This is a genomic window from Klebsiella sp. A-Nf5 (assembly GCF_002810545.1).
Classification (GTDB): Bacteria; Pseudomonadota; Gammaproteobacteria; order Enterobacterales; family Enterobacteriaceae; genus Klebsiella; species Klebsiella variicola.
This window is the reverse complement of sequence record NZ_PIOG01000090.1, coordinates 57672-109522: the sequence shown is the minus strand read 5'-3', so window position 1 is coordinate 109522 and position 51851 is coordinate 57672. Positions and strand designations below refer to the sequence as shown.

The 51851-nt window shown below is 50.1% G+C and carries 59 protein-coding genes and 1 pseudogene (1 of these 60 only partly in view); 7 read left to right on the top strand and 53 right to left on the bottom strand.

What is annotated here, in order from left to right:
- From CWM53_RS30460 to CWM53_RS09445, 26 genes are all read right to left on the bottom strand, one after another.
- The coding region (locus CWM53_RS30460) for a phage tail protein (protein ID WP_206062616.1) at positions 1 to 5180 on the bottom strand (5180 nt) is incomplete at its 3' end.
- A gap of 16 nt (positions 5181 to 5196) precedes the next feature.
- On the bottom strand, positions 5197 to 5808 hold the full coding sequence (locus CWM53_RS09565; protein WP_100730456.1) for a tail assembly protein: 612 nt from the start codon (positions 5806 to 5808) through the stop codon (positions 5197 to 5199).
- Entirely contained in the window at positions 5796 to 6593 is a 798-nt protein-coding gene (locus tag CWM53_RS09560) for a C40 family peptidase (protein ID WP_004109817.1), read from the bottom strand. The genes CWM53_RS09565 and CWM53_RS09560 overlap by 13 nt, the downstream gene beginning before the upstream one ends.
- Positions 6586 to 7284 (bottom strand): phage minor tail protein L, encoded by a 699-nt coding sequence (locus CWM53_RS09555; RefSeq protein ID WP_100730457.1) that lies wholly within the window; start codon positions 7282 to 7284, stop codon positions 6586 to 6588. Before CWM53_RS09555 ends, CWM53_RS09560 begins: the two co-directional genes overlap by 8 nt.
- An 86-nt stretch (positions 7285 to 7370) precedes the next feature.
- Positions 7371 to 7706 carry a phage tail protein gene (locus tag CWM53_RS09550; RefSeq protein ID WP_032423010.1) on the bottom strand — a complete coding sequence of 112 codons (336 nt, stop codon included), beginning with the start codon at positions 7704 to 7706 and terminating at the stop codon, positions 7371 to 7373.
- 43 nt (positions 7707 to 7749) lie between these two features.
- Positions 7750 to 12282, bottom strand: coding sequence for a tape measure protein (locus CWM53_RS09545; RefSeq protein ID WP_100730458.1), 4533 nt, complete (start codon positions 12280 to 12282; stop codon positions 7750 to 7752).
- A 7-nt stretch (positions 12283 to 12289) separates the two neighbouring features.
- The gene (locus CWM53_RS09540; RefSeq protein WP_014342129.1) at positions 12290 to 12514 is read right to left on the bottom strand and encodes a hypothetical protein; all 225 of its coding nucleotides are present in this window, start codon (positions 12512 to 12514) and stop codon (positions 12290 to 12292) included.
- Between the two features lie 125 nt (positions 12515 to 12639).
- Entirely contained in the window at positions 12640 to 12957 is a 318-nt protein-coding gene (locus CWM53_RS09535; RefSeq protein ID WP_100730459.1) for a hypothetical protein, read from the bottom strand.
- Positions 12958 to 13018: 61 nt separating this feature from the next.
- On the bottom strand, positions 13019 to 13765 hold the full coding sequence (locus CWM53_RS09530; RefSeq protein ID WP_004109839.1) for an Ig-like domain-containing protein: 747 nt from the start codon (positions 13763 to 13765) through the stop codon (positions 13019 to 13021).
- A gap of 67 nt (positions 13766 to 13832) precedes the next feature.
- Entirely contained in the window at positions 13833 to 14225 is a 393-nt protein-coding gene (locus CWM53_RS09525) for a minor capsid protein (RefSeq protein ID WP_047066294.1), read from the bottom strand.
- A 1-nt stretch (position 14226) separates the two neighbouring features.
- On the bottom strand, positions 14227 to 14700 hold the full coding sequence (locus CWM53_RS09520; RefSeq protein WP_021313126.1) for a hypothetical protein: 474 nt from the start codon (positions 14698 to 14700) through the stop codon (positions 14227 to 14229).
- On the bottom strand, positions 14691 to 15035 hold the full coding sequence (locus CWM53_RS09515) for a hypothetical protein (protein ID WP_100730460.1): 345 nt from the start codon (positions 15033 to 15035) through the stop codon (positions 14691 to 14693). The genes CWM53_RS09520 and CWM53_RS09515 overlap by 10 nt, the downstream gene beginning before the upstream one ends.
- Positions 15036 to 15132: 97 nt before the next feature.
- On the bottom strand, positions 15133 to 15966 hold the full coding sequence (locus CWM53_RS09510; protein WP_048331549.1) for a hypothetical protein: 834 nt from the start codon (positions 15964 to 15966) through the stop codon (positions 15133 to 15135).
- Complete coding sequence (locus tag CWM53_RS09505; protein WP_047066290.1) at positions 15966 to 16400, bottom strand: hypothetical protein; 435 nt, start codon at positions 16398 to 16400, stop codon at positions 15966 to 15968. Before CWM53_RS09505 ends, CWM53_RS09510 begins: the two co-directional genes overlap by 1 nt.
- 47 nt (positions 16401 to 16447) lie before the next feature.
- Positions 16448 to 16876: an Ig-like domain-containing protein gene (locus tag CWM53_RS09500; protein WP_100730461.1), complete on the bottom strand. Its 429-nt coding sequence runs from the start codon at positions 16874 to 16876 to the stop codon at positions 16448 to 16450.
- 78 nt (positions 16877 to 16954) lie between these two features.
- Positions 16955 to 17833 (bottom strand): major capsid protein, encoded by an 879-nt coding sequence (locus CWM53_RS09495; RefSeq protein ID WP_004109857.1) that lies wholly within the window; start codon positions 17831 to 17833, stop codon positions 16955 to 16957.
- 26 nt (positions 17834 to 17859) lie between these two features.
- Positions 17860 to 18759, bottom strand: coding sequence for a DUF6651 domain-containing protein (locus CWM53_RS09490; RefSeq protein ID WP_014342135.1), 900 nt, complete (start codon positions 18757 to 18759; stop codon positions 17860 to 17862).
- A gap of 22 nt (positions 18760 to 18781) precedes the next feature.
- Entirely contained in the window at positions 18782 to 20356 is a 1575-nt protein-coding gene (locus tag CWM53_RS09485) for a phage portal protein (RefSeq protein WP_019704587.1), read from the bottom strand.
- Between the two features lie 32 nt (positions 20357 to 20388).
- Positions 20389 to 21645, bottom strand: coding sequence for a phage terminase large subunit (locus CWM53_RS09480; protein ID WP_004109863.1), 1257 nt, complete (start codon positions 21643 to 21645; stop codon positions 20389 to 20391).
- A 2-nt stretch (positions 21646 to 21647) separates the two neighbouring features.
- A complete protein-coding gene (locus CWM53_RS09475) occupies positions 21648 to 22289 on the bottom strand; it encodes a DNA-binding protein (RefSeq protein WP_004109866.1) in 642 nt (213 codons plus the stop codon).
- Between the two features lie 175 nt (positions 22290 to 22464).
- The gene (locus CWM53_RS09470) at positions 22465 to 22731 is read right to left on the bottom strand and encodes a hypothetical protein (protein ID WP_004109869.1); all 267 of its coding nucleotides are present in this window, start codon (positions 22729 to 22731) and stop codon (positions 22465 to 22467) included.
- A gap of 9 nt (positions 22732 to 22740) precedes the next feature.
- Positions 22741 to 23631 (bottom strand): hypothetical protein, encoded by an 891-nt coding sequence (locus CWM53_RS09465; protein ID WP_100730462.1) that lies wholly within the window; start codon positions 23629 to 23631, stop codon positions 22741 to 22743.
- The gene (locus CWM53_RS09460; protein ID WP_004109875.1) at positions 23628 to 24179 is read right to left on the bottom strand and encodes a hypothetical protein; all 552 of its coding nucleotides are present in this window, start codon (positions 24177 to 24179) and stop codon (positions 23628 to 23630) included. The genes CWM53_RS09465 and CWM53_RS09460 overlap by 4 nt, the downstream gene beginning before the upstream one ends.
- Positions 24169 to 24810: an ATP-binding cassette domain-containing protein gene (locus CWM53_RS09455; protein WP_004109877.1), complete on the bottom strand. Its 642-nt coding sequence runs from the start codon at positions 24808 to 24810 to the stop codon at positions 24169 to 24171. Before CWM53_RS09455 ends, CWM53_RS09460 begins: the two co-directional genes overlap by 11 nt.
- Positions 24807 to 25475 carry a ParB/Srx family N-terminal domain-containing protein gene (locus CWM53_RS09450; RefSeq protein ID WP_023279438.1) on the bottom strand — a complete coding sequence of 223 codons (669 nt, stop codon included), beginning with the start codon at positions 25473 to 25475 and terminating at the stop codon, positions 24807 to 24809. Before CWM53_RS09450 ends, CWM53_RS09455 begins: the two co-directional genes overlap by 4 nt.
- A complete protein-coding gene (locus CWM53_RS09445) occupies positions 25475 to 26179 on the bottom strand; it encodes a ParB/RepB/Spo0J family partition protein (RefSeq protein WP_165785054.1) in 705 nt (234 codons plus the stop codon). The genes CWM53_RS09450 and CWM53_RS09445 overlap by 1 nt, the downstream gene beginning before the upstream one ends.
- A gap of 59 nt (positions 26180 to 26238) precedes the next feature.
- On the opposite strand from CWM53_RS09445, the gene CWM53_RS09440 reads away from it, so the two are divergent.
- Both CWM53_RS09440 and CWM53_RS09435 read left to right on the top strand, forming a co-directional pair.
- The gene (locus CWM53_RS09440; protein WP_100730464.1) at positions 26239 to 27804 is read left to right on the top strand and encodes a DEAD/DEAH box helicase; all 1566 of its coding nucleotides are present in this window, start codon (positions 26239 to 26241) and stop codon (positions 27802 to 27804) included.
- Entirely contained in the window at positions 27801 to 28076 is a 276-nt protein-coding gene (locus CWM53_RS09435) for a hypothetical protein (RefSeq protein ID WP_048331553.1), read from the top strand. Before CWM53_RS09440 ends, CWM53_RS09435 begins: the two co-directional genes overlap by 4 nt.
- A gap of 49 nt (positions 28077 to 28125) precedes the next feature.
- On the opposite strand, the gene CWM53_RS09430 is transcribed toward CWM53_RS09435, so the two are convergent.
- A complete protein-coding gene (locus tag CWM53_RS09430) occupies positions 28126 to 28563 on the bottom strand; it encodes a hypothetical protein (RefSeq protein ID WP_048331554.1) in 438 nt (145 codons plus the stop codon).
- A 155-nt stretch (positions 28564 to 28718) separates the two neighbouring features.
- Here CWM53_RS09430 and CWM53_RS09425 point away from each other — a divergent pair, with 155 nt between their 5' ends.
- From CWM53_RS09425 to CWM53_RS09410, 3 genes are all read left to right on the top strand, one after another.
- Positions 28719 to 29249 (top strand): transcriptional regulator, encoded by a 531-nt coding sequence (locus CWM53_RS09425; protein WP_086512535.1) that lies wholly within the window; start codon positions 28719 to 28721, stop codon positions 29247 to 29249.
- A gap of 633 nt (positions 29250 to 29882) precedes the next feature.
- On the top strand, positions 29883 to 30533 hold the full coding sequence (locus CWM53_RS09415; RefSeq protein ID WP_047066281.1) for a hypothetical protein: 651 nt from the start codon (positions 29883 to 29885) through the stop codon (positions 30531 to 30533).
- A gap of 50 nt (positions 30534 to 30583) precedes the next feature.
- Positions 30584 to 30787, top strand: coding sequence for a hypothetical protein (locus tag CWM53_RS09410; protein WP_100730465.1), 204 nt, complete (start codon positions 30584 to 30586; stop codon positions 30785 to 30787).
- Between the two features lie 592 nt (positions 30788 to 31379).
- Here CWM53_RS09410 and CWM53_RS09400 read toward each other — a convergent pair.
- The gene (locus tag CWM53_RS09400) at positions 31380 to 31862 is read right to left on the bottom strand and encodes a hypothetical protein (RefSeq protein WP_100730466.1); all 483 of its coding nucleotides are present in this window, start codon (positions 31860 to 31862) and stop codon (positions 31380 to 31382) included.
- A gap of 225 nt (positions 31863 to 32087) precedes the next feature.
- Here CWM53_RS09400 and CWM53_RS09395 point away from each other — a divergent pair, with 225 nt between their 5' ends.
- Positions 32088 to 32276 carry a hypothetical protein gene (locus CWM53_RS09395; RefSeq protein WP_032439735.1) on the top strand — a complete coding sequence of 63 codons (189 nt, stop codon included), beginning with the start codon at positions 32088 to 32090 and terminating at the stop codon, positions 32274 to 32276.
- Positions 32277 to 32303: 27 nt separating this feature from the next.
- Here the strand turns inward: CWM53_RS09395 and CWM53_RS09390 are convergent, their stop codons facing one another.
- The 5 genes from CWM53_RS09390 to CWM53_RS09365 form a co-directional block, all read right to left on the bottom strand.
- Positions 32304 to 32585 carry an ABC transporter gene (locus tag CWM53_RS09390; protein WP_100730467.1) on the bottom strand — a complete coding sequence of 94 codons (282 nt, stop codon included), beginning with the start codon at positions 32583 to 32585 and terminating at the stop codon, positions 32304 to 32306.
- Positions 32586 to 32711: 126 nt separating this feature from the next.
- Positions 32712 to 33119 (bottom strand): hypothetical protein, encoded by a 408-nt coding sequence (locus CWM53_RS09385; protein WP_004109918.1) that lies wholly within the window; start codon positions 33117 to 33119, stop codon positions 32712 to 32714.
- Between the two features lie 119 nt (positions 33120 to 33238).
- Positions 33239 to 33538 (bottom strand): hypothetical protein, encoded by a 300-nt coding sequence (locus CWM53_RS09380; RefSeq protein ID WP_072201200.1) that lies wholly within the window; start codon positions 33536 to 33538, stop codon positions 33239 to 33241.
- A gap of 148 nt (positions 33539 to 33686) precedes the next feature.
- Entirely contained in the window at positions 33687 to 34046 is a 360-nt protein-coding gene (locus CWM53_RS09375; RefSeq protein ID WP_100730468.1) for a hypothetical protein, read from the bottom strand.
- A gap of 1722 nt (positions 34047 to 35768) precedes the next feature.
- On the bottom strand, positions 35769 to 36086 hold the full coding sequence (locus CWM53_RS09365; RefSeq protein ID WP_100730470.1) for a hypothetical protein: 318 nt from the start codon (positions 36084 to 36086) through the stop codon (positions 35769 to 35771).
- Between the two features lie 262 nt (positions 36087 to 36348).
- Here CWM53_RS09365 and CWM53_RS09360 point away from each other — a divergent pair, with 262 nt between their 5' ends.
- Positions 36349 to 37281, top strand: coding sequence for a HEPN domain-containing protein (locus CWM53_RS09360; protein ID WP_086512529.1), 933 nt, complete (start codon positions 36349 to 36351; stop codon positions 37279 to 37281).
- A gap of 114 nt (positions 37282 to 37395) precedes the next feature.
- Here the strand turns inward: CWM53_RS09360 and CWM53_RS09355 are convergent, their stop codons facing one another.
- From CWM53_RS09355 to nrdB, 20 genes and pseudogenes are all read right to left on the bottom strand, one after another.
- Positions 37396 to 37659: a hypothetical protein gene (locus CWM53_RS09355; RefSeq protein ID WP_100730471.1), complete on the bottom strand. Its 264-nt coding sequence runs from the start codon at positions 37657 to 37659 to the stop codon at positions 37396 to 37398.
- Between the two features lie 153 nt (positions 37660 to 37812).
- The gene (locus CWM53_RS31915; RefSeq protein ID WP_227521699.1) at positions 37813 to 38199 is read right to left on the bottom strand and encodes a hypothetical protein; all 387 of its coding nucleotides are present in this window, start codon (positions 38197 to 38199) and stop codon (positions 37813 to 37815) included.
- 30 nt (positions 38200 to 38229) lie between these two features.
- The gene (locus CWM53_RS31910) at positions 38230 to 38541 is read right to left on the bottom strand and encodes a hypothetical protein (RefSeq protein ID WP_227521698.1); all 312 of its coding nucleotides are present in this window, start codon (positions 38539 to 38541) and stop codon (positions 38230 to 38232) included.
- Between the two features lie 61 nt (positions 38542 to 38602).
- A complete protein-coding gene (locus CWM53_RS09345; RefSeq protein ID WP_100730412.1) occupies positions 38603 to 40288 on the bottom strand; it encodes a class I SAM-dependent methyltransferase in 1686 nt (561 codons plus the stop codon).
- Positions 40289 to 40416: 128 nt separating this feature from the next.
- Positions 40417 to 40995 carry a hypothetical protein gene (locus CWM53_RS09340; RefSeq protein WP_100730413.1) on the bottom strand — a complete coding sequence of 193 codons (579 nt, stop codon included), beginning with the start codon at positions 40993 to 40995 and terminating at the stop codon, positions 40417 to 40419.
- 127 nt (positions 40996 to 41122) lie between these two features.
- The gene (locus tag CWM53_RS09335) at positions 41123 to 41278 is read right to left on the bottom strand and encodes a DUF3927 family protein (protein ID WP_014342167.1); all 156 of its coding nucleotides are present in this window, start codon (positions 41276 to 41278) and stop codon (positions 41123 to 41125) included.
- Complete coding sequence (locus tag CWM53_RS09330) at positions 41278 to 41703, bottom strand: tellurite resistance TerB family protein (RefSeq protein WP_064165113.1); 426 nt, start codon at positions 41701 to 41703, stop codon at positions 41278 to 41280. Before CWM53_RS09330 ends, CWM53_RS09335 begins: the two co-directional genes overlap by 1 nt.
- A gap of 300 nt (positions 41704 to 42003) precedes the next feature.
- Complete coding sequence (locus CWM53_RS30945; RefSeq protein WP_201520351.1) at positions 42004 to 42543, bottom strand: hypothetical protein; 540 nt, start codon at positions 42541 to 42543, stop codon at positions 42004 to 42006.
- A 157-nt stretch (positions 42544 to 42700) separates the two neighbouring features.
- A pseudogene (rnhA, locus tag CWM53_RS09315) lies at positions 42701 to 43355 on the bottom strand (ribonuclease HI).
- A gap of 505 nt (positions 43356 to 43860) precedes the next feature.
- Entirely contained in the window at positions 43861 to 44094 is a 234-nt protein-coding gene (locus CWM53_RS09310; RefSeq protein ID WP_019704564.1) for a hypothetical protein, read from the bottom strand.
- A gap of 197 nt (positions 44095 to 44291) precedes the next feature.
- Entirely contained in the window at positions 44292 to 44885 is a 594-nt protein-coding gene (locus tag CWM53_RS09305; protein ID WP_065811697.1) for a phage N-6-adenine-methyltransferase, read from the bottom strand.
- A gap of 184 nt (positions 44886 to 45069) precedes the next feature.
- The gene (locus CWM53_RS09300; protein ID WP_100730416.1) at positions 45070 to 45903 is read right to left on the bottom strand and encodes a hypothetical protein; all 834 of its coding nucleotides are present in this window, start codon (positions 45901 to 45903) and stop codon (positions 45070 to 45072) included.
- 125 nt (positions 45904 to 46028) lie between these two features.
- Positions 46029 to 46586, bottom strand: coding sequence for a 3'-5' exonuclease (locus tag CWM53_RS09295; protein WP_023279505.1), 558 nt, complete (start codon positions 46584 to 46586; stop codon positions 46029 to 46031).
- Between the two features lie 9 nt (positions 46587 to 46595).
- Positions 46596 to 47015, bottom strand: a complete 420-nt coding sequence (locus CWM53_RS09290) for a hypothetical protein (protein WP_100698791.1) — start codon at positions 47013 to 47015, stop codon at positions 46596 to 46598.
- A 63-nt stretch (positions 47016 to 47078) separates the two neighbouring features.
- The gene (locus CWM53_RS09285; protein WP_100730417.1) at positions 47079 to 47723 is read right to left on the bottom strand and encodes an AAA family ATPase; all 645 of its coding nucleotides are present in this window, start codon (positions 47721 to 47723) and stop codon (positions 47079 to 47081) included.
- Positions 47723 to 48199 carry a trimethoprim-resistant dihydrofolate reductase DfrA50 gene (gene dfrA50 / locus CWM53_RS09280; RefSeq protein ID WP_046882085.1) on the bottom strand — a complete coding sequence of 159 codons (477 nt, stop codon included), beginning with the start codon at positions 48197 to 48199 and terminating at the stop codon, positions 47723 to 47725. Before dfrA50 ends, CWM53_RS09285 begins: the two co-directional genes overlap by 1 nt.
- Positions 48196 to 48591, bottom strand: coding sequence for a hypothetical protein (locus CWM53_RS09275; RefSeq protein WP_164514958.1), 396 nt, complete (start codon positions 48589 to 48591; stop codon positions 48196 to 48198). Before CWM53_RS09275 ends, dfrA50 begins: the two co-directional genes overlap by 4 nt.
- A 19-nt stretch (positions 48592 to 48610) precedes the next feature.
- Complete coding sequence (locus CWM53_RS09270) at positions 48611 to 49714, bottom strand: thymidylate synthase (RefSeq protein ID WP_047065804.1); 1104 nt, start codon at positions 49712 to 49714, stop codon at positions 48611 to 48613.
- A gap of 193 nt (positions 49715 to 49907) precedes the next feature.
- The gene (locus CWM53_RS09265; RefSeq protein WP_100730418.1) at positions 49908 to 50783 is read right to left on the bottom strand and encodes a phosphoribosyl-ATP pyrophosphohydrolase; all 876 of its coding nucleotides are present in this window, start codon (positions 50781 to 50783) and stop codon (positions 49908 to 49910) included.
- 77 nt (positions 50784 to 50860) lie between these two features.
- Positions 50861 to 51851, bottom strand: the 3' portion of a protein-coding gene (nrdB, locus tag CWM53_RS09260) for a class Ia ribonucleoside-diphosphate reductase subunit beta (RefSeq protein WP_100730419.1). The gene runs 152 nt beyond the window's last position; only the last 991 of its 1143 coding nucleotides appear in the window; its start codon lies beyond the right edge, outside the window; it ends in the stop codon at positions 50861 to 50863.

Genomic DNA, 51851 nt, shown 5'->3' with positions numbered 1-51851 from the left:
GACAGCCCGGCGCCGGTGATCGGGATATCCTTTAACGGCGTCAGATCTGCGTTTCGAAGGCTAATCTTGTTGTTGCCGGCATTATTGATCGCGAAGTCAGCGGATTTGCGAACCCATGCGCCGATACGATAAGTCTTGCCAGCCTGCAGCTCGACCGTTTGATTGCAGCCTGAGTCACCGCCAGAGGCCAGTTTGCCCGCCTGGATGATGTATTTCCCCGATTTGGGGTTCTGAGCCTCCAGCAGAGTCCAGCCGACATACTCCCAACCTTCGAAACCACGTTCAAAAGAGTTGTTTTTGAGCATGTTGCCGACGATCGCTTTCGAGGCATCCGCATCAGCATTGGCGTTATCCAGCGAGTTTGACAGGCTGGTGATGCTCTGGGACTGGCTGGAGATCCGATTTTCGGCAGCAGTTACGCGGTTTGTCAGATTAGTCACAGCTGAGGCGTCAGCTTTGTTCTTGATGCTGTTCTGCATCGAAGTGATCTGCTGCCCCTGGCTTGTGATGGTGCCCTCAACAGACGATACCCGAGAGGTCAAAGCATTGGTGGCACTGGCGTTCGCCTCAATCGCCAGAGCATCAGTGACGTCAACAAAACCAACATCATCGAAGTACTGAGAACCGGTTTTGAGAGAAGACATGATCGATACGTCAACTTTACCGGTCAGCGTCGCCTTCCAGGTATCAGAGACCTCTTTCCATGTTTCATCTTTGGGCAGATTCTCCGGACGGATCGGAATCTCTTTGAGCAACGTGGCTGCGCCAATACGCAGTTTGTTGTTGCCAGGGCTGCTGATTACCGCATCCGTGGTGCAGCGCACAAAAGAGGACAGCTTGTATGTCCGCCCTTCGACGACGCTTACAGATTGCGTGATTTGCACCGTGCCAGCGGCGCAAACAAGAATTTTACTACCAGAATGGGGCGCACTCGCTTTGATAACACTGGATACGCTATTCCCTGCAGACCACCCTGCCAGGTCACGCTCAAAGGAGGCGTTAACCAGCAAATTGCTCGGATTGCTTTTGGCAGTATCGGTATCGCTCTGGATATCGCTCAGCGAGTTATTCAGGGTGGTGATGCTTTCACTCTGGCTGCTAAGGGTTTTATCCTGCTGGGTTACGGTCGACTGCAGACCCGTGATCGCCTTGCTATTCGCAGACACACCAGACTCAACACTTCCTACGCGATTGTCCAGCGTAGACAATGCCGCACCTTGTGATTTAAGGGTGTTGCTCTGCTCTTCAACCTTCTGGGAAATTGTCTGTACTGCACTGGCATCGGCCTTCTGGCCAAGGCTTGTTTGCAACCCGGTAATCTTGCTTGCCTGGGAAGCTTGTTCAGTGGACAGCGTATGCAGCTCTTCTGCAACAGAGGCTTTGTTTCTGTTGAATTCAGTCTGCAAGGATTCACGCGCACTCGCTTCCGCAGCATCGGCGGTGATACGAGCATTTTTCTCCTGATAGATCAGACCGGAGCGAATGTCGTCCAGATTTCCGCTTTCAGAGGAACCGCGGATTTGTGCAGCCAATGTGCTGCGCGCCTGCGCTTCGGCGGTATCCGCATTCGCACGAGCCTGCTGCTCTTCCTGTAACGCGGCCATGCCTGCGCCCGGCGTCGGTCGACCGACGGCGATCCAGTCGAATAACAGGTAATTGTCCGCATCCTGACCTGAAGTGAAATCGAAGCGGAAACGACGAATCGTTGTCGAATCTCGCCACTCAATGTCGTGCAGGGTCAGAATCGCAATACCCTTGTCATCGTATTCCGGTTCATTGATAACCACGGAGCGACCAGCATTCCAGCCGGTTTCATCAGCGCCGATCCAGAACATTTTGGCGTTCCAGGTTGGGTTGCCAACCTTTTTAATGCGCATCTTAATGAAACGATAAGCATGGGCATCGATCGTCAAGCCGTTAGGGGAACGACAGGTTGAGGTCGGATTGTTCGCTTTCAGCCAGCCATCGCTGGTGACGCTCATTGGCGTGTAGCCATTATCATCTTCCGTCCAGCCTTCGGCGTCCTGGTCGAAATACCAGATTTTCAGAGAGTCGAACTGTTCTCCTGTGCCGGCGGCAATCTGCGAGATCTGTCGCGCGAGATTTTCGTCACCGGAGGTCACAACCTCAGACAAGCTATCGATAGAGGTTTTCAGTTCATTCTTCGCGCTCAGCAGTTGGTCGGCCGCTTGCTTGGCTGCATCATTAACATCTGCAATACGGTCATTCGTCTCTTTCTGAATGGCCGCAGTCAGATCTTTGCTGGTCTGGGACAGCGACGTTGTCAGTGATGACTGCGCATTCTTAATCTCCTGCGACAGAGCAGCGTCGCCGTCTTTAATAGACTGTTTTGCAGCTTCAATTTGGCTGTTTACGTTGGAGATATTGGTATTGATCGTCTGGTTGACCGTATCGATATTGTCGACAATTGTCTGATTGACGGTATCAATGTCCTCTTTCAGCGACTGATTGACAGAGTCAACCTGCGCCTTAATTTCGGAGGAGGTTTGCGCAAGGTCGTTTTCAACTTGCTGAATAGACTCGTTGACTGAGTTCTGAACCTCGCCAATGGCATTGTCTACCGCCTCCTGAGTGGCTTTGCTGTCGATTTCGTCGAGCAGCTCCTTGCCGAGTTCAGAAGATGTGATCTTATCTTTCAGGAAAGACAATACGTCGCGAGTGGTGGCCTCTGTACCGAGGTTCGAGTTCGGCTGGCCTACCATCCCACGTTTGTTTACCGCACGAATCCAGTAATACCAGGTCTCGTTGTCACCCAGGCCAGCGTGAGTGAAAGTCGTTGTGGCGGCCTGAGCAATGAGTGTTGCGGTGTCCAGCTTATTTGTTTTGGACGCATACACGTTGATCTGCGCGAGGTCGACTGAATCAGGGTTAACCCAATTCAATACCACGTTACGATAATCCCCCACCGCGGTCAGAGATGTGGGCGCCCCTGGCGGCGTCATCGTGCCTTTTACCTGATAGACAGCAGTAATGATCTCGGATTTTTTGCCGCCGAAGGAAACGGAATACAGCTGGAAGTCATATCGCCCATTTTCGGCAACATTGACGATTTCATATTGTTCTTCCGTGGCGCGGGCAGATTGCCAGTTGGAGACGTTGCCCTCGTCGGAGCGGCGCCAGCTGACCCAGTATTCTGGTGATTTACCTTCCCAAGCAAGCATCAGCTTCACGGACAAGTTGCCCGGACTGGACAGATAGGTGCCTTCTGAGATGACCAGATTGCTCGGTTTGGAATATGTGGGATCAAGAACCGTCGTATTTTCTGGAACGAGCGCGGCCCCGTTATCAATCGCCTGGTACTTAGATGCATTGTTCTGCACCACCGTGATATCAAACGACCCCGGGGTTTCACCTTGCGCGATAGCGACAACGCGCGCCCGCATTGGAACCAGGTCTGGTTCGGTGATCGTCCAGACGCCATTCGCTACTGGTTGATCGGCTGTGGCCAACGCCGTCTTGAAGGTAACTTTAGTGATGTTGTCGCCGGTCTCGTTGATGTCTCGCTCAACGATTTTGCCTTCCTGATTGATGATACGGATGAAGCTACCGCTCTTTTTCAGAGAGACAGGTGCATCGAGGGTGATGCTGTTTTTGGTGAAAGAGACGATGCGACCGGAATTGCGCTTGCCGGCACGATATTTGTTCTGGATCAGAACGGTTTCGCCCGGCATCAGGAACGAGGCGTCCAGGCCCGCGGTAAAGGTGATCATGTCTGACTCCATACGCGCGGTATAGAGCAGCCACAAACCTACACGATGAGCCTGACCTCGGCTGGTGCATCCGAACGCAACGGCCTCGGTCTTGCGCTCCCCATAACGGGCCATCGCTTCCTGATCTTCAACATATTCAACGTTCTGCTTATAGCCGTCTTGTTTGTTGTTATAAGTGATCAGCGCTACGGACGGACGGTCTTTTCGAGCAGAGCCTTTATAGGTAAACAGGCCATCTTTTACGTTTGCGTTGGTAAACAGCATGACAGGGTCAAACGGGCTGTCCTGCATGATATTCACCATGCCACCAGCCCAGAAAACCATGCCACGGAAAGCGCCGGCAATATCCTGAATCAGACGATAAGCGTCCTGACGACTGGTGATCTGGGTGTTGATTGCAAAGCGTTTTTCTTTGCCGCCAAAGCCATCATCGACCTCTTCGTCGCAGTAGCGACCGATCTGATAAAGCTGGCCAAGGTCAATCATTGACTCCGAAACAAATTTGCCGAGGCCATAACGAGCATTGGTCAGCAGATCGAACAGAATCCAGGCAGGGTTGGAAGACGACAGAAGCTTAAAGGTTCCATCCCAAACGCCGTTATAAGTGTTCGTGTTTTCATCATAATTCGAAGGCACACGGATTTTGAGGCCACGGATAAGATACGAACGTGACGGCATAGAGCTACCAAACTGCTCAGAGTTAACCTTAAGGCCAACCAGAACGGAGTTCGGGTAGTTCATTGGGGTGTCAACGATCTCACCGATAGAGTCGACCCAGGTATCGTTAAAGAGATACTGATCGTTGCTGTCGGCTGAGAGACGAAGCACGCGCACTTTATAGGCACGCCCAGGCTTTGGAAGCTGGATTTCGTAACTGCGATAGTAGACACCAGTCTTTTTCGCAGTCAGCGTCACGTCAGAGCTGCTCTCACCTGTAGCAATCACGTCATAGAAAGAGCCATTGCCATTGGCCAGCTGGAACTTAAACTGGACAGAAGTACCGTTTGTGTCCCCTGTTTTCTTGTCAATGCTACGCAGCGACGGGAATTTCATGATCACTCGGACACGATCAGCGTCGTCGTTATCGATGGCGACCGTAACCGCGTTTGTGGTTTTCAGCTGTGTGTTAACGGCCTTTGGCGTTTCGACAAAATCGAAACCAGGCATCGGGCTTTGGTCTTGCGAACCATCCCGGAAATCCCAGGTTACACCGGAATAGTTGAATGACCCGTCTTCGTTCTCCAGCGCCACGCCATCGATGAAGATAGATTTAGCACCGTTAATAAGCCCACCAACAACACCTTCCCCGAGCAGATCGAGGATAGACGCCATGGCCCGCGAATTAACGGTATCATCCGCTTCAACTGGTGTACGGCTTGAGCCTGAGCTCTTTTTGCCGCCCGCTCCCGCAATCAGGAGGGGCAATCTCTTTTTCTTGAACTGATCCATGTTCAAAAAACTTCCCTTACAGTTGGTCTATGGTGATTGAAGAACTCACAATCTGTGAGCCAACTAAAATTTCCTCGCCGTAATTAAGCTGAACCGGGTTTCCCTGGTTGCTGGTGTTTTGAGGCCCATCGAAATAAAACGAATCCGTGTTATCCGCCTGTCTGACAGACGCATTTGATGCCTGCGGCGAAATCAGCATGGACACACCGCCCATCATCAATGACATCCCTCCCATCACCAGCGCGGAAGACGCACCAAAAGTCAGCCCAGAGGCCAGAGCGCCGACAGCGATCATCGCGGCGCCCACGAAAGTCTGGAACCACCCAAACGCCTTACCACCGCTGCCACGTGGTACGGGAGTAATGCGGATTTTTGCGATATTTTCCGACTCGCCCATCATCTGGTATTCGGTGTCGTCCATTGACCACTTGTGGCCCTGCTTATTTGTGACCTGGATGTGGTACTTATCGAAGTGGTTACGGTTACATTTAATCCAGGCTTTAAAGCCCGGGCGATTCGCCTCAATCAAATCGATGGCTTGTTTGGTGTTGCGCACCTTCAATTTCCAGTGGCGGCCAAAGTTCTTTGCCATCGCACCGCCGAGCTGAACATGAACTAATTCAGACACGTCTCGTCTCCCTTGAGTAAATCCCTGTGACGCAGGTGATGCGTCGTGTGCTTCTGATACATCCCACCGTAATAAGCCCGACAGCTGAGACGGTCGATCTGGTGATGCATGATCATGCCGTCGCCGATGTATACCGCGCAGTGATCTGGCATTTTCCCGTACTGGATGAAGAAGATGTCGCCGCGCTGGGGTTCCGTCCCCGGCGCCATGCGGACAAGTCCTTCATTTCGGTAGTTCTGGTCGAGGATGTCGTTGTCCCCCGTGTACCAGGAAGGAATATGCAGGTGGGCGTTTGCATTCAGCTCAACGTCAAATTCACGCTTTAGGTAATCGCGGCACAGCATCCAGCAATCAAACACACCGAATACGTATGGGCGCCCGAGGTAGGGCATCTCAAAACCACACGGATAAATGACGTTCATTTCGCTAAAGTGGAATGGCATATCGCTTTCCACATTTTTGCGAATTGCCAGAATCATCCACGGTAGTTCCGTCGCCTCGCACCCGGAGCGATCCGGGTCTGACGCCTCTGCGCTGCGCTCAACGTGAGAGTGCCAAATAGCGATCACTTCCCCAGCATCTTCGGCCGCAATAATGTCGCTGGCACGCATGACAAAATCCTCACGTGGCGTTTCAGAGACATTCATCGCTTCCATAAAGCGATATTTCTCACCCTGTGTGCGCACCAGAAAGCCACACGCTTCATTCGGGTAACGTTGGATAGCGCAGCGATAGATATCCTGCATGACTTCTGAGCCCAGCTCAGGTAACGTCTGGTTACTCATATCGTGTCGCCCCAATAAATCCGCCAAAATGAATAACGCCATTCGCGAAGTAGTTGCGACGAGCATTACAGGCGTCGTAACGCTTGGTGCAGTAGTCGGCGCCGGCCAAAGAGGTTTGCTGGTTGTTTTTGTCGAAATATGGGCCGGTGTAGCCACACTCTGTTCCGCGATATTTCCACGGGCAGCTGTTTTTGATGATCTGGCGATACGGCAGTTGAACACCCATCAGATCTAAGACGCTGGACAGCTCGAATTCGACATACTGGTGTGTCTCCAGGGTCTTCTGTTCGACGAACCACATTTCATCAGCGAAATGCTGACTTGGGTCTGCGGTCGGGTTTCCATCCGGAAAGTTCACCGCATCCAGAAAACGTGCCAGCGTCATCTTGCGAATGATTTTGCAGCCAATCAGATCGTCATTGGCCTGCAGCTCCGCAGAAATTACACCGTCGTAGTTGGAAACCTGAATCTTTGGACGAGGAAGTGTTCCCTGACCGCTTTTATCAAAGCCAGACGCTTTAATTGGCCACGCCTCATAGGAAACTCCCTGCCAGACAATTGGCTGGCTAAGCCCGTTGGTGCCGGCATGGAAATACAACTTGCCGCCGGAGGCTGTCACCGACATATCCAGCTCGAACAACTCAATGAGCGCAGAAGGCGATAAACTCTGAATATCAGCTCTAATACCCATCACTTCATCCTTGAAAAACTCAACGTCACATCCCGTGACGTTGATATATAATAATAGATAAGTACTTACTTATCTATAGCCGCAAATTAAGACTCAAAAACCTGTCTAAATGTTGCCGTAAGCACTTGATAGCCGGGGTAACGCTTTACCGTATGGCTATCACAAACCACGATAATTGCTTTGCCTCTTGGGTTAGTCCAAATGAATGACTCCACCCCTGCGCGGGCAGTCAAAAAGTCGTCAACGTCGTTTACCACGTCATGGCTGCGGGTGAACGTGAGAGACCACTCTTCTTTAATCCGATTGAGCCCCTGCGACTGGCGCTGCTCGTAATCGTCGCCGTAGTTCAGCACGGTCACGTTAGGCTTTACGGTTTTCTCAGACTCATAATCTGGATACCAATTAAATACTTTCCTCGACATATCACTTCCTTGTGATGGCCGCCCGCTAAGGCGGCCGGCTTTACTACCCTCTGGTGGTATGCGGATTAAGTGAACCACCAGAACGTTTCTCTTCGGCAATCGTCTCAAGCACAATCGACTTAATTTGCCGCGCTGCACCGTTCCAGAGATTGCTCTCGCTTCCACTGCTGCTCTCGCTGGTTCGTCCATCCTTGGTCACATTTATTTGAATTGAGACAGGGGACACCGCGTTACCCGTGCTCTTTCCAGCCGACTCTGCAGAAAGTGTGACTGGAATGGTTCGACCATCTGGCAACGGAACGTAAGCCTCGTTCATTGAGCCCTCGCCAAACATCGCCAACTGTGGTGAGGTGGCAATTCCGCCTTTCTGATAAGCTCTCAGAGGCACAACCCCTTCCCTGCCAAAGATGCCGCCATTGGCGTGCTTCTTCACATTTGGCTTTGAGCCTGATGGCGTCGAAGACCCAGCCCAAGCGGACACTGCGGTACTGGCCAGTGACAGACCGAAATTCAGCCAACGGCTGGACGAACTCGACGACGAAGCACCTACCATGGCGAATGTTGCTGCCAGTGCCCCCGCCGCGGTAGACAGATTCCCCATACTGAGGATGCTGCTGTTAACCGCTTTGGTTTGATCTTTCGTAGCGTCAGTACCGGTGAACAATGACTTCGTCCAGTCCCAGACACCATTCACCGCCTGACTTAAACCACTGGCCGCATTCTGAGACGCTTGCCCCATAGAGTTCACACCGGAGGCTGTCTCCTTGGTGGCCTCGCCGACAAATTTATCCCCATTGGCCACCGCCCCACCAGAATTACCGAGCTGAACCCCTTGATTAGCGATCGCAGACGCTACGCCATTCATGTGATTTCCACTTTGTGCATTGCCGGCGTTTGTCGTTCCCATTCCCAACATATTCATGAGAGGCAGAGTGATCTGGGTCTTCACGACCATGTTGGTGATGTCTTTAAGGATCGATGTAGCCAGACTGGAGAAGCTCATCTTCCCGTTAACAACAAAGTCAGTAAGCGTGTCGGTTAAGCCGCTAAACAGATCTGTCCAGGTGCCCTCAATCTGCTCAGCCAGGTTCTCATACTCCAGAGCCAACTGCTGGGTCGCTGTACCTGTTTGCTTAATCAGCGCATTGTTGCCAGCGGCCACCAGCTGATTAAGCTGCTTGTTGTAAAGCGAGATGATTTTCGGGTCAGTCGCCTTATCACGCAGCTCGATCAGCGCCTTAAGATTGCGATTGTAGGTATCCGAAAACTCGGCAGCCTTCTCCTCATGGCTTTGCATCAAGCCTGCGCTGATAATCGAATCCGATTCCGGCGCCCAAGCGCTGATCATTTGCTCGACGTTGCGGCGATTAAACATTTCACGGTATTCGGGGGTAGCGTTCCTCAAATCCGCGAGACGTTTTTTGGCCTGGTCAACCATCTCCTGCGAGATAAACTCGTTAGGCGTGGCGTTTGCAAGATCAGTTAGTGACTTGGTGACATCACGCAGCGACTGATCAAACGACACAGTAGCCTTTGAACTTTCGCCCATTTGCCCCATGAGCTGATCAGCTTTATCCAGAGCCTTCTGGTAGCCGGCAGCCAGCTTCTGTTGCGCTCTTTCCTCCCTTTTCGCGGCGCGTTCAGAGGCATTCGCAGTACGCTTCCCTGCCCTCTCGGCAGCAGCGGCATCTTGTTCACGAGCTTTGGTTAATGCGGCTATGGCGGCTGCACGCTCCTTCTCGCTCATCTTTTCCAGAGAAGATGCGGTTGAGGCTTTCTGCAGGTTAAGCTGAGTTTTAAGCTGCTTTGGCCCAATGATAGGTTTTCCTTCAAAATCCATCATTGGTGTGCCATCAGGCAGCGTGCGCTGGTAAACCGCAGAGTCCATCTGGTTGCGCATGTACTGCGCGAGCGCTTTGTCAGCGCCTTTGTCGCTGGTGCCCAACCCAAGCACTGTTCCTTGGTTGGTCTTCACGCCCTTCCCGGTTTTCGCCGCGTTATCGCGTTCAAACTCAGCCTGTGTCAGTTCCTGAGCAATCGTCTCCAGGTGTTCCTGATAGCCGCGAATACTGCCCTGCAGCTTCTGTACCTGTTCTGTGTTTCCTTCTTTTTTCGCCTTTTCCAGCAAATCGCTAAAATGTGCGATCTGCTTTTCAGTTGCGGTCTTACGCGATGATAAAGAGTCGACAAGTTTCTGGGCCGGCTGCAGATAAGATTTGTTTACTGTCTCTCGAAGCGGCGCAAGCAGCTTGTTCTTCTCATCATCGGACAGTGTTTTGTCGTCATTGATCTTCTGGATTTTGTCCAGTGCCTCCTGACGCGCTTTAACAAACGTAGCTGAGAAGAGCTGATTGTCCGCCCGGATTTTCTCGATCTGGGATTCAGCAGCCTCTTTCGCCAGACGTTTGGATACAGCGCTATCCCCCAGCGCGATGGTGTCAGTGGTTCTCTTGTACTCTTCCTGATTTTTCTTCAGTCGAGCCTCAACAACCTCTTTAGACTCCTTAACGGCAACAGGGCCGGCGACAGTGGAAATGTAGTTCACACTTTCGCCAGTTTTAAGCGCTTGCTGATCCCGCTGAATTTGCTTCTCTAGCTGCGATGCGCGCTCCGCCATTTGTGCTCGCTTGGCTGCCGTCATCGCTTCGGGGATTTTGCGAATCTCCTCAACAACTTTGGACGTTTCGTTGCGAAGCATGGTCATGTAGGTGATCAGCCCGGCAACAGCCACTGTTGCAACAGTAAACGCAGCACCAATCGGATTTGCTGCGATAAACGCAGTGAGCCCAGCGAATGCCCCTTTCAGCCCCATAATCGCGCCACGAATTGCAAAAATGAGCGATGGGATTGGTGCCAGTCCCATGCGTGCAGCACGATTGAAACGAGTGACTGCCGTCGCTCCCAGCGTGAATGGTGTCTGGATTACAGTGGACATTTTCATGAAGGTGGAAAGCATCTGGCCGCCGGCGCTGACAACACCTAAAATGCCCGCTCTGAGCATTTTAAATGCCACCATTCCGGCGACAATTTTGCCCAGCGTAATAACCAACTCCTGATTCTTAGCCAACCATTGCGCCAGCTCGCGCAGGCCATCAATCGCGGTGGTAAGCCCCTCTCCCAATGAATTAGCGAACGAAATGCCTTCTGCGCTGTTCATTACGGCCGACAGCTCTTTCATCCCCTTGGTCAGAGAGTCAAGGTACCCAGCCTGACCCACTCGATCGGCAAACAGAGTGAAAGAGGTTTGCAGCTGCGCCAACGCACCGGTGTAGGTTTGCATCATATCTTTGGCGGCATTTTCATTTTCCGCACGCAAGCCAACAAACATCAACGAAAGAGCCTGTTTCGCTTCAACGGTCCCACTGGATACGGCTTTGGTTAGCTCCCCCATCGTGATACCGGCCGCATCTGCCATGGCCTTCATCGCATTTGGAACCGCTTCACCCAGTTGCTGGCGGAGCTCTTCCATCGACACGACGCCCTTACCAGACATTTGCTGGACAGCCACCGCCGCTCGCTTAAGCAACTCACTATCGCCACCAAAACGTGCGACTGAGTCCACCAGTGCCTTTAACGAACCATCAGTGGGATCGAGCCCAGCAGAACGGAATTTCACAAATGAGTCGGTTAAGGCCTGCATCGCAAATGGGGCGTTTTTCGCCATATTCACGATATACTGCATGTCTTGAGCAGCGGCTTCTCCAGGATTGACTTTATCCTTGTTCAACCCACGCAACATGACACGCATGCGCTGCATTTCGGCCGCAGCCTCTACGATCGGCTTCTGCCAACCAAACAGGATGTCAGTAACCGTTCTGGCAGCATCCCCAATTTCTCCCAGAAGGAAAATATTGCCGCGTAATCCAGAAAAGACGCCATTTTCACGACTGCCACCGCGATGGGACGCCGCGGTAAATCGATCAGCGCCACCTCCGCTGCCTCCCCCACCCGTTGTGGTTGTTCTAACCCTGACTGGACGGCTGATCAGCTGCTGGCTTCGAATAACGCCATCCATCTGATCTTTGACTTTTTTTAACCCCTCGGCCGCCTGACTTGTCGTTGTTCCCCAATTGCTCAGACGCTTGCTGGTCGCATTTAGTCTGGTGTTCATCCCACCAAGAGAAGTAGTGGCACCCTTGATCTCAGTGTTGAATTTACCGGCATGGTCTCCTGCGTATTTAACCCAATCAGAAAACTCATTGAGTTCCGACTGAACCTTCCGCAATGAGGCCAGGAACTTGTGCGTAGACGATGTGGCTGAATCAACGCGATCTGTGAATGTCCGCAAATCAGTGCTGATAGCGGACAGTTCACGTTGTGCCTTTCGAGAGGTGTTGGAAACGAGTTCAAAACCGGCAGCTACGTCCTGTAGTTTGTCTGCCGTAGAATTGAGTCTGGTTTCAAGAGCGCCAAGAATGCTGGAGACCGAACCCAGAGAGCGCTCGAGGTTTTTAATTTTTTGAGCCGGTTTGGTAGCCCGCTCGCCAAATTTGGTAAGTAATTTACCCGCCCGGTCGATTGACGCCGTAAACTGTTTGTCTTCCAGCGACAGGATAAACTCTACGTTTTGTGACATTCCCTTGTCATCCTCTGCCAAAAATTTGCATCAGCTGCTCTTTGGCGTCGGGGTCTGCCTTATCCATATGCGGACGGTAGACTTTATCAGTAACGACCGGCCTTCCAATCCTGAGTTGCAAACCCTCCATGAACGCCTTAACGCCATCGCCATCCGCTTGGGCGACGCGGGCGACCTGCAGATTGCGGACATCCTCTTCCGCTCGCAGACGATCGATATTGCGGCTGAGCATCCAGAACATGGTCAACGGGACACTCAGTAGCTCTATTGGCGATACGGCGTAGTGAGCAACTACACGACTGAAATAGAATCCGAGATCTATCGAAACGGTCTTTACCCCGGATTCATCGCGGGATATTACTTTGCCCCTTCGCCAGCCGCTTTTTCGTTCTCTTCATCAATCACTTCCATGGCGAAGGTGAAGATCTGCTGGAGTTGCTGGACAGTCAGTTTTTCCAGAACGGAGTCAGGTACTGACGGAATGACTTTGCGTACCAGTTCTGCGTAGGCAGTTACCTGGTCGACGGGAGACATATTCATGAGGTCTTTGTTTTCCATCTGCTTGATAGAAACAAAGAGGCCGACGGTCATTTCAACGATGGGATATTCTTTGCCACCAAATTTGATGCTTTTTTTCGGCGGCAGAATGGAGTCGAGATCGAGTAATTTGGTCATGGTTTAAATCCTTTTAAACTCATACAGAGGCCCATCCATGGGCCTCTTGGGTTATCACAATTTAGCTTGCGGCAGTTACAGAGACGGCTTTGGTCGCCTTCTTGGCGCCGTCATTAGTTGTGAAGGTGATATTGGCTGAACCGACAGCTTTACCAGTTACCAGTCCGTTCTGATCTACGGTCGCTTTATCAGTCGCATCAGAGCTCCACACGCCAGTCTTATTGGTTGCATCGGCCGGGGTAAAGGTTGCGCTCAACTGAACTTTAGCGCCCACTTTTACGGTCGGTGAAGACGGGGTCAGCGTGACGCTCTCAACCGGCTTTGGGAGGCTCATTTTCCCCAACACGCCAGCGTCGTCCGGGTAAGCGGAAAACTCAACTGAGAACACGCGAACGTCGTCAGACTGGTAGGTCATGGTGAAGTTACCCGCGGTTGCTGCTTTAGGGATGGTCAGAACATAATCCGTCGCATCCTGCGGGGTCAGCACCAACTCTTTTGCAACGTCGATCAGGTTCACACCCTGCGCAGACGTGATGGTTACGGTATCTTCGCCAGAACTCAGCGTTGAACCTGGCATCAGATCGACCATGTTTTTCAACACGGATTCAGCCAGCGGCGCAGTAATGGTGATGTTGCGGCCTTGGATCAGCTCGGAGATCGTGGTCTGGCCCAGCTGGTCTACGGTCACTTTCAGCGTTTCGGTTGCGATTTCAACCTGAACACCGCCTTTGGTGTAACCCAGATCCACGCCACCAAACGACACCTTGCAGGCGCCAAGCTTGATGTTTTTAACATGGGTATTGGACATTATTGGAAAACTCCTTTTTCCGTTAAAACAGTGTCACTCCGACACACAATAGTAAGTATATACTTACTTATTTATTCAGTTCAATAAAGTACCCGGCAAATTCAAGTGGAATCCCCGTTTCAATAAGCGATCCGTCATTTATTGGGTACGTTATTGGCATCGCCATCGGCCTAACCATTTTGAAGAATACCCCGTCAGACTCAACGTTGCTAACAGGAAGGATGTCCATGATTTCGTTGGCCATTTCAACAGATTTTGTAATACTCGCATTGCGAACTACTATCGTGAATGAGTCGAAGTAAAAACCCTGCAAATCCGGGTCGATGGCTATGCCTGTATTGGGATTAATCAGCAAGATGCCAGACTTAACTTTTGCTGGCATATAGTGACAGAAAATGTCCGTCCCTACTTTTCCAAGCCCCTTTTTTTGTATCAATTTTGCGAATGCTTCTACAAACACGTCAACCTCGCGTAAATCCTGCTTTTCTGGCAGCTTCCAAGATCGTCTGCGAAAATTGCTTTTCGCTGATCTGAGTCGCTCGCTCAAGGAAATATGGGCCCACTTTAGGTTTAACGCCGGCGACAGGAGGGTTAGTAACATTCTTCATACGAGACAAATAACCAAGACGGTACTTACCAAGCTCCATGTATTTGGCATAGTCCCCCACCTCAACGCCTGGATGCCCTTCGCGCTGCTTTGCGCCTGAAACGGAAAGCTCAATACGAAGCCCCGCGTATCCTTCTTTTACAACCCGCGCAAAAATGGCGCTCTCCAGCGATCCTGTTTCAAGCGGGGCCATGGCTCGTGCCAGTCGTTCAACCAGACGCGCCAGCTTTTCCATGTCCCTGATTAGATATCGCTTGAACGCTTTCTGGCTGTTATTAAGTCTGGCGCCGGCACGCTTAAACTGGTGTGCGTCATATTTCAAACCCATATATTCGCCCCCAGCTCAAGATGCCCAGGGCGGCCACGTAGTCCCCATCGCCGATGTACGCTTGAGACCTTCAGCTTCTGTCCCTCCAGCACAAGAACGTCATCGAGCTGAACAGCGGCTTCAAGTGGAACAATAAGTACTGCGTCAAACAACTCCAGCGCCGCCTTTCCGCAACTTCCAGAGCTATCTGCCCTGACGGACGATTTTTCATTGCTCTGTTCAAATTTAACGACGCCTACTTTCGTCTTCCTGACGAACTGCAATTGCGCTTCACCGTAGACGTTTTTGGAACCAAACCGGTAGATCGACAATTCGGCTTGCCACGAAATATTCATCCACTCTCCTTGTGTGAAGTCGTCGCACTCATTACCAGGCGGAGGCGCGGTTTCCCGTCTTTGGCCTGTCGACCAGAAGTAAAGAGCACGACGTGTGTTACGCACGACGAACAATCATCCGATTGTTGATGTAACTAATAAGCAATCGCCAGGTGCTGCGGGCCACACGGACATTCGCCACTTTGCTTGTGCGGTACATATTGGTTGTTTCACCGATCGATTCAGACAAAATGCCGTCTTCTCGCGCACTCGCAATATCGTTGCCATTGGCGATCTCGCATGCCTCATTAACGGTGGCCAGAAGCAGCGCCTCTTTAAAGTAGTCTGGCAAATCCGCAAACTGCTCCGAAGTGATCCGTTCCCAGTCCACCAAATCCTGCCGATACACGCCGTCAGCTCCCCAGGGAATGTCATAGACATTCAGCATGTTTTGGGGACGGTCATACCGGTCGAAATCGATGCGCATGATCCTCCGGATAGAGAAAGGTAAGGTTTTGATTCGCCGTGTCGCTTCGATTAGCCGCTTGCGCATTAAACCCTCTCCATCAGCCAGCAATGTATCTCCATTGATCATATCAATGGCCTGCATTTGAGCATCGGCTACGGTGGCAAACGACTGACCCGGGACGGATAGTTCAAAGCTATTAAGCAGCACATACATCTGCCGCTCTTCGTGGGTTAGCCCACCCGCTGTGGCCTTCACGATGACGTAGCGCAGATCACGCTCTTTTTCGACCAGCTGGTTATGCTCTGCTGAGACCACAACCGGTATAGACATTTGGCCTTCTGCAATATCGAGAGGCTCTTCGTCTACAAGTGTTGTACCTGCACTATCTCGCACGGTGTAAGAGGCGGAATCGATATCCAGTACGTTAAAGGCGAAGGTCAGAGACACGATGTCTCCGCTACGAAACGTGTCGATCAGAGCCATCACTCACCGCCTTGTGCTTTCAGGATGCCCTCGATCATTTCAACAATGCCCTTCGCTTTCACGCCAAGCGTGTTGCCGATCTGGCGCAGGCCGGCGATACCTTCACAGTCAGCAATGGACTCCAGTTCTTCTCGGGTGAAGCGCTGCACATGTTTTGTCTCCTCATTCGCGACGCCACGTTTCATAGGGACAATATCAGGGGCCGTAGGCTCCACAATCTGATCGGCCACCAGCTCGTTACGATTGCTGAAGGCAGCTGATGGAGAGACATTTTTTCCATCAATGGTTTCGGCACGCATTGAGGCGCAGATCCGCTGTTGATCGAGGAATGGCAGCTCTGCCACAGAAATGCCGTCTTTAAAGTAAACGCCGCAAAGGATGCCTGTGTATCCAAGGAACTGAGGTTCCAGAAGATGAATTTTTGCTGGTTTCATGAGTTTTCCTCTGAACAGGGTGGCCAGAGCCACCCCTTGTTACTGAATCAGGCTGCAGCTGCTGTAACTTGAACAGTTGCGGTCGCTTTATGGCTGCCGTCTGCGGTCGTGACTTCAATCGTCGCAGTCCCGTCTGCAACGCCGGTCACGAGACCAGTAGCCGCGTCAACCGTTGCAAATTCAGCATTTTTCGACGCCCAGGTAACTTTCTTGTTGGTGGCACCAGCAGGCGCCACGGTAGCCGTGAGTTGAACCGTTTTTTTCACCTCCACCGATGCCGACTTAGGACTTACCGACACACCAGTAACAGCGACAGTGGGCTCCACCGGAACCGCTCGCATAGCTGCGGAGATACGGTTCTGCATGCGCTCGTTTACTGGATGATCGGACACCGATTTAGTGAAAGAAGTACGGAACATAACCCCCGTAAAGTCGGTGAAGGCCTTTTCAGTGATCTTCACTTTTTTTTCTGACATATATCGCTCCTATAAAAAGGGCGGGCGTATAGCCCACCCATTTAAAAATAATAGGTAAGTATTTACCTATTATTAGGATTAAATTTTGACGTTAGTCAGCGCCGCGATAGCTTTGTCGTGCTTATTGGCCAGAGAGCAGTACCACTTCACACGAGTACGTACTGCGTCTTTGTTCTGAACGGTGCCAATGTTTTCCACAACGATACCGGCGTTTTCGCCGCCGTACAGACCAGTTACACCGTTTTCTTCAGAAAGGTGCAGACAGTAGATATCCGCTTTGGTGGAGTCCGCAACCGGAATGAAGTCGTTTACGATAAACGGAACGCCGTTATGGCACAGCATAGGTCGACCGAAGTTTTCCATCATGATTTCGGACGGGCCTACGTTTACAGTACGCAGCAGCGCACGATATGCGCGAAGATGCTCAGAACGCATCATGATGCAGTCTGCGCCCAGATCTTTAACTGCGTCGACCAGTTCGTCGAACATAGAGAAAGTCATGGATGCGCCGGAGATGTCGATCTTCTGATCGTCATGCATCAGCTTCGGAATACCATCGAAGGCTTTGTTGTTAGTGGTGGAGTCGCCAACAATCAGATTGCGACGGAAGGCACGAGCCAGACCTTTGACTTTCTGACGAACCTGGATAGCCAGCTGGTTGTTGGTATCAGCCATAGTGGTAGCCAGGAATTTGTCGACGTCAACGTCGCCAGCCAGAATGCGCAGCTTCGCAACTTTCTCTTCGAAGGTTGCTGCACCTTCGGTGATGGTGTCGTTCACATCAATGAAAGTAGCTTCGCTCAGGGTTTTTTCGCGGTTATAAAGATATGCCTTCGAATTGATCTTCATGAAAGGCAGGACGGCAAACAGGTCGTCACGATCGATAATGGTCTCGATCACGCCCTGTTCAAGCTCGTTATTAGACAGCTTTTCAGCTTCTTCACGCAGTAATGGCATCTTTCATTTCCCTATGATTTAAGATGTTACTTGATTCCGATTTTCCCTAAACCGGCAGTCAACTTATCCATTGTCGACTTGTTCTTCGGCTGGGTTACTTTGTGGGTCGGTTTACTAATTGAACCAGCACCCTGCTTAGCTTCGCTGCGCAATAAAGCGTCAGCTTCCGGATCTGCACGTAAAATACGCTCAATCGCGGATTCGAACGGTAACGGCTTACCTTCGCCGTCAACCAGAACAGCACGCTCTTTCTGACCTGCCGGCTTGTCATAGCCAACGACGTTACCGTCTTCACCCACTTCGAAATGAGAGCCGTAGATAACGCGGGCCTTAGCCGGAGTCATCAGAACTTTTTCACGCAGGAAATTGGAGCCAGAAAAGGACGCGCCGACGGTCATTTCAACCAGCTGGGCTTTAAGTGCGGCGTTTTCGCTCTCCAGAGCGGAAAAACGTTCATCACGTTGAGCCATCTCAGCCTGGTGAGCTTCGATCATTTGCTTTTTCACAGCATCGAATTCACCGCGGCGTTCCAGTTCAGCTTGCTCCGCCTCACGGCGTGCGTTTTCTGCGGCTTGCTCAGCTTCAAGAAGCTGGCGTGCTCGTGCCGGATCGATATCACCGTACTGAGCCAGCTGATCGGCCATGGCACGCTCTTTTTCCTTGCGTTTCATGTTCTCTTTCAGCAGGTCAGCACCGGCTTTCTTGGATTTACGCAATTCAGCGAGCAACTCTTCCTGAGTCATCCCTCCGAATTCATCGTCTTCGATTTTCGGCTGATCTTTCTGCTCGCCGTTCTGCTTACCAGATTCCTGGGTGCCCTGCTCTTCTGCACCAGCGGGAGCTCCAGCACCTGCGCCACCACGTTCATGTGATTCGGCGACATCCATGAGGCCACGACGGGCCATTAGCATTTGCCACAGATTCATAAAAATTCCTTTTAATTACTTATCACTCGGTTGCTTGAGTTGATGAGTTCCCATTCCCTTGGGATAGATCTTGTCCGCTCTCTTGGACTGTATCACGATGATAAGTAAGTACTGACTTATTTTCAAGAGTGTTAAGAGCATTTTTTGGCGGAAAATTCAAGAGATCTTTCTCAAATTCTTTCTGCATCGCGGCCGAAATATTCGGGAAGATTTTCTCAATGAGCATTTCCATCTGATATCGACGCACAGAATCCGGTGCTTCCAGCAGCCCAAGTTTCTCGGCAACGGCAAATTCATCCGTCAGACCGCGGATATCAAAGCTCTCTGGATAGGCAATCAGCGAATGCTCCTCATCGAGATCGACCCCCATCCACTTCGCCGCCAAAAACATCATCTGGCGTTCAGCCCGCTCAAGACGCTCGGCTTTAGTAATAAGCAGACTATTAACCCGCTGAAAGTCATATAACTTGGCGGCCCCGGATGAATTATCGATCCCCTTAGCGTTATCCTGCTTTGTTCGCTCGCCAGCGACCCCAACGGAGTGGTAGATCTCATTAATCACGGTCTGGATAGTGGTGATGATCATCTGAGCTTGCTTAGGGTCTGGCGACAAATAGAAAGGCTGGTTGCCACTTTCCGAGTCATAGGTGAAGACGCGTTTTGTCCCCATTTCCATTACCTTTGCGTGATTCTCATCGCCTGGCAGGAGCGACTGAACGGGAATGGCCAGCTGGCTGAACGTCTGATCCTGAATAATGGCGTCAAGGTTCGACAGATAGTTGGCTACTGCACGGTCAAGGTAGGCGATATCATCAATAAGCGACGGGCTAAAATACGGCGATTCGCTCTCCCCTATGCAATCAACAGGAAACACAGGTACAACGCCAAGTTTGTGTTCGCCTTTATCTTCAAGCACAACTTTTGCGGTCCGACGACCGGCATTCCCGGCGCCTTTCTTAACCTCTTCCCGGAATAGATACCACTCGTTACGTGTCCATAGACGATAACGCTGATATTCCTGGCCAGATGAGGTAAAAGGATCTTGATCATCGCGCGCCACTTCGACAATCAGCGCCCAGATCAAATTGCCGTCATCGTCCCACGCCATATCCAACATCTGCTGCGGAGAAATCCAGTAGGCATAGGCGCGAACATCCTTCTTCTTCTCGTCAGCGACGGATTCTGCGTCACTATCCATCGTGCTATCGACCACCACCCAGACACGGCCATAGATGGAGGACTGGAGGTCAAGCGCGGACATAAAGCCATCGATGGAAACATTCTGTCGTGTCGCGCGTTTCCAGAATTTCTGAATTGGCTCAGGCGCTTCTTCTACATTTCGATGGATGTCCTCTTTGAAGAGATATTTATTAATCAGGTTCACCACTTCCCTGGTGTGATTGAAGCGGTAGGCGCGTTCCAGACGCTCCTTGAACTCCTGATCACCTTCTTTGAAGTATCGGAAAATGTTGTCATCGAACCAGGCACGCCCGCCAGCGTATGTGCTGGCGAGGAAATCCCAGTGCTCTTTTTTCTTTATGTATTCGGGGTGGCGTCTTGCCACAAGATCCTTAATTTGCTTATCAGTCAATTCCATTTGCTTCTCTTCCGTGATAGGTAAGTACTTACTTATCTTGAACCACCAAGAATAACACGATTTTTTACGGGATACCTACGATGAACCGGGTAGCCCAAGGCATCCGCGCTGTGCTCAATCCCCCCGCTCTTATCCATATCGCGAGAGCCTGGTTTGTAGATAACTTTTTCCAGTGAATCGATGAGATGTTTGCACTTAGGGTCGATATACAAACGAGTTTCGCCAGAGGCGCTCATCAACATGCGGTTCACTGAGTTCACACGATCAGCAATCGGTGGGTGCTTTTTCGGATAATCAACACGCAGAAAGCCCTTCTCCTTGAAGATGTCGATATCCGATTCCCCACGAGCGTGCTGACGATAGGCGCCGGCCGGGTCTGGGAAAATAGTGACTTGCGATTTCCACCGCCAGAAGCGACGCTCCAGCTCATCGCACACTTCTGCCGTATTCGACGAAAACAAGACAAGCTCATCCACTGCCCACAGCTCCCCATTCGGTTGTGGCTGCAGGATGACCGACGACATTGGATCAATGTTGAAGTCCTGGCCTACCCACACCGGTAATTTAGGATTGAACTGCAGCGGCTTAACGTGAACGCTACGATCGAACGGGTAATATACGCGCCCAGACATGTTTTCGAAGCTGGCTAGGTACTCCTGTGCGAACGACTTAGGGTCCATATCGTTCTTGGCTGCCTCGATTTCTGCCGTCGGAACGAATGGTGAATCAGCGGTTACAAACTGCCAGCTTTTCCACTGACCTTTACGTTGCAGCTCTTTGTTCTGCCCGATAGTCCATAGTTTGTGGAATTCGGAGAACCCTTTCGGCGTACCGATGATCAGCGCGCCGCCGCGGGTGGATGACAATGTCGGACGGAGAACCTTGTACCAGGTGTCTGGCTTCATATCCTGGAACTCGTCGAGCACAACGAAATGCAGCGCAACACCGCGAAGCGTATCCGGTTTATCTGCGCCTTTAAGCGCGATCTCCGAACCGTTTTTCAACACGATGGTCATCGTGGTGTCGTTCTTCTTCCGAATCCACTTACGCGGCAGAACTTCCTGCAGATCATCCCACAAAATCTGGCGCGCCATTTGATAGGTCGGCGCGACGTACCAAACTCGTTGTTTTCTTTCCTTAGCGGCAGCGCGAATGATGGTTGAGATCGACAGCCTCGATTTACCCCAACGTCGTCCGGCGCACACCACTTTGAAACGATGTGGCGACTGGAAGACTTGCATCTGCCCGGAGTGCAGTTGTACGAGACTTAGAGACGACGGGATGGACATGGTTATGCATCTCCATCATCGTCTTCGCCCGATGCGTCAAAATCGCTCTCAGCTTCGCTCAGCGCTTCTTCTTCGAGTGATTCCAACAGATCGTCATCAATCACTTCGGGCTCATCATCTTCCTTGCGCAGCTGGGCCACCTGTGATGGGGTTAGCTCGCCAAAGACAAGGTTCGGAATATCCTCTTCACCGCCTTCTTCTTTCTCCATGCCCAATGCCTTGGAGGAAATTTCGAAGCATTTGGCCAGCGTGCCGCTGGCGCGCTGCAGGCTTTTAAGATCGTCCTCAATCGAGGCCAGTGGCTTGCCTTCGCGCTTTGCTGTAGTGACCTCGACCATTACCATCTGACCAAGGGCATACGCCCAGCCGTCATAGCGTGTCCGGCGGTCTTCTATCTTTTCGGCTCGGGCTTTAGCGCGCAGTTCTGCATCGGACTTGAGAGACTCGCGCACCATCTTCCCAACAGAATCAGCGCCTTTCTCTAATCCACGCTTTTTGAAGTGTCTGGAGAGCGTTTCACGACGGATGCCGTACTCTTCTTCCAGTTTTGAGAGCGTATACTCGCCCGAAGTCCATTTCGCTTCGGCTTCCGCCCATTCAGCCGGAGTCAGGCGAGTTTTGCTCTCGTCTTTTTCGACAGTCATAGATCCCTCTAAAACACACACAGAGCGCTTCCTTGCGCTCTTAAACAATTTGTTTTCTGGTTGTATTAATTAGGTCTGGGGAATCTGTTTGAGAGCCTGCTTCCGTATATATTTAATAAGTGACTTATTAGTTATATATACAGACGCAGGCTGTTAATCTGACTCCCAGACCAACTTACATCACCAGTAACTTGGCTCTGGCTCGACCTAATGTCGTCAGCCCCAGAGTTCGACGCTGGTAGCCAGAATCCTCTCGCGGCCGGCAGTCGTGCTTTTCGACCAAACCTTTCTTGATCAGCGCGCGCAGGGAGAATTGCATAGACTGCTTTGTCGTCCGGTAAGGCAGCACTTCCAGCAGCTCGTCCAGATCGAGCAAATGTCCACGTTCATGGCCTAAGTTGATGGTCTTAATGATGTCTTTCTGTTTATCAGTCAGTGTCATGGCAAATCCTTATGCCGGTAACGCAATATCCAGTGGTGCATTCAGCGGTTGTTTATCAAAAGCCAGCAGTGGCAGTGTGTCTGGCAGCTGGCGACCAAAATCAGGGTTGCGATAAACCCCATATAGCGGTGAAGTGAAACTCAGGTTGTGAATATCCTTGAGCAGTTTCACGATGCTGGCCTCATCCACCAGGCTATCCGCGATATCCTGAATGGTAGTGCCACGGTTGCGGCCTGCTTTTGCCAGAGAACTATTCTTGTGATAGTCCGCCACCAGATCTCGCAGAGCGCGGCGCCGGCGTGAATCAGTCATCGCAAACAGCTCTTTCACAATCGCTTCGTTGTCGCCGGGATCAGAACGAAAATGGCGCTGAAAGACACGAAGCGCGCTTTCGTAGCTCTTCGGACGTTCAGGACGGATGAAGCAAAACCCTGCTTTCATGGCAAACGGGTTATATTTGCTCATCGACGACTGGATCTCGATGATTGGCCGGTCATGCATCCTGCTAACCAGATTAATCATGCGATACGATACCCCGACGCCACGATACTGGGTGTCCACTACAGAGCGGCTGATCACAGCGAAGTTGTTGTTTACGTAACGTCCCCAGTACTGATTTGCCACGGTGGTATTGGTTGTGGGTTTCAGCTTTGGAAACATGCGATGCCGCGGCGCCAGTAGCAGTTTAGGGAAGGCCATAACTACAACGCCTACCAACCGACCATCAAGCTCACAACGGTAGTAGGTAGGGGCGAACGGCTTCCCATCTGTCTTGTAGTGAAGCGACTTAAGCGCGTGCCAGTCTTCTACCGTCCCCCTGGTGACGGTCATGCGCTCAAGAAAGTCCAGATGGCGCGGGAACTCCTCCTGGCGATACCGTTTAATGATGATGTCAGTCATCGCATCACCACCTTACGATTGCAAAAACCGCCACGGCAGATAGTGGATGCTGGACGAGTCACGATTCCCTCGATCGCAGGCAGTCCACCAGCTTTCTTGTCGGCCATAAACTGTAGTCGGGAACGATTGAACTCTTCCGCGATATAACCCTGCAGGTAGGTCAATGCCTCCTGATCATGGAGCTGCACGCCGTGATATTCTGCGGTCATCAGCGCCACATGTAGTGCCTCATGCCAGTAGACTGTTTCATCGTAATTTTCTGGCAGGTAGACGCAATGAAGCATCGTGTCGGCCTGAACATAGCCCAGCGTTGTCACCATGCCGCCAACCCCATATACGAACTCGCTTTCATCGAGGCCGTAGAGCTGTTTTATCGTCTCGACATAACGTCTTTCACCAAAGACGACACAGCAGCGATTGAAATACGGGGTAACGCGAAAACCATACGCGCCATGAGCACGAAGCCAATCACGCCATTCGGCTTCTGTAGTCCAGCGGCGGCGCAGATCTGGGCCCTCATAAATCGGGAAAGTCTTTTTAATCTGCATAATCAACCTTCACTCGCTCCTTGTAGTGCTTGGTGATCTGCATGTTCGGCCGCAGTGCATTTTTCAGGTCTTCGTGGGTCGTCGCCACCATTACCGTCGCACCTACCTTTCGCGCGGCACGCTGAAGGTTCGACGCCACAACCTGGGCGGTAACACGATCAAGAACTGCGCCAAATTCATCCGCAGCCCATACCTTCGCGCCCGACTCAATAAGCTTGGCGATCTTGAGACGGTATTTCTGGCCATCCGACATTTCAGAAGGTTTGCGCACAAAGAGATAGGCATCGTTCAAGCCGGCCATCGAAAGCAGCCCTAACGCTTCGCTGGTAGTTTTACCCAGCTGGTCGATGACATTGACGTCGTTGTCAAAGGTAAAGTCATCAATGGAGGCGACTGAAAGCCCTTCCTCTTTCATCTGGCGTTGTAGCTCACGCAGCACGACAGATTTTCCGGAACCTGACTGGCCAGTGATGTAAACCACATCACCCTGCTCAACTTCCAGCTCAAGATTGTCGTAAAGTGTCCAGTCTTTTTCATCCAAGCCAAGCCCAAACGATTCGGCGATCTCAAGCGTGCGAGTGGTCTTGTTGACACGGGTCTGGAACGATACGTTGATGGTATATGTGCTCATGCTTCGACTCCCCCGGAGGAAACTTTCTGCGCATAAGCAACGAACGCGTCTACCCCGCTCTCTCCCGTGATTTCTTCCATGTGGGCAAGCAAATCCCCCACGACAATCGCAGAGCCAGCAGGGAGCGTTTTAAAGCCCAGAACATCGACCACTCGAACCTCTTCGGCGGCGACTTCGCGACTGATTTCGGTGTGCTCTTCTTTCTGTCGCTCGGTTTCCTCCCCCAGATCCATAACCAATGCGCCAGTATCCATTTCTTCGGTCATGCTACCGACCAGCACGTTCAGCTCACGCTCGTCAAAGCCGAAGACTTCAACGTCACCAAGTACCAGAGACTCCAGCTCTTTCTGTAACTTAATGGCATCGTAATCAATGCTGGCCAGCCGGTTATCTTCCAGGCGTTTCGCCTTCACTTCTTCATCGGACAGATCGTCGCGAACGATCACCGGCACACTTTTCAGCCCCGCTAAAAGCGCAGCTTCGCGGCGGCCGTGGCCAGTAATGATGACATCGTCCTTATCGACAGTGATCGGCTGGTCAAAACCACGCTTTTTTATGGCTGCGGCCAGGTCGCGGATCTGTTGCTCGTCATGCTTTTTGGCGTTCATTTCATAGGGAATGAGCTCTGCCGGGTCTCGGTAGACGATTTCGAACGTTTTGGTCATTAAATACACTCCTTGTAGTTATCGACCAGCCATACCAGAGCTTCACCAGCATTCTCCATGTCGTTGCCGGTGTTGATCGCCTGCTCTTTGATGATGGATTTGATGGTTTCGGTAACGCGATCAGAAGCGTCAAACGTCACTTTGAAACGCATGGTCTGGTGTTCCGCACCAACACGCTCAGCTTTTTCGCGAGAGTCCTTCTCAACGCGCTCTTCATCGCCACGCGACAACGCCTCAAGCATTTCCAGGTCAATTGCCGACTCACGAGCCAGTGTGGCCGCCAGTTCGTCGTCGTAAGGGGCAATTTCCGACAGCTGATAATCGAGTTCTGACTGAATTTCCTCGATCAGACGCTGTAATGCGACCTGATCGTCTTCGCCGTATCGCTCGTTATCGACCAGAGACATTTGTTTCGCGACCAGATCGCTTATTTTGCCCACCGATATAACAGGAACCGTGGAAATACCCTGTTCCATAGCGGCTCGCCAGCGATGTTCGCCACCGAGGATCTCAAATTGGCCACCGTCCAACTCACGCGCGAGAATTGGCTTGAAAAAACCCAGTTTTTCGATGGAGCCTTTCAGTTTTTCGAAGTTTTGAGCACCAACCGAGTTGGTGTTCCAGGGATTTGGCCGGAGTCTGGCCACTTCTACCTGCAGAATGGTAATTTTTACGTCCATACTTTTTGATACAATCCATTGCATAAGCACTTACTTACTATTCTAGCCAATTAACATATAAAAGGCACGAAGGAAAGATATTTATGACTGTTAGGATTGTTTCGAACTCGGTCAACGCTATGGTCTCCGGCGCTGATGACAACGTGAAGCGACTCGTCCAGGAAATGCTGAGTTACGAAGTCGAAGCCGGCGACTGGAAAGGCACCAGTACTATGTTCAACTGGAGCAAAAATGCCTTCCCCGCGGGTTTTGCCAAATCGGTAGCAGCCAATCTGGTGAAGGCTGGCATCAAATGCGTCCATATTCGCAAAGACAAGGTTCCGGCGCTGGGCAAACCAAACCCGGCAGTTAACCCCTTCCCCTATAATCCGGACTATGCGTATCAAGATCAGGCTGTAGAGACACTGGTTCGCGAAGGAATGATGATTGCGCAGATCGCCACTGGCGGGGGAAAGTCTAACGTGGCTTGCAAAGCCGCGGCGCGTATTGGGCGCATGACGCTGTTTTTAACCACCCGCTCTGTTCTTATGTTCCAAATGGCAGATAACTTCCAGAAGTCGATAGACTATCGAGCTGAGAATGGCGAACAGTGGCTCAAAGGTCAGAAGGTTGGCATCATTGGTTCTGGTGAGTTTCAGGTATCTCGCCATATCAATGTCGCAACAGTGCAAACCCTGGCGAGTTTTCTTGAAGAGCCTCCACGCGATATGCCGGCGGACAAAAAGGCTTATCATCTTAAGCGCCGGGAGCTAGTTAAGCGTTTCCTCTCAAGTGTCTCACTGCTAATCCTTGAAGAAGCCCACGAATCCTCCGGTTCAAACTTTTATGACATCGCCAGGCTGTGCATTAACGCAGACTATCGTCTGGCGCTGACCGCTACCCCGTTTATGAAAGCTTCAACTGAGGCCAACATGCGTCTGATGGCTGTTGCTGGACGCATCGAGATAAAGGTCACTGAAAAATATCTGATAGAGCGAGGTATTTTGGCCAAACCTTACTTCGTATACCATAAAATCGCGTACACTCCGGATGAGGCTCGTATCCGAGCGGAGCTCGCTTCCAAGCATCTGAACTTCAGAGTTGGTATGAGCACACCGTATCAGAAAGCTTATCAGCTCGGTATCGTTTACAATATTGGACGTAACGAGGCCGTCGTTCGCGACGCGCTGATGTACCGTGATCATGGACTGAACTGTATGACTCTGGTGAGGATCAAACGCCACGGTCAGATACTGATGGAAATGATGAAAGAGAGCGGCTTACGGGTAGATTTTATTTACGGTGAATCCAACCAAAGTACCAGACAGGCTAAGCTCAACAGCCTGGCTGCAGGGAAAATTGATGTGCTGATCGGCTCTACGATACTGGATGTCGGTGTCGATGTGCCAAGTGTTGGCGCCGTAATTCTTGCCGGAGGAGGCAAGGCCGAAGTCGAAATGCGTCAACGTGTTGGTCGCGGCCTTCGAGCCAAGAAAAATCAGGCAAATGTGTGTTTTATTTCGGATTTTATCGATATAAGCAACAAACACCTGATGTCACACTCATACGAACGAAAACACATTATTGACACCACTCCCGGGTTTGCAGAAGGCGTGTTCCCTGTCGGGAGCAGTTTTGACTTTGGTGTATTAGAAAGAGAGAAATTATGACCGAAAATCGCTCAATTTCATGTCAGGTGAAGCTCACCGAACAAGCCAACGATAAGCTTGAGTCGTTCAAAACGCGCCTGAAAGAGCGCAACCTCAAAATGTCGAAGTCAGACATCATTAACCTTGTTCTGACCAAGATAAGCACAGCTGAATTTGACAAAATCGTCAACTCAATGGCAGCGGCTGAGAACGCCAGACAGAAAGTGTTGCAGATCTACGAGAACTCCGGGATGACCAAGGAAGACTTGGAAGATATCCTCAGGCGTCTCTAACGAGTACTTACGGAGGGCGTGGGCAAAGGCTCTCGCCCTCCTCTACCATTTATTTATAGGCTGTTTTCATGATGAACAGCTCTGCTGACACCGTCACCCCGATCCGATATTCGTCTTTCTTGTCTTTTGACACCATAATTTCTCTTTCGGTGTTCATCTTGCCACACATAATAGACATGCCCTGCAAATCTACTGACAGAATATGCTCACCATAAGGCAGGTTTAACTCAACCTTCTCAGATGTTTTGATATCAGCAACTGGCTCACCATCAACAGAAAGCCGGCTGGTACACAGCGCGCCCTTACTGCCAGAGTCTCGTTTCACGATGATTTTTTGCGTATTCTCTGACGGCGTATTGTATTTGGTCGACAGTATTCTAGAAGCTGGGACTGGGTCGGCAGCACTCGTCCTGACCGCCTGGGTTGAACATCCGGCCACCAGTAAACTGGAGGTTAGCAAAGCTATTAATGCGCACTTGTTCATCATTCTTCACCATATAGAAACTTGCCTGCAAACTATAACAATTCTAAGTATTTGCAACAAGGTAACGCTTTTTCGCCTGTCAAAACCAAGGAAATAGAAGATAATGGTGACTCGTACCTTCTGGTAATTTTTATCGCATAACATGAGGCGTTTAAAATATGCCCAATACCATTACCGATATCACCTACGGGATACCTGCTGAGGTTTGGCCACGCGATTACTCCAACGTGGAGAAGTCGTTAATGTTCTGGCGTAAGGCTCTCATCCCTGTAAGGGTTACGATGGAAGATGGCCAGGTGTTCTGCATGTACGTTCAGGGGACGATGTCCTCCCGCAACAAGGTAGATCTATGCCCGGCGCCGTTCGACAAAGACAATCGTGTAAGGTTGCCACTTGAGCGAATCAGCACTATCGAGTCAGGTGTAAATGACGCTGTCACCCATGATTTCGTTGGTCGCGTAACCGTACATCCAGACTATGTTGATAACCGGCCATCCCGCCGTGATTTCTTTAAAATTTGCCGCAAGGCCCACGAGAACCAGAAATCAGTAAGGGTCTACATGGCGGACGGCCGCGAAATTGAAGGTGTGTCACTCGGCGTCGATGCTTGTCAGGTCACACTTGCCGTGGGGAACGGGCGAAAAATGATCGTCCTGTTTGATTGGGTTGAACGAATTCTGCCGTTTTAAGTTATGAAGCCGATTTTACTATCCTCAATACTATTAATTATCGCGCCTGCTGTTTCGGCGATGGACTATAAACCGGTTATCCAGTCTCTCATGAACGACGTTTGTTCATCGTCGGAGAATGTGTCGGTTTGTATGTACCAGTTTTCAGCTGCGGTTAAGGCCGGCAAATCGATTGGCGAGAGCACCGAACTTTGTAAGGGTCTATCAAGTGACATGCGGGAGCTGCAGGACTGTGGCGAAATCGAGTCATCGGCAGACTTTGTCGATGCACTATTTGAAACCAATCGGAGAGCAGTCGTATCAACGCAATAATCTATAAGGGTAATAACCGGCTATGTCCGGTTATTATTTTATGGGTCATTTTTCGATAAATTAAATCACCAAAAGTATTGTCAGCGCCAAATATATAAGGGTAATACACCGAGTAGGGAATTTATTTAGACAACACCTTCGAGAAAACGAGATTTATTTCTAAGACTTTGATTTATTTGCGGAATAAATTTTTTATCACCCCTTGCGAAAAACGCTTGATTTTATTTTTTGTATGTCGATAATTACTTACATCGAAAGCAAACATGCTGACGATAGACGAAAAACAAAATAAGTTTTCAATATTACATAAGGATTAAAATCATGTCTAACGTAACCATTTCTAAAAAATCCATCATTGATGCTGCTGTAGTTATCACTGACGAATTACAATTAAAAGCAGATCAAGCTACACAGACTTACAACGAACATTATCAGAATGGCACGCACACCAAAGCAGATAAAGCTAACATGCTTGCAGCGTCTACTAAACTTGCATACTTCGTGAATAACGTTGTAAACGCAGTAAACGACGATAAGCTGTCTGGTGTCTTCTACTACGCGATTAAAGCAAGCAAGCAAGCGCCAGAAGTGTTTTTCCGCGAAGCGATGACAAATAGCTACTCTCTCGAAAAGCTGGTTTATCTGGTTAAGTCTATCAAGTCTGGTAAATGTGTGTATTCAGTCGCTGATATGTCCGGATCTCGCGTATTCGCTTTAATCGATATGATTAACGATGAGATCGACACGTTCACAAATGGTGCTGTTTTCGATTTGATGAATGAAGCAAAACAAGCAAATGAAATTAAGTTAGATGCAGGATATACGCAAGCCAACCAGCTGATCAATCTGTGTGAACGTCTGGGACTGGTCGAGAAGATTAAAGGAATGGGCGCAGCCAAAAACGGATCACAGCAATATCGCTTTATCAAAAATGATTTTTATAACTATCTGGCTGACGCTTTCAAAGCATAAGTAGACGGATTCAGCGCCCACTATGGGCGCTAGTTTTAAGGATAAAAATCATGATTAGCTATGACCAGATCCGCGCGGAGTATCGCGCTAAATATCGCGCTTATAAACTTGAACTCATCGACGAATTAAGCGCCCAGCGTGACGCGCTAAACTTTACGTTCTCTGATTTGCTTAACAGCAAGCGAGACTGTAAACGGAAAAGAGAATATTTGCGCTTGTCTGAAATGATCGGAAAGTTGCAAAACAGCATGTAGCCACCAGCGCCCACTATGGGCGCTTTTTCCGTTTCAGGATCTCCACCATAACGCGCCATTGTTGGCGCGTTTTCTTTTATCTGGCGTTCACTCATTCACACCAAAAATAAGCGCCATAAACGCGCCAATTTAACGCGTTTTTACGTGTGGTAGTACATACCCATTACACACAGTAAAAAACACGTTATAGCGCGTTTAAAAGCGTTTTAGCGCGTGGCTTATTTTGTCGTGTCGTGGGCGTGATCGTCTGGTGACGCGATCCGCGCTATCCTTCGGGGCGTGTCGGCAATATTGGCGCGATCCGTTGGCGCTCACGTATCATTAACACGTTGGCGCAACGTGTACGCGCTAACAATGCAGCGCAGATCACAGCGCTGGACGTATGGCGCAAAAACAGCTTACGTCCACCAGCTGGCGACGATTCTGGCGTCTCCCTCTATACAAATTTTTCCCATGAGGCGACCCCCGCCGTTTCCCGAAAATTTTCTGGCCGTTTCCCGTCGGTTGCCCGGATGGCTTTCTGCCCGTTCCTGAATTTCCCTGCGGGAGCTGGTGGACGGAAAGAAAGGGGCGTTTCCAGCCCCCTCCCCTCTTACTTGCCAGCCAGTATGTGAATCCGATTACTGGCGTGCATCTCTTTCACGAACTCCCCGCAAGTGACCTTCCACGAGTCGATACCGGCTTCGTAAATGACGTTTTTGCACTTAAGAGCATTGTCAGCGATCCGCACACCCTGCGCGATTGCTTCCTGGTCTGTAAAGTCGAACCCTGACTCTGTTTTGATCCACACAGCAATCTGTGTTGCGAGCTCGATGAGTTTTGACTGACAGAACCGCCCGCTTCGAACCGGGAAGATAAACACCCCGAATCCTGAGGTGGTAACATAAGCTTTTTCGAAGACACGTGTGAATCGACGGTTGCAAATGATGTCTTTGGCGATCTGCTGCTTCTCTTTCCCGGACAGCTGGATGGTCTCTTCTTCGCGCCAGACGCCCAGGATGTTCTTTTCAATATCGGAGTATGTGACAGAGATGGTGCCATGCGCGGGAGTGTTTACAGTGGCGATATAGTTCATTGTGATAATCCTTTAAACAACTTGTTTTCTCGTTGGTTTAATTATCGCAGTGGGTGTGAGGCGTCCAAGCATTCTGTTTCGGCACCTGGTGGCCGTCGGGAAGTCGGTGGGTGCTTCGGTAGCCTGGCGGTAAGAGGTGGGTGTTTTTAGCCTGGTGTGATGAGGTTGGTGTATCTATAGGGCGACCGGTGCTATCTTGCCCGTAGGCGATAAAGGAGATGCGATATGTTAGATACCCTGGACAATCTGCAGTTAAGCAAGGAAGAGGCGCTTGCACTGGCGCAACTCGTGAAGCGGTTAACCTGGACTGATATGCGAGGGTGCGCCGTTGATGATGATGAAGCCTATACGATCAGTGATGCGGTGGCCAAATTGCAGAAGAGCCTTGCCGAAGCCGGCTTCGCACCAAGGTAGGCCACCAGCATCGGTGGCCCTCCTCTCTCAATGAAGTAATCCGATGTCGATGGCGTCGCCTGAATCTGTCACGCGGATCATCAGCATAGCGAAGGCATTCAGTGGATAGCCGGCGTGCCATTCCGGGAAGCGGTCATCGCGCATGAAATCGGCAATGTCATAAACGCTATCCTGATAATGGAAGAAGCGGGAGCTGGTTTGTTCGTCCGGTTCGACGTGCTCCATTTCTTTCTGCTCGGCCGGCGACAGGTCAAGCCAGGATTCCAGCCATACGTTTTCTGCTTTCGGGGAGATGGTGAAATCGGTCATGTGCGTTTCCTCACTGCGTTAATAACTTGTTTTCTTGTTGGTGTTATTATCGCAACGTAGGAGAGGCATAAAACAACTTGTTTACGGGTTGGGGAAAATGGCGCGGGTTACGCGCCATTGGCTGGTTTACTGGACGTTGTAGACGGACTCAGGCAGATACTCTTCCAGAGAGCCGCCAGACACAATGGTAATGCCGTATGAACCAACCCAGGTATTGTTGGCGCCCAGGTTGCCCTCGATCATGTCCTGAACCTGTGCCATCAGGTTTTCGAAAATGGTCTTCGGGTCTGTTCGATAATAGGCTTCAATGGCGGCCAGCAGAGTGTCCGAACCATTTTTCACGGATTGCTCGCCGACGGCATAAACCTTCGAGCGATCGCGCTTAAGCGTTGTGCGGGCCAGCTGGGTGGTCACATGCGGAACAGCCGATGCATCACGGAACTGAACGGTCAGCTGGGCCAGTTTATTGCCTTCTTCGTCAGTGCTGGATGCGTAGTAAAGGTCAAATACTAAATCTTCTTTGGTCAAACTCATTTTTACCTCCATGTAAATGCGTCGTAATACTATCGCCGTAGGTAAGTACTTACAATATAAAAAAACCCCGAAGGATCGACGGGGCTGTCGTAAATTCGACTAATCTGTGTTGCACATGACTATGCTATGGCGAGGGTTGTTGCGCGTTGAATTTCCTGCTGGGCGACCTTGTTAACTTCCAGTAAAGCCAACTCCAGATCTGACTCCGGCCAGATAACTTGTTTAGCGACCCACCCTTTTGCACTATAGCGCCTGACGCTCATTACGATGCGCTTGCGAGAAGTTTCGCCGAAGACGACAACGGTCTCTTTGAAAAGTCGGATGACTGTGCCGTTGGCCACAATGTCCAGTAAAGTGATCGAACCGAGTACTGCAGGTTTGTCTTTGCGAGGCTGGAGTTTATCCAGTTTCAAAATCATCTCGGTATTCATCACACACTCCGTAAACAACTTGTTTTCTTGTTGGTGTAAATAATACCAGTGTGAAAACGGCCACCAAGCGAAGCGTTCCGGCATTCAGCTGGCCGCAGGCCACATTCACTAAAAAGCCACCTGCTGGTGGCGTTTATCATAGGGCATCTAATTCCAGAAAGAAGGTCACATCCTCGCCTTCAACCAGTCGAGCGTCATCTGACATCTTGTAGGCAAAGTCACCAGAGGCACCATTGTCGTACTCCTTCGACATTCTCACAGAGTCTTTGGCTAAATATTCATAACTGGTGTCAAAATCTACCAGGGAGAGTTTCTCCGTGTTGTGTACGTGAACAGTGCCAAAATCACCATCGCCATACGTGTTAACCATCGCCAGCACGTTAGACAAATCTGGCGCGATGTAAAACTCATTCTGCCCCTCTACTGGTGACGTAATGAGAGCAGTAAAAGACGTTTTGGCAGCGTTACGAGTTGTAAAATAGTAATACCCGGACATTGCATTAACTCCTTTGTTTTCTTGTTGGTGTTATTATCGCAATAAGACATAGGCGAAAAAGCATTTTGTATCGGGAAGGAATGAAAAAGCAGTGAGTATCCGGGAGCGTATCGGGAGCACTTTTTACATTATTCTTCTCAACGCGCACCGCAGGGCTGGTGGGCAGTATTTTCCTCTTCCCGAAAACCTACTGAAACAGCTTGTGACCCTCGAACGCTCTGGCAGAATACGTATCAGCAGCTGCGCGCAGCGGGAAGAAAGCCACCCGCGCACCAAAGGGTGTACCGCCAGAGAATCAGCCGTCCCCGCAGCATTTTGTCTCTATACCGGCACACACCCTTTCCATGACGGGAACCCAGCCGTTTCCACTCAGGCAGCCAGCCTTTTCCCTGCGGGGACGCTCCCGATAGATTTTCGCGGTGGCCCTTTCACTCGCTAGACCGCAGGGATGATACGGGGGATAAAATCAGGACTTGAATAAATACGGGAAAGGGAGCGATCCCCCTCCATCCCCTCTCTCTTATATCTGTGCTCTTTCCTGACTCGAATAACCTCTCTTATGGGGGGACTCGTATCTCTCTTAATAGCGCTCTATACGGTGACCATTCGTATGGGAGAAAAGGCGACTTTCTTCTCTCTGCCGGTAAGTGGTTTTGCAGATGTTGTAGAGGTGGTTGTCTTGTGGTTTTCCTCTGATCTGTATTCTTCGTTGTGGGGATAGTTCTTCTCTGTGTATGGAGTAATGGCGTGTGCGCTTTTCCTTTCGTTTACCATGAGAGGTGGAAGTGTGGGTGATGTGGTTTCTGGTCTGTTGTCGTTCTCCGCATGTGAAGTAATGGCGTTCCCTGCTTATCAGGAATTTGCGTTATCTTTCGGGGTAAGAGTGGGTAAACGAGATGGCGCCGGGGACTGTTCTGGCCTGGTCTTGTCTGGAGTTTCTTCCCGGGTATTCTCTTCCGTGTATTGGGGAATGGCGTTCAGAGAAATTGCCTTTCTCTCGCCGCTATTCAGTGGCGGTCGAGGTTTGTTTCATGGGGTCGGTAGCCTGGGGCAATGAGGTTGGTCTTTTCGGTAGCCTGGCAGGAAGAGGTGGGTATTGCCTGGATGTGGGGTAATGGCAGTCCCTTTTCTTCGTTATCTTGTTTTGTTGTTTTCTTATTGCCTAAAACAATTTGTTTATATGCTTGTCAAACACAACGAGAGACATTCTGAGCGTGTCTGTTTTGTGGTGGTATCAGGAGTCGTTTATGGCGTTTTCGTCGCAGGGTGTTGGTCTCTGGTACACTGCTTAACGGATATAAGAAGTGGCATGGCAAAACGTCAACTTTTGAGACCAAATCAGGGTAAAGCGTTGACTTTTCATTGATGTGTTATTTATTTGTTTTCTTGTGGGTGTTATGTGCGTAAAAGCCTTGCCACGCCTGGAGTGTATGAGGTTGTAGGGTAGGGAAGAGGGGCGATCAACGAGTTCTTATAGAAATCCTCAATTAGTGACCGCCAATGTCAACGCGTTGCAGGCTATGGTTACGCGTTAACTATCCGCCAGGCTATCGCATAGACCTGCTCTCTAACTTCCGTATCCATCCCCACTCATTGGCCAGTGCCTTTAACTCAGCAGGTATGTTGTCAAATACGGTGGCTATGAGAAGATGATCAGGTAGCTTACCCAGCTCCACCAGCACATCATTAATCACGTCTTCTGCCGTCATCTTTTTCTCTCCCTTACCAGTCCCAGTCTGGCATTCCATCCACCAGCTCGGCATCACGATCAAAGTGAACCACGTCGTAACCGGCATCAAGTATCATCTTGATATTGGCGATTGCCGCTTCGGATATGTTGAATGTTCGCAGTTCATCTGCCCAGCTATTGTCACGCATTCCGGCACGAACAATCCAACCATATTCTGCGCCGTGTACCCAGTTCAGTCCGCGATCGGTGATTGGGTCAAAACAGGCAATTGGCAACTGTTCGGAGTCTTCCGCGGTAACGTGCGCAGTGCTGATAACAGCTGTCTTGTAGGCTTCAGTGATTCTCAACATTACTTAACTCTTTTAACTAATTGTTTCCTTGTATTAGTTATTATCAGCGATAAGAAAAGGTAGAAAACATTTTGTTTGAGGCAGTGCGGCTGTCTCGATACTGTCATGGTGATTAGCAGGCGCATATTGTCAAAGCTAAGTTCAGATGTCCGGGGCAGGGCAAAGCTGAAATGTCCGCTTCGTGCCAATAGAGGACGCTACTATTTGACGAAGCAGCTATGTAATATATGGCACTCAACAACGAAATTTTAAAGCTGATCTTATGGAATATAACAAAGAGAAGTTATCGGATTTACTGAACCACTTCGATTCCCGGAAGAAATACGCTGCAGCAAAAATATTTAGTTTATCTGATAAGAATGAAATTTGTTTCGCCTTGTCAGGACTGACGTTTCAAAATGGGCCTTATGTTTTCAAAGGCATAGGCGAATTGCGAGAGGTGCCTCATCCGCCTGGCGAGATAGAGTTAGCTGGTGCGCTTAAGAACAAGCACCTACTCAGCGCCGTTGCTCGACATATGCCAGCAGTTACTCATGAGCTTGCCTTGAAATCCGGCGAGACGAAATTACTGCAATCAGATCTAAACATCGGATGGTGGATTATATCCGCAATCCGATGCCGTACACTCACCGATATACTTGTTCCTGCAGTAGCAAACGCATCTTGGGACGTCTTTCCTGCTCTTCAAGCCAACTCTTGTGAAGTTCAACTTATAGAGGACGTGCCGACCGCTCGGAAAATAGGTGAAAGTGTAGAAATATCAATTAACTCTCTCAATTGGGTTCATGAAAATCTCGAGCGTTGGATAGCATTGCTTGAGCTGCCAGCATTTCGACTTGCTATTGATTCTTTAACGACACACAACCAACACGCGAATTTGAGAATGACTGCTGCTGCATTGTGGGCAGGATTTGAAGCGCTCTTTGGAATCAATTCGGAGCTTCGTTTTCGTCTGGCTCTTATGGCGGCAGCGTATCTTGAAGAGCGAGGCCCAAATCGCTTAGCAGTGTATCGCAGGATAAAGAAACTGTATGACTACCGTTCAAAAGCAGTACATGGTGGCGCAATGTCAAATAACCTTTTAGTTGAGCATATAATTGAGGTGCGAGAGCTTTTATCCCGATTAGTGTGCCTAATGACTGAAACTGGAAAAATGCCAACAATTGACGATTATGAAGAAAGGCTTTTGACCTGAAGCTGTTCCTATTGAAATTACTCTATTTAATTTGAAAAACGCCTGAAAGTCCGGTCATCGCTTAAAGCGGACATTACAACTTTGCTGCTGCACATAGTCTGTCTCAAGCAGTGGCTACGTTAAATTGAAGTCATCGAAATCGACGAACTCCATGTGTCTGGCTTCCACCTTTGCAAGAGTGAGCAGAAACAACATCCCCTCTCTTAGAGAGGTTGGTTGTTCGAGCAGGAACTCAAAACCGTCCACATGTGTCTTGCCCAACCAATAGCCGCCACCATACTGTCTCTCTCGCTGGAAAAAGACGCACTGGCCAGGTTTGAAATTTTTAAGTGTCTCGCCTCTGTAGACGATCTGATAACTGGTGTCTTTTCCGCCCATTTTGAGCACCTTACAGTACTGTATATTTAAACAGTATATCTTTGATGAAATGCGGTCAAGTTTGATGGTGGGGGGGTAATAACTTGTTGGTGAAAACAAATTGTTTAAGGCTATATCAATAGCCTTAAATTGGTGAAACCAGTTACCACCTCATCATGATTCGGTGGCGTGTGGGTTTTGCCGCTGCAGTGTCTTGACCTGTTCTTCAAGCTCACGCACATACTCTACGAGAGATACGCCTGGCGGTATTTGGCACTCTTCCATGAGTTGATAGTAAACGTCGGCTGCCGCGCGAATGTTTGAGCCTTTAGTTAGCTGATCACTGAGCAGTTCGTCACGCTCTTTCATAAGCCGCACGCATTCTCCATTGCGTTGGTCGACAACAGCCTCCAGCTCTGCGATGCGCTCGCCTGGCGTTTTGCCATCCTTACGTTGAGTCGTAACCGTAAAACATCCAAGTTCAGGAACGTCGTAGTCCAATTCCAGATAGTTCTTTGCACCATATCGAACAAATTCGCCGGCGAACATGGTGGCGAACATGGCAGAGGCCAGCTCTCCGTCAAACAACGACTACAGATCTACAGGAGTGCCAGTAGCAAGAGCGGTACGTGCAGCCTCTATGACATGCATAAACTCATCATAATGTCTGGCGCGCTTCTCCAGCTCTGCCCACTGCTGGCTATTTCGACGCACCAGGTACTCAATAAAAATCAGCGCTGATTCGTCGGCGTCGCCTTCAAATGAGACCTTACCCTTATCGACAATAATCGTGCCCACAGCGGTTGGGTTGTTGCCCTGAAGACAAAATCTGAAAGGCGTGTCCGTGCTCATCGGTGATACAGCCTGTATATTCATAGAAGTGGCTTTATTCCTGCTTTCCATGTATGTTTTCCTCTTAATTTTGCGTCATCATTCTTACATAAAATAAGTATGTAGTTACCTATTATTTTGTGCGTTTGAAGACAAACACACTGACAGTTATCCCCGTGTCATCAAACTCGCCTGTGAACGACTTACCTTTGGCGTAGACGAAATTATCCAGCATCATCCAGTTCAGTGTTGGTGAGTCCCCCGGCAAAACAGCAACAAGGCGCCCACCGACTTTCAGATGTCCCAGCCCAGCCAGCGTGTGTTCTTTGTGGCGCCCGAGAGAGTAGGGTGGATTCATGACTATCTTGTCGAAGAGGTAGCCTTCATTGTCAGCAGACCACTTCATGAAGTCACAGCAGACTGTGTTCACGTAGCCTTTTCCAAGAAGGATGTCAGCAAATAGTGGCGCAACCTCAACACAGGTCACGTCCTCAGGATTCGCCTCAATAAACGTAAGCAGATCTCCGCGACCAGCTTCCGGCTCCAGCAATGTTTCGCCAGATTTCAAGTCAACGACCTTGGCCACGTATTCCGCGATTACGCGAGGGGTAGGGTAGAACTGATATGATTTTGCATCCGGGATCAAACCTGTCGCCACAATCGTATTGAGTGTTTGACCGATCTCATACGGGAACTGCCAGTGCTTTTTATCCTGTACGCCGCCAATGAAGCTCAATGTGCGCTCCAATTCTTCAACCTGCGACTTCTGGAGACTGGAATCAGAGAAGTACCAAACCCCCTTGTCTTTGCTGAATCGCCCGTCACGTAAAGTGGATCGAACGGGCTCAGAGATGGTCTTTTGAATGAGGCCAAACTCATTAGGCGCTCTGGTTTTTGGGGCTGTTCGGCAGGGGGCAGGTATAGCGGCCGGCATACTGTACGCCAGCACCTCATTAAGCTTCCAGGCAACATCTGGGTGGATCTCAAAATGCACATTACCGTTCTTGAACATTTTCACGCGCATGAGGTTACCATCCACGTTGATCCAATCACCCGTCTGGCAATCATTTGCCCGGTACGCAGCCGATAGCATCTCTGTTGTGCGGTTAATGGTGATGAACTCCTTATGCGCAAAGAAATGCAGCATTACGCGCAGGTCATCGATGTAATCCTCTTTCCGATAGTTCACGCTGACACTATCCCGCCAGAACTGTGAAATGCAGCTGGCGATGATCAGCCGCTCGCTAAAGCCGTTCGTTTTATTGGTCTTGTGCGCAGGGCTTAGCGCCTTAAACAAACCGTACACGCGCTCAGAGAGATATTTATGCCTGTCATTCAGCAGATTGACCATCGTGGGGATGACCGTCTCTGCTTTGAACTCAGGTACGCCAACGAACTCCTTAACCTTCATCTGGTAGCCGGTTCTGTCAGTCTTGATGGTTTCCTGCTTGCCTTCTATGAACTGTTCGCGCCACTCATCTCGGCGGGAAGCTGGCATGATCAGCAGAACGTTTGTCATATCTGTGACCTTCTTCCAGTATTCGGCCCAGATATTCTGCTTCACCCACTCAAGATCGACCTTATCCAGCCAGGCTCTGTTGAAGCGTGTGCGTTCGTCATCCGGCCGGTGGTTGAGTCGAAGCAGGCGGTTAATCATGTTGTGACGCTCATCGCCATAAACGAAGTCGTGAACCTGGTGCATGAACGCGATCTCTTTCTCGCACTCGGCAACGATGTCATGGATGACGTTCATCTCTTTGCTATGGTCGATACCGGTGTTCGAAGCAAGAGACTCAAGGACAGAAAGCGCTGTACTCATAATTTCACCATATAAACAATTTGTTTTCTTGTTGGTTTTATTATCTCAAACAAGAAAAGGCGTAAAAGATGTGTATAGAGGGCTACGGAGGAGGGGAAGGGGGCTCTCGCCCCCTTGTTATTTCAGGTTCAGTGGCTGACTTGCTGCATCTTGTGCGGCTGGTCATTTAGATCGTGGCGATGGGCAAGTTCTCGCATCATGTCTTCGATACGGCTCTTCGCTTCATCCATATTATCCGCCATCGCACCAAGCAGCTGGCGAATAGCAGCGGGATGTTCATCGCCGGTTAGCTCTGGCATTTTGAACCCGTTATGGGTTGCCATTAGTTTAAAGGCGGTAATTAACATGCCTAAAGAAGACTTAAGGCTGGCGATCTCCCGCTCTTCGCTTTCAATGCCGATATTGTCTCCGGAGAGATCTGGCGCCGGCGCGCATTTTGGTTCGCTCATCATGTTCAGGGTTGCCTGCAGTTTATTGGCACGTTCTTGCTCTTCCACATACGCCCCGCCAAAGTGACGAGCAAGCATCAGGATTTTCATTGGTTCGTCAAATAAGTCCATGACCTGGACGATGGCCATGATGCGTTCCAGCGGATGAGCGTCACCATGACCAGTTATAGAATCAAGCATCCCTACGAGTTTTTTAGCCCCGACTTCATTAATGATCTTCTTTACTTCAGCGTTAGCGGCGGTGCATTTATCACACATGTGTTTTTCCTTAATTGTTAAAATAATTTGTTTTCTTGGTGGCTTTATTCTGACAATTCAGAAGAGGGGGGCAAACGCGTCATAACGGTTAAACCAGAAGAATCGAGGGCCAGGTGGCCCTCGGCGATCACTTCGATTTTTTAAGTAGAGGTTGGGCAAAGTAGATAGCCAATCCAACCAACACGCCATCTGCCGCGATAGACATCAGTTTGCCAGTGAAGTCCACCAGCACGACCAGCACGAGAAGAATGGCGACGACGGCCAGCCTTAATTTCTCTGCCATTACATGTACGCATCCAGAGATAACTGCAGTGCCTGAGCAATTTTCTTCAGCACAACCTCTTCTTCTTCGCCGATGCCATCCTGATCGGCAATATCCAGGCAGAGACACAACACATCAACGGCTTCTGGAGTGCCGGCGACATCAGCCAGCTCCCGAAGAGCCTGTGCGTTGGCGGAACGAGGGGAAGCTTCATAGCGCGCACGAATATTGCTGCTCATCTGCGCGATCTCACCCGCGAACGGTGAGAAAGCTGGCAATGCGGAGATGGTCTTCTCCAGAATAGCGATTTCTTTTGCATCACAGTTGCCGTCTGCATAAGCGATCATGTATGCGCCCCAGACAGTAGCTTCGACCGCATCGCGGTTCTCCATTTTTTTAACTTCAATAACCGCTTTACGAGTTTTCTTCTTGAAGAAACCTAACATGTGTTTTTCCCTATATGTTATGTGCTTAAACAAATTGTTTTCGTAGACAAATAAACATTAAGGCAGCAAAGAGAGCCTCCAAGGCTTCAACCCCTACGCCCATTAACAGAACCCGAGAACAGAGCCGATCGGTGGGACAAAAACCCCCACAACACGAGCGATCGTCATACCTGAGTGAAGAAATAAATCACCGTATAGTGCCAGCTTAACGATGTTTGAGATCCAGCCACCCACCGCCAAAAGCAGAATGGCTATCCAAATGAATGACCAGTTTTTGAGTAAGAAGATCACGCCATCACCTCAGTCGCAGCAGGAGGAAGATCCGGAGTCGCAGGACGAACTTGAGGAATCGAATCCAACCGCATCCCATCCAGAGTGGCAGACCGGGGCATGGTGGTGATGCTGGGTGTGCTTTCCGTGACTGGTGCCGGCGTCTGCTGCGAAACCGTTTTGCATGAGTCCGGCATCAGCAACGCCTGAGTCGACGGTATTGCTACGGCTGCCAGACAAATCGTGATCAGCCCGTAGGCTATTGGAAGTAGTCTTTTTCGTTGAAATTGATCCATCTGAGCTCTCCATGCGCGTTTGATTGGCTCGCACGCCCCAGGTGTCTCGCAGGATTTTTGCGGTTCGGGTCTTCATCACTTCCCCCATTGCCACACGAGCCCCCAGGTTAGAGATGGCCACCGCATGGTCATCCAGACGATGCTCCATTTGACCTACTTTCTCTTCCAGTTCGGACAGGCGTGCAGACACACGGCCGGAGAATAACTCCGCCAGGATGAGTCGTAGCGAACGGGGGTGTTTCTTAAGAGAAGAGGAAGGCGTTTGATGTGCCATTTGAAATCCTTTCAATGTCAGAAAGAGTTGCGGCTGGAATGTCCAGCCGCCGTTTTTTGCGTTCCATCCTTGGAACCGTGCCTAACCAGCACGTTGTCATCCTGACGATGGGTAAGATACATGATACAAAATGATAGGTAAATACTTACTTATCATATTATACCAAAAAACCAGCATCTTTTTTGTGTGGAGTATCCGCTGCCGCATATGCTGCGATCTTGGCCAGCCTGTCGCATATTTCGTTTTCTCGATGCCCGGCGTGGCCCTTTACCCAGTTCCACCTGACATTGTGGCGACTGGCGGCTAAATCGAGTCGTTTCCAGAGGTCGACATTCTTAACAGGCTTCTTGTCAGCAGTGATCCAACCATTTTGTTTCCACCCCTTCATCCAGAGGGTCATACCATTTTTGAGATACTGGCTATCTGAGTGCAGGATCACGTTGCAGGAGAATTTAAGGCGTTCCAAAGCTATCAGGGCACCCATCATCTCCATGCGATTGTTTGTGGTGCTGTGGAAGCCGTCGGAAAACTCGCGTTCTTCGCCGCGGAACTGAAAGACGATGCCATATCCACCGGGCCCGCCTGGGTTTCTGAGACAAGAGCCATCACTGAAAACTTTGACCGTCTTAAACCGGGGATTAAATTCGACAACTGGCGTTTTGAAGTTTTTGCGGGGGTGTTTTTGATACTGGTGCTGCGCACGGCCGGCTGCCGTTTTTCGTCTGGCGTGTGTGCTTGTCGTCATATCTAACTCCAAAGCGTGCGCCGCCGCCCGTTTTTCCTCGCGCGTGTGCGCACGCGTGTTTATACATATTTCTTTTCAATGAATTACTTCCCAGATCGGGTTTATTTTTACCTGAACTGAGCGAACGAAGTGAGTGAAGTTCACCTCGAACGAAGTGAGAGGTTGTCTTTTCAGGTAATACTCTCCCAGGGAGGTGAGTAAAAAATCCTCACCAACCTGGTCGTTTCATAACCTGAAAAGTTATGACCTAAGTCTACTGCCAGCTTAGGCTTGGGAAGTTATGGATGACAGCACCCCAGAACCGAGATCTTCCCACACTTCATGAAGGGGAGTACTGGATTCAACCTCTCAAAATACCCAGACTCGACAATCATAAAGTGACCCTTCTCTCTGCCCACTTTGGTTCCCCCTTCCCCAGACCCCAAAAGGGCTGGTTCTGCGCTGGTTGTGGGCTTTTTTAAGTCTGGTGCCAGTGACGCTATCCTCCACCCACCAGACCGAGATTTCGATTCAGGTCGAAATCGACATCATTCTACAACCACTATGATACATCGTAAACGGTAACTACTTACTTACTTTTTTGACTGATCATTTTGTCTACCATGAAGCTGAACTTGCAGAGCAAAAACCTCGTTGATTAGCTCGCCAAGGAGCTGCTCAATCAGGTCTTTGTGTTCGCCAGTGTGCAAACATTTCAGTGACCACTCGTAAAGACTGAATGCCTTTTCACGATCCTTCATGAGTTCGCGAGCGTTAGCCAAAAAATCGCTCTCAACGAGCGCTACAACGTTGGTCGGGTATGCCATGATGGTTTCCTTACTTGTCTTCACAAAAACGATTCTATAGCGTCTGGAAAGGGGTTCCAGAGTGGTCTGGGCGTCTTGTTTCGGTCTGGGAGTGGTCTGGAATCGACAAGGAAAAGCCTGCTTTCGTATATGTTTATAATTAGTACTTAGTTATTTATATATACGAAAGCAGGTTGTGAAACGCTCCCAGACTCGGATTAAGCAGCCTGTTTCCGAGGTCTTTTTTTCCTGATCACTGTGGCAGGATCGTAACCACCCAGACTTTTCATCACCGTCAGCGGGACTTTATTCATGAAGTGACCAGCGTTCTGACAGAATCCGCGGAAGACCACCAGCATACTTCCGCCTGGGTTGATATTGACCTCAACCAAACCCAATGTGACGTCTGGTTCCATGAACGCCACGCGGCCGCCAGACAGAACTACCGTCTGGTTTGCGCACTCGGTGGCGCGCTCATACCACATCGTGTCGAGCGATTGCGGAATGAGCATAACGGTGGTTACACCACGCGCTTGCTCCCGGATAGCCGCCTCTATCCAGGGGGTTATTTTGGAGTAGGGCGGGTTGAGAAAGGCCACCGTACCAGGATCACCCCAGCTGGACTTAAGAGCATCTCGTTCCACACCTATGTAGCTCGGAAGAAGCGCGTTTTCTTTGTTACAGGCGACATCAACATCAAACGTAATGCCGAGATATCGCTGAATGGCGACAAACAACCATTTCGGTGTGCGCCAAAGGTCTCGAAGAGAGGCATCTCGCTCTCGCTTTTTGATTTTTTCGGCTGCTATCATTTTACAATCCAATAGGTAAGTACTTACCTATTTTTTCATGTCATCTTACGAATGGCAAATAAAGAAAAAACACGCCAGATTGCTTAACGGGAGACGCTCTGGCGTGTTTTTTACTGTTGGGGCATACGAATAACTGTCCAACGCTCTAAAACTATCAGGGGGCTTCAGAGCGCGAAACGGATCGTCAGCCAATGGAATACTCCGCGATAAATTTCCTTACGATCGGGGACTCTTCATTAAGAAGCAATCTTCCACCATCCCTCGTAGCGATTCCCGTGACTGGGAAAACAGCCATCATCTGGCCAGCCTGAGTCGACGCGGTGCTGAGTGGATATGGCTTTTCCGGATAGCTCATTAACGCCAGCTTAATGCTATTGCTGCTTGCCTCTTTTGTGTCAATAAGATGCCGCAATGCAATCACCGTGTAGATGCTGATATCCGGTCCGCCATTGAACCAATTTAGCAGGTTAGAGATCTTGTCTTTTGCCTTGACCGGCGCCGAATTCATAGCTTCGATGAAGACCTCACGTTTCAGACCAGCCGCAGCATAAAAATCATCGCCCTTATCGTTCAGGCTGAATCGAGGCTTGGGTGCTGCGCGCTCTTTTTTCGCCTCCTTCGACTCTTTTGGCTGAGCCGCAACTGACGATTCTTTGGCGTGTTTCTCCTTTTTTTCATCAGTCTGAGGTTTATCACCCTGTGTCGAGTCGATCTCAGGAAGAGGGGAGATCGACTCGACTTGAGGTATCTCAACATCAACCACCTTCAGCGACTCATGTTCGTTTTCCAACTCTTCAAACACACCGGTGAGATCGCCGCCGTCTTTCGCTTCCATTACAGTTTCAGCAACAGCCGGCACCGGCACGATCGTCTCATCGTTAAGATCTGCCAGCAGGTCGTCTATTTCGTCTCCTACAACGGCCTCCGAAGCCAGTTTTTCAGGCTCATCGAGCAGTTGCAGCATGGCGGTCAGCTCATCCAGATCATCTTTTTTGACTGTATTGTTGAGGTTGCTCATGTCTCTCTCCTTTACGTTGTGTGAGCGTTTATACGTTTTTGGGTTGAGAGCATTTTGTCAAAACCTATTAGGCGGAAAAGAAGTAAATACAGGGAGTTGGGATAATGAGAGGTGCGAAAGCGCCGTCAGGCGCTTTCAAATGGGAGCTTATAAAAGCCATATTTTTCCCGTGCTTTGAAAAAGCAGTGCATCATCAGATCGGTATCATAGAGCGCGCTGTGCGCCTTAGTCTTGTCATAGACAAAACCCAATGAGAAGGCGAGTTCCTCCAGTCGCGGCCGTTTGCCGTCTTCTGTCGCCCATAATCCGGATAACATAGTGTCCACAAGAGGCAGCTCTGGGAGAGTGACGCCGTACTCTGCAAATTCATGGCGAATAAAGGGGAGGTCGAACGCTTCACCATTGTGAGCAACCAAAACGCTTGCATCGCTAATATAGCGAGCGATTTTACCGGCATGTTCAGACAATAGTGGCTCTGCGGAAAGATCTTCCAGCGAAATGCCATGCACTGCCTGGGCTTTTGGATCGATACTCCGCCGTGGGTTAAAACGCATCGCCAGGCTATCAATGTGCTTCTGGGTCTCCAGCTCATAGCGGGTAATGGCTATTTCAATAATCTTGTGGTTAGCCCTAAAGTCCAACCCTGTAGATTCAATATCAAGCCCAGCAACAATAGTTGTCATAACTACTCCTTACAGCTTTTTGGCACCTTTAAGCAGTGCGCTACGCACGAATTGAGCTGCTTTTTTGACGGTCTCCTCCTGCGATTCGCACTCTACCGGCGCACGCCACTCACCAGTGGTGACGTTGAGAATGCGAATTTCATTGGTATCCAGACAAATCGACACATACAGAACAGTGCCGGCAGCCATTTTGATATGCATGGGGAAGATAGGTCGCTTGCCGCGTTCGCTGAACTGGGACATTGCCACATTCAGAACCTCTCCCACATCATCGCCTACCAATCCCTGAACGGACTCAAAAACAGCTCTGATAGCCAGCCTGGCCTCTCGTTCTGTCATCAGCGATCGGGACTGCTCGTCTGCGATGCGTGTAAGCGCCTCTATCGTTTTACGATCTAACTCATCAGCCAGAGATATTTCGCCTAACATTCTGTTTTCCTGAAACTATTTTTGGTGACGTTATTCTGGCATTCCTTCACAGGGGAACAAGAATCAGTGGAAGGTGACGCGATTTGAGATACGGCTCTCTATACGTTCCACATGGCGGTCGATTACTCGCATGATCGAGCGTGCTCTTGCGTCAACGGAAATGCAGGTTTCCGATAGGACGAAAACCTGCAGATCTCCGGATTTGGCCAGAGAGTTAATTTTTGTCAGCTCGCCACACATCAACGAGTCGATACGAGAGACATAAAGACGATCAAGCGAACCTCTCTGGGCACGTTCATAATCTTGTGCTCTCAAATTCACGCCCGGGCGCAGCCCCGCAATGGCATTAAAATTGGACAACGCGGTCTTGTGGCAAAAACGCTCAATTTCCAGCGCCAGATCAATACATCGTTGGTCATTGGTCTGGCCGACCAAATCGAGCGTATAAGCCATCACATCAGCAGGCGTACGGTCTATTACAAAGCCTTCCGCTCCGCGTGTTACCAGCTCAATATGGCGGGCAACTTCCATCTGCACCTGCAGACGCTCAAAGAGCGGCATTGGATCGCCTACGTTGACTCCAAGCCTTGTCATCAGTGCGCCGACGCCAGCATCCACATACGGAATGCCGTAATGCTCGTCGATAAACTTTGCCAGGGTTGTTTTTCCACTGCCCTGAGCGCCAGTGATCCCAATTCGGTAATCCATTACCACCTTCTGTAAACAATCTGTTGGAAGCCGGGCTCATCCTCCGTTCCCCGTTGTGTATGAGCCGTTAACACAGGAAAGAAGCCGAGATTACGCATCATTTGCCGCGGAAAATGAGCATCACTGTCAGGAACGTCTACGCCCATATGCGATAACCAGAGTTCCTCGACGTGAGGCAGAAACAGAGAATAGATCTGCTCACCGCCGATAACCCAAACGGGACCATCAAGCTGCATTACATCGTCCATAGTGGCAGGGTAAAAACCATTGGGCATGAACCCAGATGAGCGCGTTAGAACGACGTTGTGGCGCTCCGGAAGCGGGCGCTTAAGACTTTCCATTGTCTTTCTGCCCATGACGACTGTGGCGTTTGTGGTGAGCTCCCTGAACAGTTTTAACTCTGAGGGGCAGCGCCAGGGGAGTTCGTTTCCTCTACCGATCTCATAATTGCGACCGACAGCTGCAATCATCTTCATTGAGACACCTCATACATTACCGGGCGCTGGTGAAAACCAGACAGAGCAGCTCGTAGACGTGATGAACTCACCAGTGCCGCGATCATCAGATCATCTTTATGCGCGGCAAGCGTGCGCTTTATATGGGTATCGTAATTGACTCCACGTGGTGCCAGGTGCAGCCAGTCATAATCAATGCCGAAATCTCTCAGCCATTTTTTGGTTGCGCTTTCGAGCGCTTCCGGACGGTGGCTGATAAGCACCACTTCAGCACCGGAGCGAGCAAAGCCACGCAACATGCGGCTGGTGGGGAATATGAGCTCATCACCTGCAACGAGAGTGTCTGCGTTTTCATCAGCAGCGGCTTTACGATGGCCGGCTCTCGCCAGCACATCTTCAATTTCACATAACACATACATGCCTCTGGCCATATCACACCGCCACTGGAGCCTTAATCCATGGAAGTGGTTCGTAGCCGAAGATCTGCACGCCGTCCCATTTGAAGTCATCCAACTCTTCCCATTCGTGCGGGAAGACGACGATGGGGTCGGACGACTCCGGATGTTCGCGAGCCAGTAGCTCTTCAACCTGCTCCAAGTGGTTGTTGTAAATGTGAACATCAAAGCCGAAATGGACGAAGGCGCCAGCCATGTGACCCGTAATCTTCGCAATGAACTGCGTGAGGATGCCGTAACCGGCAATATTGAATGGCATACCAAGGAAAGTATCGACACTCCGCTGCACCAGGCAGGAGTTCAGGATACGTTTAGGGATACCAAGCTCATCCAGCATTGGCTCAGAGATACTGCCTCGCTGCTCTATCAGGCAAAGCATCTGTGTATAGATCGATTCATAGCCATGCCGGTTATGCTGGATACCAATATCGGTGGCCATAGACAAACGGGTCTGGAAATCGAGCTCACGACTCCATACGGATAACACAAAGTGGCAAGGTGGAAGCTTCATGTCCTCCAGTTCACCAACATTCCAGGCATTAAGCAGTATGCGGCGATCGGTCGGGTTGTTGCGCAACTGATCAACCATACGTTGTAACTGATCGATTTCACGAGTGATAACGACGCGATCTTCATTCAGCCCAATGTAACCTTCAACGCGATAACCACGTTCTAAGAAGATGTCCTCCTTAAGGCGATACTCGCTGTAAGGGACAATTCTGGTGTCCTCCCATCGGCGCCACTGCTTGCCATATACAGGCCCTAAATCGCCATTTTCATCGGCCCAAGCATCCCAGATCTTCACACCATGCTCTTTAAGGAACCCAATGTTGCCTGAACCTTGTAAATACCATTCAAGCTCAACCAGTAGCGGTTTCAGGTTTACCTGTTTTGAAGAAATGAGCGGAACAGCCCCACCGGTAAGCATGTAGTAGGAAGGCACATAAGAAACGCCAAGCGTACCGGTGCCGGTGCGATCGTCGGAGGGAACACCGGTATCAACAACGGTCTGGATTACACGGCCATAAGAGCTCGAAGCCAGCTGACCGTTACTGAATTCTCGATTAAGTAAAAAAGACAAGATGACCTCATGAAATAAGTAAGTACATACCTATCATTGTAAACACAGAGAAGACATCCAGGCTAGAAATTAAGTAAAAAAATGGTGGCCAAAGGGCCACCAACGCTCAACTTTATCGAAAATAAAGATTGATAAGGATAGAAATGGACAATAAATCACACGTCCATTTCAATATATATTGATAAGTTAGTACTTACAAGCTGTTTTTTACTACTTCATACAGCGAAGATGCCTGTGCTTGCTCAAGGAAGTGAGACAGATCGACATCGCTATATGTCGGCGATTTAAGGATTTTCCCATCAGACAGGCGATAGCCGATCATCATGTCAGTGCCGTCAGCATGGCGGAATCCGAGGTCATTCTTATCATATTTACAGCTCTCAACGGCAAGACGACGCGCTTCAGCATCCGCCGGCCACAGCTTTGTCATATTAGAACGGTGGATCTCCGCCACCAGCTCCACGACGTCGACGCCAAGGAATTCAGCCAGGCGATATACCATCATGCACGCCACATAGATTTTGTTCATCACGCGGCGCAGATCCTGAATCAGCTCAGCATCATCTACCTTGTTATGTTCAAGTTTATCGGCCAGCGCGGTCAGCATAAGCGCAGCTTCTTCTGCTTCATTGAAGGGGATGGCCATATCGTCGAAGACGGTATTTCCAGGCACCATAATGGTATGAATAAAGCGATCGACACTTTGCTCCTGAGTGTAGTAACTCATACCAGTTGATAGCCCACCTTTGATGGCTACCATCGTCCCGACGCTCACATACAGGAAGTCAGCCATTGCATCCAACAATCCCTGTATATCCCCATTTTTCGCTGCAGGCAGCCCTTCTTCTACCGCCTCTTCATGGATCAGCTTAGCGCGCAGGCGCAGCAGCTCCGGAGTGGGCATTACACGACGCGGGTGTTGAAACAGCTCGTGGAACTGGTCGACCATCTTGTAAATACTCTCAGTCGCTTCTCCAAAGCCGGGGTTCAGCTCATATGGCTCTGGTTTGAAACCCACCAGCTTATCGGTGGCCAGTTTGAGATGGTCGGTCAGTTTCGTTAATTTCATGCTTTCTCTTTCCTTATTGCTTTTTTTCGCGTTCATTGTGGCCCAGAGCGACCAGGCCACAAAATCTTTATCCAGGCTTACAAATCGGCAAACTGGCTTAGGCCAGCGCGATCAACAGCTGAGTCAATCTGGCCAACAAGGTATGTGCTTTGCTCAGCTTCCTGCGGCGCAATCTGCAAGGTGTCGGACAACAGCCATTTGTTCATCCATACCAGCGGGTCATCTTTTATCTCCGGGTACAGTGGTTTCAGGCCAAGACGACGCATCGCAAGATTGGTACGGTATTTAACATAGCTTTTCAGGATATCGGCGTTTAAACCAATCATTGAGCCGTCTTTAAAAAGGTAATCCGCCCAGCGCATTTCCTGTTCGGCAACGTCCATCATGGTCTGATAGATGAATGGTTCCTCATCCGCAGCGATCTGGGCCCATAGCAAGCCTTCGCGGCCTGTACGCATAAACCGGAGCATTCGTTCTGTGCCTTCGCAATGAAGCGCCTCATCGCGCGCAATGAAACGCATGATTTTGGTGTTGCCCTCAAGTAATTTCCTTTCTCCAAAAGCAAACGTACAGGCGAAGCTAACGTAAAAACGAATGGCCTCCAGCGCGTTGATGGATACCAAAGTACGGAACAGCTGCCGCTGGAGAGGGTAGGGCTTTCCGTCAAATTCGGAGACGTAGAGCCGTTCGAATTCATCTTCTCCCAGATGCTGGCGCGCGCAGGTCATCTCATAGAGCTTGTCGTACTCTGTCGAGATACTGATAGCCCGGCTGATAATTTCCTCGTCGGTCACAATGCCATCGAAGACAATGCTCGGATCGTCCACTATGCCGCGAATAATATGGGTGTAGCTGCGGCTGTGAATGGTTTCAGAGAACGACCATGTTTCCACCCACGTTTCGAGCTCTGGAATAGAAATAAGCGGCAGCAGCGTTGCGTTTGGGCTGCGTCCCTGAACGGAATCCAGCAGAGTCTGGTAACGGAGGTTGCTCAGGAAAATGTGTCGCTCATGCTCTTGTAGCTTCGTATTGAAATCGATGCGATCGGTGGTTATGTCGACTTCTTCC

What these genes read in the sequence shown, in the direction of transcription:
- CWM53_RS09330 (WP_064165113.1), bottom strand. Translation starts at nt 41,703, where the DNA reads ATGTTAGGTTTCTTCAAGAAGAAAACTCGTAAAGCGGTTATTGAAGTT.
- CWM53_RS09450 (WP_023279438.1), bottom strand. Translation starts at nt 25,475, where the DNA reads ATGACCAAAACGTTCGAAATCGTCTACCGAGACCCGGCAGAGCTCATT.
- CWM53_RS09395 (WP_032439735.1), top strand. Translation starts at nt 32,088, where the DNA reads ATGTTAGATACCCTGGACAATCTGCAGTTAAGCAAGGAAGAGGCGCTT.
- CWM53_RS09375 (WP_100730468.1), bottom strand. Translation starts at nt 34,046, where the DNA reads ATGTCCGGGTATTACTATTTTACAACTCGTAACGCTGCCAAAACGTCT.
- CWM53_RS09505 (WP_047066290.1), bottom strand. Translation starts at nt 16,400, where the DNA reads ATGAAACCAGCAAAAATTCATCTTCTGGAACCTCAGTTCCTTGGATAC.
- CWM53_RS09500 (WP_100730461.1), bottom strand. Translation starts at nt 16,876, where the DNA reads ATGTCAGAAAAAAAAGTGAAGATCACTGAAAAGGCCTTCACCGACTTT.
- CWM53_RS09305 (WP_065811697.1), bottom strand. Translation starts at nt 44,885, where the DNA reads ATGATAGCAGCCGAAAAAATCAAAAAGCGAGAGCGAGATGCCTCTCTT.
- CWM53_RS09390 (WP_100730467.1), bottom strand. Translation starts at nt 32,585, where the DNA reads ATGACCGATTTCACCATCTCCCCGAAAGCAGAAAACGTATGGCTGGAA.
- CWM53_RS09495 (WP_004109857.1), bottom strand. Translation starts at nt 17,833, where the DNA reads ATGCCATTACTGCGTGAAGAAGCTGAAAAGCTGTCTAATAACGAGCTT.
- CWM53_RS09455 (WP_004109877.1), bottom strand. Translation starts at nt 24,810, where the DNA reads ATGAGCACATATACCATCAACGTATCGTTCCAGACCCGTGTCAACAAG.
- CWM53_RS09520 (WP_021313126.1), bottom strand. Translation starts at nt 14,700, where the DNA reads ATGGGTTTGAAATATGACGCACACCAGTTTAAGCGTGCCGGCGCCAGA.
- CWM53_RS30945 (WP_201520351.1), bottom strand. Translation starts at nt 42,543, where the DNA reads ATGGCACATCAAACGCCTTCCTCTTCTCTTAAGAAACACCCCCGTTCG.
- CWM53_RS09485 (WP_019704587.1), bottom strand. Translation starts at nt 20,356, where the DNA reads ATGGAATTGACTGATAAGCAAATTAAGGATCTTGTGGCAAGACGCCAC.
- CWM53_RS09480 (WP_004109863.1), bottom strand. Translation starts at nt 21,645, where the DNA reads ATGTCCATCCCGTCGTCTCTAAGTCTCGTACAACTGCACTCCGGGCAG.
- CWM53_RS09385 (WP_004109918.1), bottom strand. Translation starts at nt 33,119, where the DNA reads ATGAGTTTGACCAAAGAAGATTTAGTATTTGACCTTTACTACGCATCC.
- CWM53_RS09365 (WP_100730470.1), bottom strand. Translation starts at nt 36,086, where the DNA reads ATGTTGAGAATCACTGAAGCCTACAAGACAGCTGTTATCAGCACTGCG.
- CWM53_RS09290 (WP_100698791.1), bottom strand. Translation starts at nt 47,015, where the DNA reads ATGTTAGGCGAAATATCTCTGGCTGATGAGTTAGATCGTAAAACGATA.
- CWM53_RS09535 (WP_100730459.1), bottom strand. Translation starts at nt 12,957, where the DNA reads ATGACCAAATTACTCGATCTCGACTCCATTCTGCCGCCGAAAAAAAGC.
- CWM53_RS09295 (WP_023279505.1), bottom strand. Translation starts at nt 46,586, where the DNA reads ATGACAACTATTGTTGCTGGGCTTGATATTGAATCTACAGGGTTGGAC.
- CWM53_RS09550 (WP_032423010.1), bottom strand. Translation starts at nt 7,706, where the DNA reads ATGTCGAGGAAAGTATTTAATTGGTATCCAGATTATGAGTCTGAGAAA.
- CWM53_RS31915 (WP_227521699.1), bottom strand. Translation starts at nt 38,199, where the DNA reads ATGTTCGCCACCATGTTCGCCGGCGAATTTGTTCGATATGGTGCAAAG.
- CWM53_RS09530 (WP_004109839.1), bottom strand. Translation starts at nt 13,765, where the DNA reads ATGTCCAATACCCATGTTAAAAACATCAAGCTTGGCGCCTGCAAGGTG.
- CWM53_RS09340 (WP_100730413.1), bottom strand. Translation starts at nt 40,995, where the DNA reads ATGTGTGATAAATGCACCGCCGCTAACGCTGAAGTAAAGAAGATCATT.
- CWM53_RS09435 (WP_048331553.1), top strand. Translation starts at nt 27,801, where the DNA reads ATGACCGAAAATCGCTCAATTTCATGTCAGGTGAAGCTCACCGAACAA.
- CWM53_RS09460 (WP_004109875.1), bottom strand. Translation starts at nt 24,179, where the DNA reads ATGCAGATTAAAAAGACTTTCCCGATTTATGAGGGCCCAGATCTGCGC.
- CWM53_RS09465 (WP_100730462.1), bottom strand. Translation starts at nt 23,631, where the DNA reads ATGACTGACATCATCATTAAACGGTATCGCCAGGAGGAGTTCCCGCGC.
- CWM53_RS09425 (WP_086512535.1), top strand. Translation starts at nt 28,719, where the DNA reads ATGCCCAATACCATTACCGATATCACCTACGGGATACCTGCTGAGGTT.
- CWM53_RS09540 (WP_014342129.1), bottom strand. Translation starts at nt 12,514, where the DNA reads ATGCTCAGCCGCAATATCGATCGTCTGCGAGCGGAAGAGGATGTCCGC.
- CWM53_RS09355 (WP_100730471.1), bottom strand. Translation starts at nt 37,659, where the DNA reads ATGGGCGGAAAAGACACCAGTTATCAGATCGTCTACAGAGGCGAGACA.
- CWM53_RS09285 (WP_100730417.1), bottom strand. Translation starts at nt 47,723, where the DNA reads ATGGATTACCGAATTGGGATCACTGGCGCTCAGGGCAGTGGAAAAACA.
- CWM53_RS09300 (WP_100730416.1), bottom strand. Translation starts at nt 45,903, where the DNA reads ATGAGCAACCTCAACAATACAGTCAAAAAAGATGATCTGGATGAGCTG.
- CWM53_RS09410 (WP_100730465.1), top strand. Translation starts at nt 30,584, where the DNA reads ATGATTAGCTATGACCAGATCCGCGCGGAGTATCGCGCTAAATATCGC.
- CWM53_RS09430 (WP_048331554.1), bottom strand. Translation starts at nt 28,563, where the DNA reads ATGATGAACAAGTGCGCATTAATAGCTTTGCTAACCTCCAGTTTACTG.
- CWM53_RS09445 (WP_165785054.1), bottom strand. Translation starts at nt 26,179, where the DNA reads ATGCAATGGATTGTATCAAAAAGTATGGACGTAAAAATTACCATTCTG.
- CWM53_RS09440 (WP_100730464.1), top strand. Translation starts at nt 26,239, where the DNA reads ATGACTGTTAGGATTGTTTCGAACTCGGTCAACGCTATGGTCTCCGGC.
- CWM53_RS09475 (WP_004109866.1), bottom strand. Translation starts at nt 22,289, where the DNA reads ATGACTGTCGAAAAAGACGAGAGCAAAACTCGCCTGACTCCGGCTGAA.
- CWM53_RS09380 (WP_072201200.1), bottom strand. Translation starts at nt 33,538, where the DNA reads ATGATTTTGAAACTGGATAAACTCCAGCCTCGCAAAGACAAACCTGCA.
- CWM53_RS09490 (WP_014342135.1), bottom strand. Translation starts at nt 18,759, where the DNA reads ATGAATCTGTGGCAAATGCTAATGGCCCGTCGTGGCCTCATGGATGTC.
- CWM53_RS09470 (WP_004109869.1), bottom strand. Translation starts at nt 22,731, where the DNA reads ATGACACTGACTGATAAACAGAAAGACATCATTAAGACCATCAACTTA.
- CWM53_RS09510 (WP_048331549.1), bottom strand. Translation starts at nt 15,966, where the DNA reads ATGGCTCTGATCGACACGTTTCGTAGCGGAGACATCGTGTCTCTGACC.
- CWM53_RS09545 (WP_100730458.1), bottom strand. Translation starts at nt 12,282, where the DNA reads ATGTCACAAAACGTAGAGTTTATCCTGTCGCTGGAAGACAAACAGTTT.
- dfrA50 (WP_046882085.1), bottom strand. Translation starts at nt 48,199, where the DNA reads ATGAAGATGATTGCAGCTGTCGGTCGCAATTATGAGATCGGTAGAGGA.
- CWM53_RS09515 (WP_100730460.1), bottom strand. Translation starts at nt 15,035, where the DNA reads ATGAATATTTCGTGGCAAGCCGAATTGTCGATCTACCGGTTTGGTTCC.
- CWM53_RS09310 (WP_019704564.1), bottom strand. Translation starts at nt 44,094, where the DNA reads ATGGCATACCCGACCAACGTTGTAGCGCTCGTTGAGAGCGATTTTTTG.
- CWM53_RS09265 (WP_100730418.1), bottom strand. Translation starts at nt 50,783, where the DNA reads ATGAAATTAACGAAACTGACCGACCATCTCAAACTGGCCACCGATAAG.
- CWM53_RS09400 (WP_100730466.1), bottom strand. Translation starts at nt 31,862, where the DNA reads ATGAACTATATCGCCACTGTAAACACTCCCGCGCATGGCACCATCTCT.
- CWM53_RS09335 (WP_014342167.1), bottom strand. Translation starts at nt 41,278, where the DNA reads ATGGCAGAGAAATTAAGGCTGGCCGTCGTCGCCATTCTTCTCGTGCTG.
- CWM53_RS09560 (WP_004109817.1), bottom strand. Translation starts at nt 6,593, where the DNA reads ATGAGTAACCAGACGTTACCTGAGCTGGGCTCAGAAGTCATGCAGGAT.
- CWM53_RS31910 (WP_227521698.1), bottom strand. Translation starts at nt 38,541, where the DNA reads ATGGAAAGCAGGAATAAAGCCACTTCTATGAATATACAGGCTGTATCA.
- CWM53_RS09415 (WP_047066281.1), top strand. Translation starts at nt 29,883, where the DNA reads ATGTCTAACGTAACCATTTCTAAAAAATCCATCATTGATGCTGCTGTA.
- CWM53_RS09345 (WP_100730412.1), bottom strand. Translation starts at nt 40,288, where the DNA reads ATGAGTACAGCGCTTTCTGTCCTTGAGTCTCTTGCTTCGAACACCGGT.
- CWM53_RS09360 (WP_086512529.1), top strand. Translation starts at nt 36,349, where the DNA reads ATGGAATATAACAAAGAGAAGTTATCGGATTTACTGAACCACTTCGAT.
- CWM53_RS09555 (WP_100730457.1), bottom strand. Translation starts at nt 7,284, where the DNA reads ATGGGTATTAGAGCTGATATTCAGAGTTTATCGCCTTCTGCGCTCATT.